Origin of the sequence: Colwellia sp. BRX10-3 (assembly GCF_014077505.1) — a bacterium.
Taxonomy (GTDB): Bacteria; Pseudomonadota; Gammaproteobacteria; order Enterobacterales; family Alteromonadaceae; genus Cognaticolwellia.
On record NZ_JACGWA010000006.1, the window covers coordinates 1 to 57,671 of the forward strand.

Annotated in this window: 51 protein-coding genes and 2 pseudogenes; 8 read left to right on the top strand and 45 right to left on the bottom strand. The window is 39.5% G+C overall.

The window, feature by feature from the left end; all coding sequences use genetic code 11:
• Nucleotides 1–135: 135 nt before the first annotated feature.
• From H4J38_RS10365 to H4J38_RS10375, 3 genes are all read right to left on the bottom strand, one after another.
• Complete coding sequence (locus H4J38_RS10365) at nt 136–510, bottom strand: hypothetical protein (protein ID WP_182131709.1); 375 nt, start codon at nt 508–510, stop codon at nt 136–138.
• Nucleotides 511–629: 119 nt separating this feature from the next.
• Nucleotides 630–1,181, bottom strand: coding sequence for a hypothetical protein (locus H4J38_RS10370; protein ID WP_182131710.1), 552 nt, complete (start codon nt 1,179–1,181; stop codon nt 630–632).
• A gap of 395 nt (nt 1,182–1,576) precedes the next feature.
• Nucleotides 1,577–3,325, bottom strand: coding sequence for a nitrilase-related carbon-nitrogen hydrolase (locus H4J38_RS10375; RefSeq protein WP_182131711.1), 1,749 nt, complete (start codon nt 3,323–3,325; stop codon nt 1,577–1,579).
• A gap of 370 nt (nt 3,326–3,695) precedes the next feature.
• Here H4J38_RS10375 and H4J38_RS10380 point away from each other — a divergent pair, with 370 nt between their 5' ends.
• Both H4J38_RS10380 and H4J38_RS10385 read left to right on the top strand, forming a co-directional pair.
• Nucleotides 3,696–4,067, top strand: coding sequence for a PA2779 family protein (locus H4J38_RS10380; RefSeq protein ID WP_182131712.1), 372 nt, complete (start codon nt 3,696–3,698; stop codon nt 4,065–4,067).
• Nucleotides 4,039–5,010: a PA2778 family cysteine peptidase gene (locus H4J38_RS10385; protein WP_182131713.1), complete on the top strand. Its 972-nt coding sequence runs from the start codon at nt 4,039–4,041 to the stop codon at nt 5,008–5,010. Before H4J38_RS10380 ends, H4J38_RS10385 begins: the two co-directional genes overlap by 29 nt.
• A 117-nt stretch (nt 5,011–5,127) precedes the next feature.
• Here H4J38_RS10385 and H4J38_RS10390 read toward each other — a convergent pair whose 3' ends face one another.
• Nucleotides 5,128–7,536, bottom strand: coding sequence for an RND family transporter (locus tag H4J38_RS10390; protein ID WP_182131714.1), 2,409 nt, complete (start codon nt 7,534–7,536; stop codon nt 5,128–5,130).
• Nucleotides 7,537–7,538: 2 nt separating this feature from the next.
• Nucleotides 7,539–8,438 carry a VacJ family lipoprotein gene (locus H4J38_RS10395; RefSeq protein ID WP_182131715.1) on the bottom strand — a complete coding sequence of 300 codons (900 nt, stop codon included), beginning with the start codon at nt 8,436–8,438 and terminating at the stop codon, nt 7,539–7,541.
• Between the two features lie 490 nt (nt 8,439–8,928).
• On the opposite strand from H4J38_RS10395, the gene H4J38_RS10400 reads away from it, so the two are divergent.
• Nucleotides 8,929–9,678 (top strand): ABC transporter substrate-binding protein, encoded by a 750-nt coding sequence (locus H4J38_RS10400; RefSeq protein WP_182131716.1) that lies wholly within the window; start codon nt 8,929–8,931, stop codon nt 9,676–9,678.
• Nucleotides 9,679–10,111: 433 nt separating this feature from the next.
• Nucleotides 10,112–12,235: a S9 family peptidase gene (locus tag H4J38_RS10405; protein WP_182131717.1), complete on the top strand. Its 2,124-nt coding sequence runs from the start codon at nt 10,112–10,114 to the stop codon at nt 12,233–12,235.
• A 255-nt stretch (nt 12,236–12,490) separates the two neighbouring features.
• On the opposite strand, the gene trxC is transcribed toward H4J38_RS10405, so the two are convergent.
• Nucleotides 12,491–12,937, bottom strand: coding sequence for a thioredoxin TrxC (gene trxC / locus H4J38_RS10410; protein ID WP_182131718.1), 447 nt, complete (start codon nt 12,935–12,937; stop codon nt 12,491–12,493).
• A gap of 312 nt (nt 12,938–13,249) precedes the next feature.
• On the opposite strand from trxC, the gene H4J38_RS10415 reads away from it, so the two are divergent.
• On the top strand, nt 13,250–14,158 hold the full coding sequence (locus tag H4J38_RS10415; RefSeq protein WP_182131719.1) for a homocysteine S-methyltransferase family protein: 909 nt from the start codon (nt 13,250–13,252) through the stop codon (nt 14,156–14,158).
• 167 nt (nt 14,159–14,325) lie between these two features.
• Here the strand turns inward: H4J38_RS10415 and H4J38_RS10420 are convergent, their stop codons facing one another.
• Complete coding sequence (locus tag H4J38_RS10420; RefSeq protein ID WP_182131720.1) at nt 14,326–15,993, bottom strand: B12-binding domain-containing radical SAM protein; 1,668 nt, start codon at nt 15,991–15,993, stop codon at nt 14,326–14,328.
• 212 nt (nt 15,994–16,205) lie between these two features.
• On the opposite strand from H4J38_RS10420, the gene H4J38_RS10425 reads away from it, so the two are divergent.
• A complete protein-coding gene (locus H4J38_RS10425; protein WP_182131721.1) occupies nt 16,206–16,448 on the top strand; it encodes a DUF6868 family protein in 243 nt (80 codons plus the stop codon).
• A gap of 66 nt (nt 16,449–16,514) precedes the next feature.
• On the opposite strand, the gene H4J38_RS10430 is transcribed toward H4J38_RS10425, so the two are convergent.
• From H4J38_RS10430 to H4J38_RS10470, 9 genes are all read right to left on the bottom strand, one after another.
• Nucleotides 16,515–17,030 carry a tRNA-uridine aminocarboxypropyltransferase gene (locus H4J38_RS10430; RefSeq protein ID WP_182131722.1) on the bottom strand — a complete coding sequence of 172 codons (516 nt, stop codon included), beginning with the start codon at nt 17,028–17,030 and terminating at the stop codon, nt 16,515–16,517.
• Between the two features lie 105 nt (nt 17,031–17,135).
• Nucleotides 17,136–18,107 (bottom strand): DUF1186 domain-containing protein, encoded by a 972-nt coding sequence (locus H4J38_RS10435; protein ID WP_182131723.1) that lies wholly within the window; start codon nt 18,105–18,107, stop codon nt 17,136–17,138.
• Between the two features lie 1,332 nt (nt 18,108–19,439).
• On the bottom strand, nt 19,440–19,922 hold the full coding sequence (locus H4J38_RS10440) for a hypothetical protein (RefSeq protein ID WP_259365484.1): 483 nt from the start codon (nt 19,920–19,922) through the stop codon (nt 19,440–19,442).
• A gap of 233 nt (nt 19,923–20,155) precedes the next feature.
• Complete coding sequence (locus H4J38_RS10445; protein ID WP_259365485.1) at nt 20,156–20,524, bottom strand: rhodanese-like domain-containing protein; 369 nt, start codon at nt 20,522–20,524, stop codon at nt 20,156–20,158.
• Nucleotides 20,525–20,573: 49 nt separating this feature from the next.
• The gene (locus H4J38_RS10450; RefSeq protein WP_182131724.1) at nt 20,574–21,275 is read right to left on the bottom strand and encodes an MBL fold metallo-hydrolase; all 702 of its coding nucleotides are present in this window, start codon (nt 21,273–21,275) and stop codon (nt 20,574–20,576) included.
• A 633-nt stretch (nt 21,276–21,908) separates the two neighbouring features.
• On the bottom strand, nt 21,909–24,455 hold the full coding sequence (locus H4J38_RS10455; RefSeq protein WP_220465509.1) for an RND family transporter: 2,547 nt from the start codon (nt 24,453–24,455) through the stop codon (nt 21,909–21,911).
• A complete protein-coding gene (locus tag H4J38_RS10460) occupies nt 24,439–25,047 on the bottom strand; it encodes a phospholipid-binding protein MlaC (protein WP_182131725.1) in 609 nt (202 codons plus the stop codon). Before H4J38_RS10460 ends, H4J38_RS10455 begins: the two co-directional genes overlap by 17 nt.
• Before the next feature lie 60 nt (nt 25,048–25,107).
• The gene (locus tag H4J38_RS10465) at nt 25,108–25,395 is read right to left on the bottom strand and encodes a coiled coil domain-containing protein (RefSeq protein WP_182131726.1); all 288 of its coding nucleotides are present in this window, start codon (nt 25,393–25,395) and stop codon (nt 25,108–25,110) included.
• 58 nt (nt 25,396–25,453) lie between these two features.
• Entirely contained in the window at nt 25,454–27,190 is a 1,737-nt protein-coding gene (locus H4J38_RS10470; protein WP_182131727.1) for a thiamine pyrophosphate-dependent enzyme, read from the bottom strand.
• A 605-nt stretch (nt 27,191–27,795) separates the two neighbouring features.
• On the opposite strand from H4J38_RS10470, the gene H4J38_RS17220 reads away from it, so the two are divergent.
• The gene (locus tag H4J38_RS17220) at nt 27,796–28,107 is read left to right on the top strand and encodes a hypothetical protein (protein ID WP_259365486.1); all 312 of its coding nucleotides are present in this window, start codon (nt 27,796–27,798) and stop codon (nt 28,105–28,107) included.
• Nucleotides 28,108–28,404: 297 nt separating this feature from the next.
• Here H4J38_RS17220 and H4J38_RS10485 read toward each other — a convergent pair whose 3' ends face one another.
• The 25 genes and pseudogenes from H4J38_RS10485 to H4J38_RS17360 form a co-directional block, all read right to left on the bottom strand.
• The gene (locus tag H4J38_RS10485) at nt 28,405–28,812 is read right to left on the bottom strand and encodes a hypothetical protein (protein ID WP_182131728.1); all 408 of its coding nucleotides are present in this window, start codon (nt 28,810–28,812) and stop codon (nt 28,405–28,407) included.
• Between the two features lie 305 nt (nt 28,813–29,117).
• Nucleotides 29,118–29,297 carry a hypothetical protein gene (locus H4J38_RS10490; RefSeq protein ID WP_182131729.1) on the bottom strand — a complete coding sequence of 60 codons (180 nt, stop codon included), beginning with the start codon at nt 29,295–29,297 and terminating at the stop codon, nt 29,118–29,120.
• 9 nt (nt 29,298–29,306) lie between these two features.
• The gene (locus tag H4J38_RS10495; RefSeq protein WP_182131730.1) at nt 29,307–29,600 is read right to left on the bottom strand and encodes a hypothetical protein; all 294 of its coding nucleotides are present in this window, start codon (nt 29,598–29,600) and stop codon (nt 29,307–29,309) included.
• A gap of 52 nt (nt 29,601–29,652) precedes the next feature.
• On the bottom strand, nt 29,653–30,390 hold the full coding sequence (locus H4J38_RS10500) for a MauE/DoxX family redox-associated membrane protein (protein WP_182131731.1): 738 nt from the start codon (nt 30,388–30,390) through the stop codon (nt 29,653–29,655).
• Nucleotides 30,387–30,608, bottom strand: a pseudogene (locus H4J38_RS10505) (DUF305 domain-containing protein); the annotation flags it as partial. The pseudogene H4J38_RS10505 and the gene H4J38_RS10500, both read right to left, overlap by 4 nt.
• Nucleotides 30,609–30,710: 102 nt before the next feature.
• Nucleotides 30,711–31,418, bottom strand: coding sequence for a copper resistance protein B (locus H4J38_RS10510; RefSeq protein WP_259365487.1), 708 nt, complete (start codon nt 31,416–31,418; stop codon nt 30,711–30,713).
• A 48-nt stretch (nt 31,419–31,466) separates the two neighbouring features.
• Nucleotides 31,467–33,299: a copper resistance system multicopper oxidase gene (locus H4J38_RS10515; RefSeq protein ID WP_182131734.1), complete on the bottom strand. Its 1,833-nt coding sequence runs from the start codon at nt 33,297–33,299 to the stop codon at nt 31,467–31,469.
• Nucleotides 33,300–33,411: 112 nt separating this feature from the next.
• A complete protein-coding gene (locus H4J38_RS10520; protein ID WP_182131735.1) occupies nt 33,412–33,618 on the bottom strand; it encodes a hypothetical protein in 207 nt (68 codons plus the stop codon).
• A gap of 125 nt (nt 33,619–33,743) precedes the next feature.
• Nucleotides 33,744–35,231 carry a 2-methylcitrate dehydratase gene (gene prpD / locus H4J38_RS10525; RefSeq protein WP_182131736.1) on the bottom strand — a complete coding sequence of 496 codons (1,488 nt, stop codon included), beginning with the start codon at nt 35,229–35,231 and terminating at the stop codon, nt 33,744–33,746.
• 33 nt (nt 35,232–35,264) lie between these two features.
• Entirely contained in the window at nt 35,265–36,236 is a 972-nt protein-coding gene (gene hflC / locus H4J38_RS10530) for a protease modulator HflC (protein WP_182131737.1), read from the bottom strand.
• Entirely contained in the window at nt 36,233–37,174 is a 942-nt protein-coding gene (hflK, locus tag H4J38_RS10535) for an FtsH protease activity modulator HflK (protein ID WP_404842611.1), read from the bottom strand. Before hflK ends, hflC begins: the two co-directional genes overlap by 4 nt.
• Before the next feature lie 368 nt (nt 37,175–37,542).
• On the bottom strand, nt 37,543–37,719 hold the full coding sequence (locus H4J38_RS10540) for a DUF302 domain-containing protein (RefSeq protein WP_259365488.1): 177 nt from the start codon (nt 37,717–37,719) through the stop codon (nt 37,543–37,545).
• Nucleotides 37,720–38,024: 305 nt separating this feature from the next.
• Entirely contained in the window at nt 38,025–39,359 is a 1,335-nt protein-coding gene (locus H4J38_RS10545; protein ID WP_182131738.1) for an APC family permease, read from the bottom strand.
• A 74-nt stretch (nt 39,360–39,433) separates the two neighbouring features.
• On the bottom strand, nt 39,434–40,651 hold the full coding sequence (locus tag H4J38_RS10550) for an APC family permease (RefSeq protein WP_182131739.1): 1,218 nt from the start codon (nt 40,649–40,651) through the stop codon (nt 39,434–39,436).
• Nucleotides 40,652–41,746, bottom strand: a complete 1,095-nt coding sequence (locus H4J38_RS10555; protein WP_310733467.1) for a hypothetical protein — start codon at nt 41,744–41,746, stop codon at nt 40,652–40,654. It lies immediately after the preceding gene.
• Nucleotides 41,704–41,859: a hypothetical protein gene (locus H4J38_RS10560; protein WP_182131741.1), complete on the bottom strand. Its 156-nt coding sequence runs from the start codon at nt 41,857–41,859 to the stop codon at nt 41,704–41,706. Before H4J38_RS10560 ends, H4J38_RS10555 begins: the two co-directional genes overlap by 43 nt.
• A gap of 34 nt (nt 41,860–41,893) precedes the next feature.
• Nucleotides 41,894–43,585, bottom strand: coding sequence for an FAD-dependent oxidoreductase (locus H4J38_RS10565; RefSeq protein WP_259365489.1), 1,692 nt, complete (start codon nt 43,583–43,585; stop codon nt 41,894–41,896).
• Nucleotides 43,586–43,642: 57 nt separating this feature from the next.
• The gene (locus H4J38_RS17225; protein WP_259365500.1) at nt 43,643–44,104 is read right to left on the bottom strand and encodes a PRC-barrel domain-containing protein; all 462 of its coding nucleotides are present in this window, start codon (nt 44,102–44,104) and stop codon (nt 43,643–43,645) included.
• Between the two features lie 213 nt (nt 44,105–44,317).
• Nucleotides 44,318–44,467: pseudogene (locus tag H4J38_RS17230) on the bottom strand (PRC-barrel domain-containing protein); the annotation flags it as partial.
• A 398-nt stretch (nt 44,468–44,865) separates the two neighbouring features.
• On the bottom strand, nt 44,866–45,834 hold the full coding sequence (locus H4J38_RS10575) for a PstS family phosphate ABC transporter substrate-binding protein (RefSeq protein ID WP_182131744.1): 969 nt from the start codon (nt 45,832–45,834) through the stop codon (nt 44,866–44,868).
• 46 nt (nt 45,835–45,880) lie between these two features.
• Nucleotides 45,881–46,168 (bottom strand): coiled coil domain-containing protein, encoded by a 288-nt coding sequence (locus tag H4J38_RS10580; protein WP_182131745.1) that lies wholly within the window; start codon nt 46,166–46,168, stop codon nt 45,881–45,883.
• A gap of 159 nt (nt 46,169–46,327) precedes the next feature.
• On the bottom strand, nt 46,328–46,456 hold the full coding sequence (locus H4J38_RS17455) for an STAS/SEC14 domain-containing protein (RefSeq protein ID WP_404842612.1): 129 nt from the start codon (nt 46,454–46,456) through the stop codon (nt 46,328–46,330).
• Between the two features lie 193 nt (nt 46,457–46,649).
• Entirely contained in the window at nt 46,650–46,790 is a 141-nt protein-coding gene (locus H4J38_RS10585; RefSeq protein WP_182131746.1) for a hypothetical protein, read from the bottom strand.
• 351 nt (nt 46,791–47,141) lie between these two features.
• Nucleotides 47,142–47,852, bottom strand: a complete 711-nt coding sequence (locus tag H4J38_RS10590) for a Crp/Fnr family transcriptional regulator (RefSeq protein ID WP_182131747.1) — start codon at nt 47,850–47,852, stop codon at nt 47,142–47,144.
• Between the two features lie 826 nt (nt 47,853–48,678).
• A complete protein-coding gene (locus H4J38_RS17360) occupies nt 48,679–49,395 on the bottom strand; it encodes a Crp/Fnr family transcriptional regulator (protein ID WP_310733468.1) in 717 nt (238 codons plus the stop codon).
• A gap of 605 nt (nt 49,396–50,000) precedes the next feature.
• On the opposite strand from H4J38_RS17360, the gene dps reads away from it, so the two are divergent.
• Entirely contained in the window at nt 50,001–50,567 is a 567-nt protein-coding gene (gene dps / locus H4J38_RS10600; protein WP_182131749.1) for a DNA starvation/stationary phase protection protein Dps, read from the top strand.
• Between the two features lie 120 nt (nt 50,568–50,687).
• Here dps and nhaC read toward each other — a convergent pair whose 3' ends face one another.
• The 4 genes from nhaC to putA all read right to left on the bottom strand — a co-directional run bounded on the left by nhaC (nt 50,688) and on the right by putA (nt 57,448).
• Nucleotides 50,688–52,229, bottom strand: coding sequence for a Na+/H+ antiporter NhaC (gene nhaC, locus H4J38_RS10605; protein ID WP_182131750.1), 1,542 nt, complete (start codon nt 52,227–52,229; stop codon nt 50,688–50,690).
• Between the two features lie 138 nt (nt 52,230–52,367).
• Nucleotides 52,368–52,823 carry a hypothetical protein gene (locus H4J38_RS10610; RefSeq protein WP_182131751.1) on the bottom strand — a complete coding sequence of 152 codons (456 nt, stop codon included), beginning with the start codon at nt 52,821–52,823 and terminating at the stop codon, nt 52,368–52,370.
• 127 nt (nt 52,824–52,950) lie between these two features.
• The gene (locus H4J38_RS10615; RefSeq protein ID WP_182131752.1) at nt 52,951–53,463 is read right to left on the bottom strand and encodes a hypothetical protein; all 513 of its coding nucleotides are present in this window, start codon (nt 53,461–53,463) and stop codon (nt 52,951–52,953) included.
• A 154-nt stretch (nt 53,464–53,617) separates the two neighbouring features.
• Nucleotides 53,618–57,448 carry a bifunctional proline dehydrogenase/L-glutamate gamma-semialdehyde dehydrogenase PutA gene (gene putA / locus H4J38_RS10620; RefSeq protein WP_182131753.1) on the bottom strand — a complete coding sequence of 1,277 codons (3,831 nt, stop codon included), beginning with the start codon at nt 57,446–57,448 and terminating at the stop codon, nt 53,618–53,620.
• Nucleotides 57,449–57,671 lie beyond the last annotated feature (223 nt).

Genomic DNA, 57,671 nt, shown 5'->3' on the forward strand with positions numbered 1-57,671 from the left:
TGGTTGTAATGTCGCTTTCTTGTATGTCCCATGATTAACCTCTTTGGTAACAATTAAATAAATAACTGTCTACCAAAGTGGTACAAGATCACAGTGAAAACAGCCAGCTGTAAATTTTCCTGCTTTATTGACTTGTTATGTTTTGGTGTTCACATTGCCTGATATTTCTTCTTGTTCCCAGAATACATCAAGTAAATCGTCACCAAACTCTGTATTTGAATTTTCGTCTATAGAGCTCAATTCAAACTCTTTAAATTCCCCATCAAAATGTCCGCCCGAACTTATAATTGAAATGAGTGATGAAACTCCATTTTGAGCACCTAACCGAATAAAATCAGACAATACCTTTCTAGTAGGATTATCTGCTTGTTTCCAATATTGAATTAAAGGCTTCATTGAACTATCAGAGCACTCTTTAACATCTGTTTTCGAGAAGGTTTCTTCATAGCCAGAAACTAGATCATTAATGCATTCATCTCTAACTGTAGATATAAATTTATTAGGGTTCACCTAAAACTCTCCGAAAAACATAACGCTTCGCATAAACAGCGGAGCAAGTTGGACGCTTTTTTGCGCCGTGTGTTTTGCAAAAAGTCGGCCTACTTGCGGAGTCAGGTTTGATGCGTTTGTTAGGCATTTTCACTCCCAATGTTAAGCGATTGAGGCTCACGATACTTCGCTAGAAGTTCTGGCTGTTTTTGAGCCACGTCAAAGAAGAATTCAGCTAAACTGCCTTTGAGCTTTCTCAGGAAAATCTCCAACTCTAATAGCTCACTTTTTTCGAGGTGGAGCCCTTCATTAAATTGAAAGTGAGGAAAATTAAACTCTCCATCTAAAACGGGAAATGTACTAGAACGAAAATGCATTGCTTCTTCGGCTGAGTGAGCAACTATTGTCCCTCTTAAATCCGTTATTTTTTTTAGTAAGGCTTTTTCATTACTTGTTAGTTTTATATCCAGAGCTCTTAGACCAATTGTTGTGCCACTTCTAGTAGTTTCAAATGGTCGCGCCATAGAAATAATTAAAGTGGACTCATAGCACCTAAAACGACGTAAGCTGACCTTGTCGTATTTTTCATCAAAGTCACAATCTTGTAGGAGGAACGTCAGTGCTGACAAGGCCTGTTGAAAGTCCCAGCTCGAATATATTGCCCTTACTAGTTGCTGTTCTGTAAGTTTCATGATGCCTAACAGTATATTAGACGGATCAAAACCCACCTTCCACAAGCAAGACCGCCCAACTTATGTATATTTATTCCAATAAATATACATAACTAAATATTAATATTCAATAAGTTAATGCTACTTGTTGAATATAACGATGTAGAAAGACGGATTAAATCCCTCTTTCTAAAATAAAGCGGGAAACAAAGGTTGTCTGTATAAAAAAACAGTAGTAATTAAATTAAACTTTCAAATTAGCAAAAGTCCTCTAATACAATAGATTCTGCTACTAAAAGTTGAAAAACTTAGACTTATCGTTACTTATTTAGAAATTAATGCTCAAAAAAGTAACTTTAAGCATAAAGTATATTTTTATTTACATACAAAAATTAAGATATCTTAATTGTTGATGGTTAAGTTACCTTCACAACTGGATGAACAACGGCTTTGGTTATTTTCCCATGCTGTTGCTTAACTTTAATGTCAGCCAAAGGTACGTTGATGTAACCATTTAAATTTGATGAGTTTACTTGGCTAGGCGAGGTTTTTAAAGTGGTTATATCGGCAATTAACCCAGTAGATTTTTGTGGTTTTATTTTATTTTTATTACCGGTTTTTGGGTTGTCGTTATAAGCAGGAATATCATTAGCAAAGCTTTTCTCACGGCTTGCCCCAACAATGCAAATTCCATTTTCAACTGCGCGAGATAATAAACTAAATTCAACCTCAGTAGATTCTTGAATGTCAAAGGGTACCAATAACACGTGAATGTTATTTGAAGCTGCAATTTTCACTATTTCAGGTATGTTAGCGTCGTCAGCAGTTAGCATAGTAATGTTAATATTCCCTTGCTCTAAGGGTAGTTCTATTATGTTTAACTCATTTCCCAAAGCTGTCCACTGGTATCTATTACAAAAATGCAATTGCTGTTGTGTTGCAAATAAGCCGTGTTCACTTATTAATACTGCCTGATGCGCGCCATTAATAACTAAACTTGTGCAGACATATTGAAAAGGCCTTAACTCTGCGCTAATTTGATTAATGAGTTCAGTACTCAGTGTTTCTACTTCAGCACGTTGTTCAGCATTATTGGTGATAGTTTTATCTGCGATAAAAAATAACTCTGGTAATTGAATAATATCACTAAGGTTATTTTCTATATAATGACAAACATCTTCAATGGCTTGCTCGTTAGATTTATATGTCGCAAATATCGCAACGTTCGCCGTTTCAGGCACTTTATTGTTAATGGCTTGTTCAGTATTAGCTGTTTGCTGTTTTAGTGTTACTTGCTTTTGATAGAGTTCAGCTCGTCGCTGAGTTAAAAACTCAGTACCATCAGGTCGACATTTGTTATTTAACCCTGCCCCATCCAAATCAATATCAGCATAGGTAAAGCCTTCTTTATTATCTGCTAGTTTCGCTAATATCTTTCCGTTTACAGATACTATTTGGCTATGACCAGCGCCAACTAAATCATCATTTGAATGCTCTGCTGTTATAAATCCACCAACTTTATTTGCTGTGGCTAAAAACACATTGTTTTCAATGCTACGGGCACAGTCATGCAAAGTACTTTGATCTAATACACATGTATTTTGTGAGTTACATAATAATTTTGCACCATCTAAGGCTAACTCTCTCGCTACCTCAAATGTAATTGCATCGCTACCGGCCAAAAGCCCAAGTTTACCAAAAGGCGTTGTTACTGCTTCAGCGCTTTTATTCGAGCTAACAAAAAATTCATTTTCATGTGCTTGTAACATTTGCTTATCTGTTTGCTGATTAAGCTCACCAGAGGGAGAAAACATACATGAGGTAACACTAATATTTGATTTAATTCTAGGGTGTTGATGATTACGTTCGAGGTCTCTGCGCAACGTGACGTTGATCACGATATAACAGTTATGTTGATTCGCTTGTGCCGCTATTTGTTGTAAAAATGGACCATTAATAACTAAGGCTTGCTGCCATGCTTGATTATGGTCTTCGTAACAAGGTTCATCACTGCGATGTGCAATACCAAACATAGTATTACAATATTCAGGAAGAACGATTATAGAAGGCTCGCATGTGGCTGCCTCGTTTATCATTCGAATACAGATTGCTAGATTTTCTTGAAGATTTAAGGATGTGGCAAACTGAGCAACGGCTACTCGCATGATTTATATTTTCCAGGTAATTAAAACTTATTTGAACTGAGTAATTTAATGGCACTTCGAACTATAGCCGCGATTATACAATTTTTAATTAAGTTTGTGACCTTGTTGTGCTCTGAAAATAAATTTACTCGAATACCCATTTAATATCTTTCATGTGGAATGTCCTGACACTAAGTAAAGTATTGAAAATATTGAAAATGAGTTTTCCAAAATCAAATAATAACTAGACGATAAGCAAGCCGACTGTTAATGTTTAAAATGATAAATAAAATTATCACACCAATTGATTGAAGTAACAGCTCGTATTGTTTGAATTATATACTTTATTTGGTGTTTTGAACTTAACACGCTTAATTCATAAGGAAAACCAATGAAAAACTTGATCATGATATTTGCAGCACTATTTACTAGCACGCTACCAATAACATCAATGGCTGGCAATGTTAGTTCTGCTGTAGTTATAGAACAACAGCGAAGCGCAATCACTAAACAACAAATTTTATCTATGGTTGATAGTGACGAAGTACAACAACAATTAGTTGCGCTTGGTGTATCTTCTGCCGATGCAGTAAATCGCATTAATAACCTTACCAGTGCTGAGCTTTCTCAGTTAAATATGCAAATTAATGATGCTCCTGCAGGCAGCGGTATTGTTGGCACAATAGTTACCGTATTAGTTGTGGTTGCCGTACTTGATTTGTTAGGTATTACCGATGCTTATTCTTTCATCGACCCTATCTAAAATCATTAATAAAGCAATAAAGGTTGGCATAATTGCCAGCCTTTTTTTACTTATTGGCTGTTCAACACCTCCACAAACGTTGAAATTAACCCAGCAACTTCCAACAAATATTCCGTTAACTTCAAATATTGAAGGTGTGCCTTTTTATTCGCAGCAAGCCTATTACTGTGGTCCCACAACACTTGCCGAAATATTTGAATACAATGGTGTAAAAATATCACCTGAAAGTATTGCACCGCAGTTATTTATTCCAAAAAGAAAAGGTAGTTTGCAATTAGAAATGGTCGCGGCCATTAGGCATCAAGACTTTCTTGCTTATGCAAGTAATGGCTCTTTAGAGCAACTATTAAAGCTAGTACACCAAAAAATTCCTGTTATTGTGTTGCAAAATTTAGGGTTGTCTTGGTATCCATTTTGGCATTATGCAGTAGTAAAAGGCTATGACTTAGAAACTCAAGAGTTTATTTTACATTCTGCTGATATTGAAAATCGCCGTGTAGGAATGAAGGTATTTGAACGTACTTGGCAACGCGCTAAGTTTTGGTATGTTGCAGCATTAAAGCCAACGCAAAGCATGAGTGCATTAAACGACTTCACTTATATAAGTGCCAGCCAAGATTTAATTTCGATTGGTAAAGGCCCCGCTGCTATCCCATATTTGCAGCAAGCCATTAAAGCCTGGCCTGAAAATTGGCTAAGTTACTTTTTACTGGCTAATTATTATTTCGAAAAAAATAACATAGTCGCGGCAATCAACTGGTTTGAGCAAGGGCTGACTTACGGCAGTAAACAAAGTGAATATTTAAATAACTACGCCTACGCCCTACTTAAAAATGGTGACAGTGAACACGCTAAAATCATGATAGAGAAAGCTTTAGTGCTCTCACCCAATAACCTTAATATTTTAGCGACACAAGAAGAAGTGTTAGCCTCTCTCCTTTGATTTTTATCTGATTTAAATCGTTAAACATTCCTAATAAAAAAGCTCATTTACATTAAATGAGCTTTTAAATAATGGGCAAAATAAGACTATTCCTTATCAGTAAATAAGCGCTTTGATTTAAGCTTGCTTACCTTTTGTATTTGAGTTGGTATTAGCTAAGTATTTCTTCATCAGCACTGGCAGTGTGGTTATGTCAGTTACTAAAGCCACAATCATCGCAACACTGGTGAGTAATCCAAACAACATACTGGGCACAAAGTTAGAAAACACCAAGGTACCAAAACCGATAACGATCACCGTTGTGGTATATATTAAGGCATAACCAACCGATAAATTAGTACGTTTAACCCACTCATCACTGTTTGCTTCATCCAGTTTAATTTCTTCTAAATAACGATGAATATAGTGAATGGTATCGTCCATTGAAATGCCCATAGCAACAGCTGCAATGGTAATGGTCATTAAATCTAATGGAATAGCAAAAATGCCTAATATGCCCATAATAACCGAGGTGGTAATTAAGTTTGGTATTAAGGCAATCCACGCCACTTTAAACGACGAGAATATTATCATCAGTGTAATCGCCATAGCGCCATAAACAATCAGTATGGTCAATATTTGTGAGTCAACTAAGCGCGATAATACATCTTGATAAAGAATAAATAAGCCCGTAAGCGTGTACTGCTGTTTTTCAATACCCAATAACGATAATTCTTGATGAATCTCTGACAATAAATCAGCTCTGTTTAAGTCTTTAGTGCTGTCTTGTACCCGCATTGAAATACGTATTTGCTTGTCTTTTTCTGAAAAGTAAGCGCCAAATAATTCTTGCTGTAAGTTAGGATCTAAACTTTTGTAAAGCGCGGTAAGTTCGTATTCTGTTAAAGGTTTACCGTTTACCACTTGGGCAATTTTAGTAAAGTCGGCAATTGACGTAATGGCTCCAATGGCTTGTTGCTTTGCCAACATATTTTGAATAGCAGTAATCGTTTGAACCGTAGTTGCCGAAATAACTAAATCTGATTTTATTTGGTCATCAGGAATATCAAATAGCACGTCAAAGGGTGTAGAACCGCCAAACTCTTGGTCAATAAAGGTTAACTCTTTTCGAACATCTGTCGACTCGCTGAAGTAGTTTAAAAAACTATTTTCTGCGGTGAGTTTTAAACAACCCAGTACACCAATAATGGTAATTATTGTTGATATAACCATTATCTTTTTAGGTTGGTTTTTAACAAAACTTGCGGTTGCGTTCATGCCATGTTCAATCTGTTTGTGCTGTTTAACAAAATCTTGTTTATTAAATAGCGCCAATAGTAATGCTGGGAAAAAAGCTAAGCTAACAATAAAGCTTACCAGCATAGCAACTACCATCATCCAACCAAAACTGATAACTGGCTGAACACCACTAAATATGAGAGAACCAAAACCAATAGTAGTAGTTAAACCTGCATAAAAACATGGTTTTATTTTTTGCCTAATGCTTGCTAGCACTAATTGTTTATGTGACCAATCAGTGTGTTTCAGCACCAGTTCTTGATAGTGCACAATTAGATGAATGATCATCGCCAACGACAATATAATTTGCAATGCAAATACGTTAGCTGAGATCACAGTAACTTTAAAATCAAGCGCGGCTAATAAACCTATGGTCATTACAACACTGGTTGCACAACAAACTATGGGTAATATTACCCAACTGAATTGTCGAAACAAAAACCACAGTAAAACAATAACAACTAGAATAATTAACGAACCAAAAAGCACTAAATCACTTTCAATAATTTGAATAAGCTCGTAAGACAGTAAATTATTACCACCTAAATAAAAGTCGCCGTGTTTTTTATAAGGTTTTAAAATTGCGCGAATGCTTTCAATTTCATCAATACGTGTTTGTTCTAAACTTTTATTAAATTTTTGTTGGTCATGCTTCAGTTGTTCAAGGCTGTTAAGCTCTTTTTCGGTTAGTTCTCGGGTTAACAAATGACGTTTTATATCAATAATATCGTGGTTAATTTGCTCTATTTTTGGGTCTGACTTAAACACAACTTGCAACGACATTGCCGTTTGATCTTCGTTGATCAACAAGCCTTCATATAAAGGATGTTGCTTTAAACTTAATGATAATGTTTGTTCGTCAAATTTTTGCTTTTCCCACGTTAGATTTTTTACATCCGCTGAAACTACTTCAGCTGCACTAAAAATAGGCATGTTAACAATACTTTTTACTTGTTTAACACGAGATATTGCTTCTATTTCACGGCCTATGTTAGACATAGCACTAAGATTGTTAGTAGCAAATAACTGACTATTTTGGGGTTTAAAAGCTATTAAGATGAACTCTTCTGAGCCATAACGTTGGTCAGCGAGCTGCGTTAAAATGTAATGTTTATTATTATCAACTAACAAAGTGTCAGCCGACGCGTCTATTTCAAAATGCTGCGCTTGCCAGGCAAATACAGCCGTTAAAACAGAAAATACGAGACAAATAACATAAGCCCAAAAAGTTGAGTTTTTATTTAACATAATTATTCCACTACCGGGTCATTAGCTTTAACTGGCTTAGAGATAGCTTGTTTTTGTTTTTCGGTTTTAAAAATCTCGTTTCTCCGTGCTTGACCATCTCGTAATATGTTTTGCATATATAAATTACGCACAAACTCATAAGAATTTTCAACATCGGCTAATACATCAGGATATTTAACAAGAATAGGTATTTGTGCCTGTATACCGTCAGCTATTAATAACTGCGAAGCAGCGTCTTCGTCGTTAATAAAGTTAAGCGGATGCGCAAAGTAGTTAAAGGTTAATGATGCCGTGTCACGTAAATCAGACGGGCCGAGCAGTGGCAAAACAATATAGGTACCGTATCCAACTCCATAAGTAGCTAGTGTATCGCCAAACGTTGTTTTATTGCGCTCGACATCCATCATACTGTTTGCAGCATCAAACAAGCCAAGAAGTCCAACAGTACTATTAATCAATACACGAACAATACTTTTGCCCGACTCTTTAAGCTCACCTTGAAGTAAGTGATTAACTGCATAAAGTGGTTCACGTAAATTATAAAAAAAGTTACTTATACTATTATCTATAGGCTCAGGTACAACTTTTTGATAGCCAGTAGCTAATGGGCTTAAAACGTAACGATAAACTGTATCGTTAAATTTAAAAATAGGCTCATTAATAAAACGCAATGAATCTTCAGGTTCCTGATAACTAACAACACTTGGCAGGTTTTGTTCAGCTGCTATTTCATAAGGCCCTTTTACTGGTTGTTCATTACTTATGGGGTTATCAGCTAAATTATCATTGGTAGTAGAGCACCCTACTCCTAGTGTGAGCATTACGCTTATCAAGGCATATTGTAGAAAATTTTTATTGGGCAATGAGAAATTAAAACTTACATGGTGATTTGTTTTTATCATTATTAACTCCCTGTAACGACTTAACGAATTACCAACATCGCAAATCAAGCAATATGGTTAGCAGACAAATTTATACGTAGAACATTTAAAACAACACTAAACTTTGTGCCATCTCTTATAACAAAATTCAAATGATTAATGACTCAAATAATAACATCTTTATTATAATCACGTTCAATTACAATTTTTAAAAAATACTATTAAAATTTTATGCTTTGCTAAACTTCAATATAAGTTTATTTCAACGCAAAGTTTCATCGCTTCACACCATCAATGAAGACGTTTACGATTATTTTGAATAATTAATTTATCGCCTAATATTTAATATTTTAGAGATTATATATTTCTTTAATGAGGAAGCTTTAGAGGTAGGGATTACCAACATCTAAGTAAATAAATGGCTATTATTTCAACTAAAACAATAAGGGATACTATATTTTATAATCGTTGTAGGTATACTAATATTATCTATTTTTAAGTAGTTACGTATATGTCAAAAATCATAAATTATTTTATTTTTACATTACTAATTGTCTGCTCTACAAAATCTATAGCTGAGCAAACATTAAAAGTTGGCGTGGGTAACTTTCCTCCTTTCTTTATTGAAAGTGGTAAAAAAGGCATATTCATTGAAATCATCGATGAAATTTTCAAACAATTACCTGAATATAAAGTCGAATACATTTTTATGAGTAATAGCCGGATATTGCATGAAATTAATTATGGCAAGTCCATTGATGTTGCTTGTAATATATTTCCTAGCTCAAAGTTAAATGCCTATTTATCAGTGCCGATATTTCGTTTTAGAGATGTTGCTATTTCAAAAAAATCATCAAAGCTAATAATCAATAATATAAATGATTTACGGGGAAAATCTATTGCCGCTTATCAGGGCGCAACAGAATTGCTTGGTGATGAATTTAAGCAAATTGCTAAAAAAAATCATCAATATTCAGAACACGCACACCCTAAAGACACTACTAATCTTATGATCTCTGGAAAAAAGGACATTAGAGTTGGTGATATCAACATTTTTTGGAACGACTTAAATAATATCCATTACGATAATATAGCCGGTATCACACAAAACGATTTTTCGGTACATTACTTATGGCCTGACGTATATTCCCATATGGCTTTTAAAGAGGTACAGCTAAAAAACCTTGTCGATGAGATAATTAAGGAATTAAAGTCAAATGGCACGATTAAAAAAATATATTCCCGATATGAAATGCAATAATAGTCTGGATTATTTTTACTTGTCATCTGTGTGCCCTATGTAAAAATAGTCGAAAAAAGAATAGCTAAAGTTTCCGTTTTTCGAGTCAATAAAATCATTTTACAAGGGTTGTAATAATATTTTCAATTACCAGTTGTGTTTATATACATTACTGGTCTATCTATACCTGTTACTTTCAAATAACCCATTTCTATACAAAAAATATTAGGTGTAGCTTGTACCAACTACGTGAATTCTTTTATCTCACAAATGAGCAACATCCGGTGTTATGTCACGTTAACTCAACACAAAGTTTGAACGCTTCACCTCTATTTTAAGACGTTTAAGCTTTATTATGAATAATTCACTAACTTAATTGATAAAAGCTCGATAGACTTGTTCATCGGGCTTTTGCTTTATTCTTGCAACCTCATTATTTACTTAGGAGCACTTAGTGCCAACATCTTCAATTATTTCAGCTATACCAAAGCCATCAAACAATAACATTGCCGCACCAATTGCTAAAAAAATTCCTCATAAAATGACAATACATAATCATCAACGTGTTGATAATTACTATTGGATGCGTGATGACCAGCGTAGCGATGAAACAATACTGGCACACCTTAATGCTGAAAATAACTATGCTGATGCTATGTTGGCAGATCAAAAGCCGTTACAAGAAGCTCTTTTTCAAGAGCTAAAAGCACGAATAGTAAAAGATGATAATACCGTGCCAGCCAAAGACGGTAAATATTGGTATCAAAGTGAAATAAATGGTGAACAAGAGTTTTCAAATTTTTACCGCGCAACAAGTTTTACTGGTGAGAACAAAACCCTGTTATTAGATGTTAATGCCCGCGCCAAAGACCATGATTTTTATGACTTAGGTGATGTAGCTATTAGTCCTAATGACCAACTTATGTCCATATCGGAAGATACCGACAGCCGTCGTATATACACTATTTGCTTTAAAGACTTGAATAAAGCACCTGGCTCAACAGATGCTTATTTAACCGATATACTCGTAGAAACCGAAGGGCAGATTGTTTGGGCTAACGACAATCAAACCGTATTCTATGTAAAAAAAGATCTAGACACCTTGTTAGGTACGCAAGTTTATCGACATAAATTAGGAACCGTACAAGCTGATGATGTTTTGGTTTATGAAGAAGACGATCACAGTTTTTACATGAGTTTAGATAAAAGCAGAGATGAGTCACAAATTTATATTAGTTTACACGCCACTGAATCAACCCATTGCTTAGCGCTCAGTGCCGACGAACCTAATGGTGAGTTTAGCGAGTTATTTCCTTATCAAGAACAACACGAATATCACGCGGATAAAATGGGTGAATTCTTTTATATTGTCAGCAATCATCAAGCTAAAAACTTTAAGTTGATGAAAGCGGCTGTCGATCAAGTTCACGATATAAATAACTGGCAAGAAGTTATTCCACACAGAAGCCATGTTTTACTTGAAGGCATTGAATTATTTCATAGCTACATTGTGATCACCGAGCGAGAAAACGGCCAGATTCGTTTTATCGTTCACACCACTAGCGGTGAAAATGCTGGTCAACAATATCCATTATCGTTTGACGACCCTTGCTATTTTGCTTGCCTTGGCGATAACCCAGAACCGGAAAGTACAATCGCACGATTATACTATTCGAGCTTAACAACACCTGGTTCATTATTTGAATTTGACTTAGCTACCGGAGAGCGAAAGCTACTTAAGCAGCAAAAAGTATTAGGTGAGTTTACTAAAGAAAATTATCAATCAGAACGATTGTTCATATCCGCACGTGATGGTGTAGAAGTACCAGTTTCTCTTGTTTATCGTAGCGATAGCTTTAAAAAAGATGGCACTAACCCCCTACTTCAATACGGTTACGGTGCTTATGGCATTACCATCGACCCTAATTTTTCGAGTCAAACGTTAAGCTTACTCGACCGAGGTTTTGTTTACGTTATCGCCCATGTTCGTGGCTCTGAAATGCTAGGTAGAGCATGGTATGACTTTGGCAAAATGGCGCATAAACAAAATAGCTTTAACGACTTTATCGATGTTACCAAGGCATTAGTGTCACAAGGTTATGGTGCGAAAGATAAAATATTCGCTTCAGGTGGCAGCGCTGGGGGTTTATTAATGGGCGCAGTGGTTAATCAGGCTCCTGAGCTATATTTAGGAATTGGCGCCCATGTACCATTTCTAGACGTGTTAACCACTATGCTCGACGAAACCATACCGCTAACCACTAATGAATATGACGAATGGGGTAACCCTAACGAAGCCCAAGCTTATCAAGATATTTTAGCGTATTCGCCAATTGATAATATTAGTGCGCAACACTACCCAAATATATTGGTAACCACCGGATTACACGACTCTCAAGTACAATACTTTGAACCCATGAAATGGGTAGCAAAACTTCGAGAACATAAAACAGACGATAACCTTCTGTTATTTAAAACAGATATGGATGCCGGACATGGCGGCGCATCAGGACGTTTTAAAAGCTTAAGAGAGAAAGCTTTAGAGATGAGCTTTTTTATCTCTCTGCTTAGTAAGTAAAGCTATTGGAGTAGATTGTTGTCGTTGCTATTCACAAGTTTGCTTAACTTAACTTGTAAATAGCAACAGTCCTTACAATAACGGATTACAACTACCGCACAGTAGACGTTTTTATTAAGCCAGTTCGTCCTAGCCAATAGTTAACTTCAATACCCACAATGAATCCGTAAAAGTAATGCCGATATAGCCAATCAAGCTTATAATTAACCTTAAGAGCTTTGTTTAACTGCTTATAAATAATTAATTAACGGCAATTCAAACAGCAGGTAAATTTTCAGCTAGCCATTGTTTAAATTGTACTTTCGGTAAAGCCCCTGACATACGCGCAATTTCTTTACCGTGATGAAATATCATTAAAGTAGGAATTGAACGAATATTATAACCTCCGCCAGTATGTTGATTATGTTCAGTATCTAGCTTCACAAAACAAGCCTGAGTAAACATTTCACCAGCAACCTGTTCAAAGGTGGGTGCAAATTGCTTACATGGCCCACACCATGGCGCCCAAAAATCTACAACCACAGGCAAACCATTGTCTGTAACATAACGGCTGAAATTTTTATCGCTACCGACAATAGGTTTTGTTGAAAGCACAGGTTTTCCACACTTGCCACAAACAGGCTTGTTATTAAGTTTTACTTTGGCTAGACGGTTTTTCGTACAGCAACTTGAACAAACTATTTGAATAGGTAAATCAGACATTGTTAAACCTCGGTAAAAAGTAGCTTTGAATTTGTTTGAAAATAGAAAGTAGAGTATTAATATGGGTTTCTGCTGCTTTAAATTCAAGTGAACCGGTCTTATTAATGGATTTTACAGCCGAGATATCAGTGTATTTTTTAACTATTGTGCTCTGCTGTTAATTATTAAAGGTTATTTAACATTAGATGCCTGAGTTAATTACTATCTCGACTACACTACACAACACACCACAACAGTGCTGACTTACGCTTGCTTTATACAAACCACATGGTTATTCTGATTTTTTTAAGCATCACAAGTTAACATATTAGTATGAAATTACCCTCTATATTGCCAATAATTCTTGATGGAGGCATGGGTCGAGAACTTGAGCGCATTGGCGCGCCTTTTCAGCAACCAGAATGGTCAGCACATGCGTTAATTGCAGCCCCGCATTTTATCTCTCAAGTACATCGCAACTTTATTGATGCCGGTGCAGAAATCATTACCACGAATACCTACGCGTTAGTGCCGTTTCATATTGGTGAAAAACGTCTTAATGAACAAGGGGCTAACCTCATCAAGCTAGCCGCTAAGTTAGCTCGAGATTGCGTTAAGACTAATTCAGGTGTATTGGTTGCGGGCTGTATCCCACCCGTTTTAGGCTCTTACCGACCAGATTTATTTTCAGTTGAACAAGCCAAACCATTACTTGAACCCTTAATAAATAATCAAGAAGCTGATGTAGACTTCTGGTTGGCCGAAACAATATCTTCAATTGCAGAAGCCGCAATGGTTAAGGCCCGCACGGCACTAACTAACAAACCGACCTGGATTTCATTTACTGTGAAAGATGAAATAGCCACCGAATCAAAGCTACGTTCTGGAGAATCTGTTTTTGATGCCGTTAGCCTAATAGCAGGACAAAATGTATCTGCGATATTATTTAATTGCAGTGCTGTTGAAGTGATGGAAACAGCACTAATTAATGCTAAACAAGCGTTATTAGCTCAAGGACTTGAAAACGAAGTTCAGCTAGGTGTGTACGCGAATAATTTCCCGCCCATCGGTGAACTGCGTGAGGCAAATAATGATGAAGGTTTGTCTATTATAAGAAATGATGTTTCACCAAAAAAATACCGTCAATTTGTATCTGCATGGATTAACGCCGGCGCATCGATTGTTGGTGGTTGCTGTGGAGTTTCACCCGAACATATCAAGGAATTAGCCAAGCTTAAATAACTTTGTAATTTTATAAGCTTGGAAAAAAGTATGAAAATAAAAAATAAAAAACTCAGCCATGATAAATACTAACTATAAGCTTTAAAAAAATATTTATGAAACAAGTGCCCTAGCTATTATGGATGAACTGATAAGTTATAGAGCGGTAAATATATTATTCACAGCCATTAACTCATATGTCGTTGTTGTCGCTGTAACGACTTATTTTTAACCGTAGCTGCTACTTGTGGTACCGCATAAAGATTCAAGCTGCTAAACAAGCTTTTCAATTTAGCTGCCTCGTAATCTTGTTCAATCTTTTCGATAACCAATGCATGTTTTTCTGGATACAAAGCTTCAACCGCTTGCGAAATTAACTCAAATAACTTTTTCAGGTTAATTTTATGTATTTGCCCTGTTTTGTTAAATATCCATTCGGTAATCGCCATAAAATCATCAAACGGTTCATCCGACAACATATGAGGTAAAGCGTATTTAAAACGTCCCGAATTACCTATCATGTCCCAATAGCGAGCAAAACGGTTAATACGCTGCATACTGGTGAAACTCACCCTATCGGTACTTAATATATTAAAAGGCGGTAAAGGGTTAAAACGTAAATCGTACGCTTGAGTATGACGAATAATAGGGCTACCTTTTAAACGTTTCAAAATACCCATTTGAATTTCATGCGGCCTGCAATGATATAGCTGGTTGAAGCTATCTTTAAAACTGTCGAAGGTTTCGCCGGGTAAACCAAAAATAAGATCAGCATGAATATGGGCGTGAGTATTATCTTTTAACCAGATTAAATTGTCTTTCGATTTGGCGTTATTTTGCTTACGGCTAATATTCTTTTGAACCTCTGTATTAAAGGTTTGTATGCCAATTTCAAATTGTAAACTGCCTTCAGGAAACTGTGCTAATAGCTCTTTTAACTTTCTAGGTAGATGATCTGGCACTACTTCAAAATGGAGATAAAGATCATCAGTCATTCGATCTAAGAAAAACTGCATAATTTGCATCGTGGTATTAATGTTTAAATTAAAAGTTCTATCGATAAACTTAAAATTTCGTGCGCCACGGTTATACAGAATTTCCATTTGCTCAAGAAATAGCACTATCTCAAATGGCACTGAGGTTTTATCTAAAGACGATAAACAAAATTCACACTTAAACGGACAACCACGCGACGCCTCAACGTACAGCAGGCGATGAGTTAAATCTTCATCGGTATAATACTGATAAGGTGACGCTAATTCTTTTAATTCAACAGGCTTCGAATTGAGAATTTTTTTATCCAGTGGTACATCATTTATAATGTCTTTACACAGTTGATAAAAACTTAAATCTGCCGGCCCTGTTAAAACATAATCGGCACTGGCAACAATCGCTTGCTGCTCAGTTTCATAACTTACTTCTGGCCCACCTAAAACAATTTTAATTTCTGGGGCGATCACTTTTAACAGGCTTACCACATCGGTGGTTTCAACAATGTTCCAAATATAAACCCCAAAACCGACAATGTCGGGTTTACACGCTAATATTTGTTCAACAATATCAATGGCACGCGTTTGAATAATAAACTCTTTTATTACACAAAATTCCTGCAACTCTTGTAAATTAGCGTAAAGATAACGTAGACCAAAACTGGTGTGAAAGTAGCGTGCATTAAGAGTCGCAAGTACGATTTTTGGCGCGTCTTTATCTATTTTGTTACTGGCAAGTGAATTATTTGAAATGGGATTAGGCTTTATTGAAGCAGGTTCAGTTGCATTTAGTGAATGAGGAGTATTATCTTCAGTCAGATGAATTTGTGTAACGGGTAGTTCAGTGTGGTGTTTTTGCGCTGCCATACAGGATCTTAAATACCTTAGATAATATAGCGGCAATTATACGGTGATTGGTAAGATTATTCAGTAATCTTATTTTCCCACAACAAACTATCTGTCTTTCGCATGACAACTTGTTATCTCACTATGGTTCTCAGGGAATATATAGACGTTTCCTTTAGAACAAGTCTATAGTGTTGTTACGCGAAACAATATTTACAGAGAAAGGATCAATAATGGATATTAATGAAATTACTGCTTTTTTTGGTTGGTGTACTGTCATTAATTTTAGTGTTTACATGTTTTCAGCATTGGCTATTATCGTGTTTAAACGCTTTACGACTAACTTACACAGTAAGATAATGGATATCGATGCCAAAACATTACCTTCGCTGTACTATAACTATATGGGTAATTATAAGTTAGCTATTGTTATATTTAATATTGCACCCTATATTGCATTGAAGTTGATGGTATAGAGCCAAATTCAGCATAAACAGGTCGTCATAATCAACACCTTTTACCTAGTGTTACCAATTAAGTTTTTAGCCATTAAATTGGGAAAATTTTAATGACAATACTGTTGCCAATTTAACTTGTCCTTTAAGTTTTAAAACTTCGATTATACATTCGATGGTGCATAAACCACCTTTAGGTTGATTGGCTCTAAGCTTGTATAAAGAATCATTTTCCGTTTTCAATGTGAATTGTGGAGCATTTTTTAAATAAGGGCTCTGGTTAAAGATTTTTTTTGATTCCTGCCACGTAGCATCAATAATAATAATGTTTTCATATTTTTCGATTGTTACTGATGGTAATAGCGATGGTAATAGCGATGTTACTACTGAGGGTGTTACCGGTGATATTGCAGGCGATAATTCTCTCTGCGAATATAATAATACCACCTCTTTATTCTCTATTAGTCGAATAAGGTCTTTATTAGGGTTTATTCTTTCCCAGAGTACACGTTTAACAATGTTATTAGCACTTTCTATCGCAAGAGCACCAGTGTTGGTTGCCCTTTGCAATTCACGTTCATGTGTAAGTAAAAAAATTTTCATTTTATGCTATTTTTTTTCTTTTTATTTACTGTTCCGCTTTAGATTATTGCAGTAAGCCTTGTTCGTCATATTTGACGAACAATAGCTCAAAACATGCATATTGCTCTACTGTAAACAACATTTCTTATATTTTTTTCCACTGCCACATGAGCAAGGATCGTTGCGGCCAACTGTCGGCAATGAACTTACAGGCACACTGTTCTCTAAAATTGTTTTTTCGTCGTATAAAATGTTAGACAATAAACCGCCCTCGCCCATTAACGAGTCAAATATATCATTGTCTTCGTTTGAAATATTATCAAGCATGTTAACGTCTGAGCTATCATCTTCGTCATCATCAATCCAAGATTGTAAGGTTTCAATAAGATTAAACTCTAATTGAATAATGCCAGATTCAATCAAACTTGGTGCTGCAAGCCTATGCCACGCTTTTACTTCGTCTTGTTTAAAACGGTCTTCATCAAATAAATTTTGATCACATAAACCAATAAACTGATTTTTAAAATCATCCAGTTTATATTGAATACAAGAATCGGCTAATGCGCTAATTAAAAAGTTATTAATCGAACTCGGTATAGCTAGAAATGCGGCTAACCAACGAGAGACGTGTTCATTTAATTCGGTTTTATCTATTGTGCCCACTTCATATTGCGCAAATACTGCTTCCATTGCAGAGGCTTTGCAATACATGGCTTGATGACCATCAATAATATAGTCAGATAAGGCTTGCGTATTACCATTGCCGACATTATAAAATAAGGTTGACGTTAATTCAGTGACCGCATCACCGAATACACCTTCTATGGGGGTTAAAAACGAGTCACTGCGCGAAAATAATTGTAAACACTTTGACAACGCAGGAGTATATTTTAATTCTGCTAGTAATAATGTGCCAAAAAATAAAATGGCATTTTGCTCATCGGTCAGCGATGTATCATCTGCGATAAATTGATCTATTAATCGCTCTAAATCAGGATAAAATACTGACCAATTCGTTTTAACTGCTTCGATCGCTGCAACAGGTAGTTCGTTACCATGTGCATTGGCGATTACCAATAAAGCTTGTTCTAAATTCATGTAAATTCCACGTTATATAATCAATGATGCTGGCAAATGCCGATGGTTATATATTAACACTTCCTAATGCTGTTTCCATTTAAACCAGCAAATACGACAGAACTTTAAAATAGATATTCACTATAACTTTCAAAATGGTTTCTTTGATTGAAAATGCAAAAGCCCACTAATAGCTCTATATCTGCAAGTGAGATGGAAACTTTAAAACTACTCTAAGGATTAGCGCTTCAAACCCTATTTCTATAATTAACCACTCAAATAGCAAAAAGGCGCTAACCTTTCGATTAGCGCCTTCTTTTGATGTGGCGGTGAGATAGAGATTTGGACTCCACAAATAGGTACTTTGCTACGAACCCAATTATCAGGTTTGGTAAACACCAGACGAAAAAAAACCGCTAATAAATTAGCGGTTTTTTAGAATGTGGCGGTGAGATAGAGATTTGAACTCTAGAAGGGCTACAAACCCTTGCCGGTTTTCAAGACCTACACTTAGAATAAGTAATTCAACTGCTTAACTTTATTTTTCCGAATAAACAACTCAAATAGAGACCAAGAAAAACAAATTAAGGAACAATAATATTCGGAAAAGTTTTACCTGTAAAATGATTTTTAATAGCATTTAGATTTGCTCTTTGCTTATATTGTAACGCTTACCTTTTAACGTCCATATTGTTTAGTTAATACTCATCAGTAATAAGGACAGATTCAGTACCAAGGATTACCATAGCGGTCTTAACTATTATTACTATGCACGCTAACTATTGCCACAAAAAAGACCTTTCCTAACACCCTAAATCAGCATCAACATGGTCTTCTCTGATACGAATTGACGTATTTAGGCGTCCAATTAAGCGGTGCTATTATTTCATTTTGGTTAGTGGCTATTTGGGACTTGTAAGCTAAAATTATTGACGATTCAGTGTCAAAATGACCTTACGATGTTTAAGTAAATGACTAGCGCCACTTAAATCGAGAATTCGAGGCAGATTGAGAATTTTTATATTAAAAATTGAACTGTAAATTACAGCTAGCATGCTGAAGATACTGCTTCACCTACGTTTAAATATGTTAGCTTAAGGGAATATCTAAGATAGTTTGCTCTTATTACTGCCCTGTATGAGCAATGCACTATATAAAAAATTTTAATTGAGTTCGTTTTTGCAATGTTAAGACTTTTACAAGCTCAATCAGATCTAATCATCTTTGTCGCTTTTTCGCTCATTACGGACGAATTACTGCCGAAACGTATCGTCAACCTAAGGGAAGGTGCGTTTGCTGAATGACGACGAGTTATAGCATGATACTCAACTACATTTAGCGCAACTTCAAAAGTTAACTAGGCAATACCCGTTTCTCCGATCCTCCCACCGTCTGCTGGCGAACAATCCAGAGAATCAGCGGTGGCAGAATCAACCACTGCAAAATCGGCAGCAATCCCGTACCTAGTATAGGCATCTCCGGCATGTTTGGCGCGTACTGCCAGCGGTCCAATACGTCGGTTGCTAGCCACTCCATAAAAATCGTGATGACCAGCCCGGCAGCCAGATAAGTTAGCGCCGGAGTAACGGCCATCGCATGGATCCAATCTCTGGATCGAGCGATCACGACGGCGCTCCAGTAAGCCAACACGCTGATCACACCATCGCCTAGACTCGCCTGAGTACACGTCCGAACGACGCTCATGTAGTCCAGTGTTTTCAGCCCCTCGTAGAACGGCATTTGCCACATCTCCCAGACGAAATTGAAGAGAAAGGAAATGAGCAAAAAATTCGCTTCCGGATTCCGGACCGCGCGACCAATCCAAGGTTGACCCATCACCCTACTTTTCCTTCGAACGCAAGTACTTCCAAAGTACGGCAATCGACAAGACCAAAACTCCAATGATCAATAGCCAAACCAATCCCATACCCAACATCATCCCCATACCCATATCGTTCATCATCTTTCTGTCCTCTCCTGTTGACATTCCGTGAGACCACTCAAGCGGGCCCCGTCTGCGTGCTCCGAGTTGCTATCGCACAGACACATGCCTATGTTTGTGTGGAAATTTAGTCGGGCTTATTACAAGGTAGTCCGGCAGCTTGCAAATCGTCAAAGCCTGCTTTCGATGCAAGAGCTGCAATGTAGCCCATTTTTCGTAACGTTGCTGCGGCTAGCACGGCACGACCACCGCTAGCACAATAGGTGACTATAGGCCGTTGGTGATCACTTTCTTCGTCGGAAATTTTCATTTCCAATACACCACGCGGTATAGCGACGGCACCTTCCAGATGGCCTTCCTGCCACTCATTGGGTTCACGAACATCGAGCACTAGCGCGCCGCTGCCACACAGAGCCTTTACCTTTTCAAAGTCGACGGTGTCAGCCACTTCTTTGGCTTCATCGATCATTTGTTGTGCAGTTAAAAACGTAAGCATAAAATTTCTCCTGATTGTAGTGTGAATGAATGTTCAAACTGTCAGTTCGCTATGCATCTGCAGCTAAACCGCAGCCAAGGTTCGCCGGAACGGCCACATCCATCATTTTCGGATCAGGCAGATCCAGGTTATTCATAATATCGATATATTCCGCACGGGTCTTGCCGGCTAACCGCGGGTTATGAGCCTTTTCCTCAGCAACACTGCTACGGGTCCAGCCCTTATAATCGTGCGCCGGGTATACAAGCGTTGAATCCGGTAGCGTAAATAGCTTTTTAGTAATGGAATCATAGCTTTGACCAGCGTCGCCGCCTTGAAAGTCGGTTCGGCCACTGCCACGAATAAGCAGCACGTCGCCAGTGAATACTGCTGGTCGCTCGCTGTGAAGCAAAAAGCTATAAGACTCATCGGTATGGCCAGGTGTGTACAACGCTTCCAGATCAATACCATCCAACCGGATGTACTCGCCCTCCCGAATGGTTTCAGACACACAGTCGGCTTTTGTCTGTTCGCCCATTACCGTGATGCAACCGGTCTTTTCCCGCAACTTTCCAAGACCGGTGATGTGATCCGCATGGGTATGAGTATCGATGGCTCGCACTAATCGAATATCGAGTTGTTCGACTAGTTTCAGGTACATATCCACCTTGTCTATTACCGGGTCGATTAGTAACCCTTCGTGGCCACTATCGCTAGCCAACAGATAACTATAAGTGCTAGATTCAGAATCAAAAAATTGGCGAAATAACATGTTTATCTCCCATTCGTATTTAGTGTATAAATAACAGTAGTAAGCGCGATATCGAAAGGTATTTGTAATTGCACACTGAATCCATACATGGGTAACTCCTATATATTGGCTGAACCAATATCGATAATAAAAAGCAGCCTTATTAGTAAAGGCAAAGTAATGGTTACTTTATCGTTGTATTTATAATTACTCTGTACGTTAACGTACTTAATAAAAGATTTTTGGCGCCTATGTAGTCGTTAGAATAAAGTAGTAGTAAGACAAAAGAAGCGTCTCTTTACCCAATATCACTCACGGTATCGCCCGATATATTTCATGCCAAAATAACCGGAAGAATGTTCGTCACAAGTCAAGCCAACATTGAGAGTAGAATATATTATTTAAGAGATCTCATCTGTTCGCAGCCGAACATTTATAGAACTTTCTGCCTTTCATGACAAGGGACTTTTTTAGGAGTTGCTTACAGCCGAGAATTTCACAACATAAAGGTACATACCATGTTGTGAATCGACTGTGTCTGGAGCACGACTTAAAGGGAATTGGCCAGATTCGATAAATTATATTTAATTTATTTTTCAATGGCTAAGCACTAAAAAGTAGCATTATACGCAGAAATAATTATCACTATTGAGGTCAAACTTTATCAAAAGGTTTGAACCAAACCAATAACACCGGAAGCAACAGTAAATCGGCAAACAAGGCGATGATCATGGCTAAAACTGTTAGTAGAGAAAAATAGATAGTGGGTACAAAGTTAGAAAACATTAATAACGAAAAACCAATCACTATGGTCATAGAAGTATAGAGAATAGCGTAGCCAATACTGCTATGAGTTAGGTGTATAGCTTTTAAATAATCGCGTTTTAGTTCGAATTCCTTTTTATAGCGGTGAATATAATGAACGGTATCATCAACCGCAATGCCCATGGCGATAGCAGCGATAGTAATCGTCATCATATCAAGCGGGATCCCTACCCAGCCCATTATGCCAAAAACAAACGATACACTTACAATATTTGTCAACATGGCAATCAAAGCGATTTTGATCGATCTAAATAATATCAAAAACATGATACTCAAAACAAACACCACCAAACCTAGTGTTTTTATTTGAGAGTCAAAGAGTGTTTGTAGCATGTTGTTATAAAGCAGCATCATGCCAGAAAGGTGAACGTTATCAGGTTCAATATCAGCTTCACCTGCCAACTCCTGACTAATCTTATTGAGTAATGCGTCTCGTCGTAAGTCTTTATTAGAATCAACAATACGCGTGGTCAACCGAACTTGGTTATGTTCTAAATCGAGATAAGGCGTAATGGTCACATCACGAAATTCCTTTGGCATTTTTTTATAAAGCAGCGCAAGTTCTAGATTATCAAGCGATTCACCATCGTTTATATCTCGGCCAAGCTTTAATATATTGGCAAAAGAAAGCACTTTTCCGGTGTGCTCTAGTGAGTTAAGGTAGTTATGAGCCGCTTCGATTCGCTTCATCTTAAACTCAGTAAACCAATAGGCGTGATCGTTTTCTTCGCTTTTGAATTCAGCTTCGAACTCATCGAAAAATGTAGCTGGTTCAGACTGGGGATCTAATGGTTCGTTCTTACTCTTTTCATACTCAGGAAAATCAATGATAACGTCCAATGGTGTCGTTCCGCCTAACGATGTATCAATCACTTTCATGCCCTGATATATTTCAGAGTCGCTTTTAAAATAATTAATGAAGCTATTCTCTACAATCAACCGATTTGCGCCAGTAGCGTTGAACAGGAGCAATGCAACACTTGAGAGAATAATGCTCACTCGATATTTTTCAGCAATACTGCCAAGTTGACTGATCAAGCTAATGTTTTTTTCAAAACCCAAGAAGACTGTTTTTTTATCTAATAAGCTCATTGCAGCGGGGAAAACTAAAAAAGCAATGATGAAAGAAATAACCATGCCCGCACTGATCATCCAACCAAAATTCATGATGGGTAAAATATTACTAATGGCCAGCGAACTAAATCCGGTAATCGTTGTGCACACGACAAAAAGACAAGGTAAAAACATCGACAAGGTTGCCTCAAGCACTATTTTTTTTTGGCAAGCACTTTCCTTTTTTCTGACTAGTTCACGGTAGCGTACACAAAGGTGGATCGCTAGAGACATGGTCATTATGAGTTGGATTGAGATGAAATTTGAAGAAATAACCGTGACTTCCCAGCCAAAATAACCCAGTAGTCCGGCGGTAACGACGATTGACAGGCTAGAAATTAATATTGGAATAACGACATATCTCATTTGGCGGAAAACAATAAACAACACAAGAATTAATAGTCCGATCAGGGTGCTACCGTATAACTTTAAATCATCTCGAATAAAACTAATCATGTCATCCGCTACCATATTAATTCCGCCAAGAAAAACAACGGCTTTATCCTGATGATTGCTTAGAATTTTTCGTATTTGGCTAATCGTTTGATGGTTCTTTTTACGAAAGTTTTCTCGGTGATTGGCAAGCTCTGACTCTTTACGAACGAGTATTTTTTGACTCACGCCTGTTAACCCATTAGTTAATTTTTGCTCTAACAACTGGTTACGTTGTTTTAGTAGCTCGAAATAGGATTGATCTTGCTTATAAAATATTTGAATGGCTGTCGTCTTGAAATCATCACTGACTAAATTCTGCTGATAGAGTGGGCTTGATAAGAACTCATGCTTAATCTTTTCCTTAATTTTATTCTTAGCCGTATTTTCATCAAAGCTGATTGATTTTAATGTTTGAACATTTTTTAGCAGCTCAGACAATGGTTGGCTGAGTGTCTGAAGTAATGGAACACTGAGTATTGACGTAACGTTTTCAACTAATTCAAGTTTTTTGATATCACTGGCAAGTTGCTCAATATCTTTCAAGACTATTTTATCCAGTAATTGACCTTCTTTGGGAGAATAGGTAACGATTAAAAAGTCAGGATTATAGTAGTTACTATTAACTTTTCGGCTAAAGGCCAAATCTTTATCGTTTTTGAGCAGCAAGGTTTCAGCTGAAGCATCTATCTTAATATTGAATGCCTGACTGCCTATTATTGCCACAATGAGTAAAACAAGAAGTAAGACTCGATAAGGGTATTCTATAACCATACGGCCATAAAATGTCCTAATCATGGAGGCTAAGTTTACACTATTGTTTTGATTCATTATTTTGTCTTAGTTTTTCTATAAATTCATCGATTGAGTAGGTATTTAATAGCTCTTTATATTGAGAACGTTGAATCTGTACAACGCTTACTCCATCCACCCTGATATCATAGGCTAGCCAAACGTTTTCTTTTTTTTGGTAAAATTTATACAACAACTTGACGCTATTGTTCGATTCAAGAATATAAGTGGTAACAGCAATTCGTGTTGGTTTATATTGTTCGGCTTTTTCGACGACAATTTCTTGCTGTTGAAAGGCAAACATTGTTTTAAGGTACGATAACTTAAAGTGCTCAACAAATAGTCCGAGATACTCTTTTTTTTGTTTTGGATTGAATTCTTTCCATACGCTCTTGCCAATACTGAGTTTAGCCATAAGATCAAAGTCAATTAAGCCATTAACAATTGAAAATATTTTGTTTGATTTAACATTTTTAGATTGCATAGGATCAACCAATATAGCTAATATATTGTTGGTTGCGGACTTTACTTGCCCAAGTACTTTTTGCTCATCATGAACGCCAGCGTTGGCTACCGAAATACTAATAAGTATCAAAACGATTCGTGAAAATATTGCCTTTACTAACTTCATTTAAACCTCTGCTATTAATACCCTACTGTTTGTTTCATTATGGCGCGGTGAGCATTCTGTTTATTTGAATCTGGCTGTAGCCGATTTCAGCGCATTGTTGAGCGAGTTCCATGCACTATCCATGCGTACTTTTAAATCCTCCCATGCATCGTCGCTGGCGTATTTAAGTTCAGAAAGTTTACTGTTGGCCGCTTCTTGCATCGATCGCAGTTCCTCGATTTGTTTGTAGTACTCAAGTTGTAAATCGGCTTCAGCTTGATCAGCTTTTGCTTTGAGCTTGTCGATCTCTGCGCCCAACTCGTCCAATTGCGCTTGCAGTTTTTTTTGGTAAGCTTCTTTAATGTTCATTATTATTCTCCTTTTGTGATTTATATTAAAATTGAAAGGCTGTATTCATAATGCATTATCATAATTCCCGTAGGTATTTTAGATCGTTCTTTGTCGTATCGACTATTTCAGCAAATTTTCCATTCACCATTAGTTTTGCCATGGATTGTGCAAAACCTTTCACTTGTTTAAAGTTAAGTGAAGGCGGCATTGCTAAGGCATTGGGATCGGTAAAAATATTGATTATCGCAGGCCCCTTATGTTTGAAGCCGTTTGACAGTGCTAATTCCACCTCTTTAGATTCCTTAGCTTCCCATGCAGCAATGTTCATTGCCTCAGCCAATTTTACAAAATCAGGATTAACCATATCCGTCTGCCAGTCCATATAACCTTCTACGCGCATCTCAAGTTTAACCATCGCTAAAGATCGATTGTTAAAGATGATGATTTTTACGGGGATTTGATATTGGCTAATCGTCATTAAATCGCCCAAAAGCATTGAAATACCGCCATCGCCACAAAAAGCAATCACTTGTCGGTCTGGTTGTGATAAGCCTGCCCCAATAGCCATAGGCATTGCATTCGCCATAGAGCCATGATTAAAGGAACCGGTTAGGTAGCGATTGGCTCCCGCCTTTAAATAACGAGCGGCCCACACGGCACTCATACCAGTATCAACGGTAAATATAGCATCGTCATCGGCTAATTTATCCACCAAGTAGGCAACATATTCCGGGTGAATGTTTTTCTCAGAACCCTTATCTTCCACATAGCTTTCATAGGTGGCTTCAATTTTTTGATGCAGAGCACGGGTTTTATCAAGGAAATCAGTGGACGATTTAACTTCAATTAAAGGCATGAGATCTTCAAGGGTTGATTTAATATCACCACAATAACCAAAGTCCACTTTAGCTCTACGCCCTAACTTTTCGGGTTTAGTATCTATTTGAATAATTTTGCATTTTTCAGGCAGGAACTCACTATACGGAAAGTCAGTGCCCAACATTAAAAGGACATCGGCTTGATGCATTGCTTCAAAACCGGATTTATTGCCTAGCAGCCCATTTAACCCAACGGCATAAGGATTTTCTTTACGTTCAAAAAATATTTTCCCGCGAAAACTATATCCCAAAGGAGCCTTAAGCATTTCTGCCAATTGCATTACTTCTTCAACGGCATAACGACAACCATGACCACAAAACAGCATCACTTTTTCATCCTCGTTAATGACGCTTGCTAGTTCTTTAAGCTGTTCATGGCTTGGGGTTATTCTAGGCTGGGTATAAAAATTTTTATTCGCGGTATGAACAGATTCTATACTTGCTGAAGCTACATCACCGGGAAGACCTAGAACAGCAACCCCTTTCTTGCTGATGGCATGCTGAATAGCCGTTTGCAAACCATTGATAGCTTGTTTAGGCGTATTCGCTAAAAAGACATATTTTGAACAATCTTGAAAAAGTGATTCTGGTCTTGTTTCTTGAAAGTTATCCAATCCCATTTTTTCAGTATGAATGGTTGACGCTATTGCAATGACAGGGTTTTCAGCTCTATTAGCATCATAAAGTCCATTAACTAAATGAACATGTCCAGGGCCACTGCTGCCCATACAACAGCCAATGCCATTTAACTCAGCTTCCATAGAAGCAGCATAGGCTCCAGCTTCCTCGTGTCTGACATGGATCCAATGCAGTCTACCATCCCTTCGCACAGCATCATTAACCGGATTAAGGCTGTCACCAGTCACCGCGTAAATTCTTTTAACACCGGCTTCTACCAGCATTTCTACTAAATGTTCTGATACATTTTTTGACATTAATCACTCCAAGTTTATTAATTTTCGTGACATAACCAATTTTTCTATATCGGCCTATATTAGTCTGTGCGATACCACACAGACCAACACATTCATTGTCGACATTATAATTGTATAAGTGTTAGTTACAGCTTGGACAAATAGTGACAAATTTTTAGCAACGACTTAAAAACTAGGAATAACAACATTATTTGAAGAAATAGTGATGGAGTTTTTTTCGCATAAATATTATGGACTTACCCCTGTTGTTATATTTGTTATCACACTTTTGTCAATTTATGGCTGCGCAGAAGCTTCACTCCGCCACATTCACAACAATTGAGTTGAAAAATACGATGACATCGAGGATAACTATAACAACAGCATTTATAACATCAGTACTTTGGAGCTCGAAATCCCGACGCATTCCAATACTGACTCTACTCGTACTGCTAATACAATGTGGGCCACTAGTTAACGCAGGTGAAGGACCCTGGCCGTCGTTTACGGCGACGACCCTTAGCGGAGAAAAAGTCGACAGCGAAAAACTGATAGGTCAACCGACCCTACTCATACTTACCCCGTCTGGCAATGCCGCAGAATCCACTCGAGAATGGGTTAAGACTTTGCGCTCAAAGATAGATCAAAGTAAATATCGGGTTCGCGACGTACTGGCCGTCGATTTACCGTTCTTTATGTCGGAAGAAGACGCCATTGAGCGAGCCAAGGAGAAAGTCCCGAAGCGCTACCACGATCAAACTTGGATCCTCAACTCTCAGATTATGGAAGGCGCGTTGGGTGTGCCGTCTGATAGCGTAGAAGCAGTGATTGTTGTTCTGGATAAGAACGGTAACTTGATATCACAGGTTCACGGTAGGGTGACGTCGGCGCGGATGAGTGAGATCACCGACGCCTTACAAAGCCTTGCTACCGACTAACTGCTTTCGTCGCTGCTGCTTACGCTGTCATTTGGAAACTCCAGAACTACCCGATACGCATCCATTTCGTGACTGAGAAAAGCCTGCGCCGATCCCCAGAGATACAGCCGTAACCGTCGATAAAGCATTTCGCCCCAACGGGTGACTATTTCATCGCGAGCGCCCTCCAGTTTCTCAACCCAACTCTTGCACGTAAGATAGTTCTTGCCGTCTGACTTGATGCACTGGTTCGGGTATTTTATTTCTTATTAATTTATTGAAATTGAGTCAGACGAGAACTTGACGCCTTTTTTTGTATCAATGCACTATTTTTATATCATGTGTTTTCACACAGGTATTATTGAAGTCGTCAAACTTATCGCATGTGGTTCGCACAAATGTCTTTTGTGCTGGGGAGAAAAAACACTTTGTCTGATAATGGCAGGTGTTATTGAACTTTTCCCAGTACTGACATTCTTCAACGCATTGGAGATTTTTGTAGATATAAGTCTTTTTTTCAAACAAGCATTTTTTATTAAAATCGTCCCAATATTGGCAGTCATTGAGAGCCAGAGGTTCATCCTCAGTTAACTGCTGGCCACAGGTGACGGTGAGGTCTCCCTGGCGGTATGTTTCTCCCGTGTCGAGACTTACCTCTTTTGCTGCGACATTAGCTGCTAAAAACGTCACCCCTCCAATGAAGCCCATCAACAAATATTTGTTCATGATTTGATTCCTTATTAACTTAATTTTTCGATAATCGAATCTTTTCCTGACTAGATTTTCTGAATAAGATCAATCTGTTTTTCATGGTTACTATTCAGTTCGATTTTTCCTTTCATCCCTGCCATGTTATGCGCAGGGTTGTGGTAGACAAAGTCATGGTAGCCTGGAAAAAACATTGCATTATGCTTCTGTGTATTGTCCTGGACATTAATTATTCTCCTACAACAGTCAGTATGGATGGCGAATATTTACCCTTAATAAGAATAGATATATGAATTGCATCAGGCTGCATTTTTTAAACCTGTTTATTTCAATTCTATTTTTTTAAACATGCCAGCATCAAAATGGCCAGGAATATTGAAGGCAAAAACAACCATTTCATCACCTTCAAAGCGCCACGTTATGGTTTCAATGGCACCAGGCTGAATGGTTAATGTATTTCCATCCTCATCGTCATGCACCATTTTAGGCATCTTGCGCATCATTTCGGCATGTTATTCCTGCTCTTCCAGGCTACTGATAGAAAATTCATGAGGGATTCTCCCCTCATTCGAAACTACAAACTGAATAACACTGCCTGACTCAAACTCTGAAAGTTCTTCATTGAACAGTATTTTCATCTGGTCATTCAGCGTTACCTGGATAGTATCAGTATCCTGCATAGCCATTACCCTTTCGCCCACTGTTCCTTGTTCTCCGCCTTCTTCTAAGTGCTCACTTGCAGTAAAGACCAAAGTAGAAAAGAGTAATAACGGTAGTCCTAACAAAAAAATATTAAATGTTTTCATAATTCACTCCGTATTAATAAAATGAGTACAGGGTATAGGTTACATATACTAGTTACATCTGTTTCCATAACATCCAAACACCGGCCCCGACCATAAACAGATTCTCCGTTAAAGATACGAACCCGAGGGGAACATTACTGTCTCCTCCGACGCAAGCACATTTGAGTTCTCGCTTATCTAAATACACTGCTTTGTATACCGAAATGGCGCCTACCGTGCCGATAAATAGTGATACCGGGCCCACGACATAACCTGATAAACCCGCAATCATACCGATACCCGCGAACGCTTCGGCAAAGGGATAAATATAGGCATAACGCAGGTGTTTCATGGCTAATAAATCGTAGGTAATAAACGAGTTAGAAAAGCCATATAGGTCACGTAATTTTTGAATTGCCAAAATAGTCATACTGAAAGCGACAAACAGCTCAATCACTTTGAGTGACATAATAGTACCTGATGAGGCATACACCGCGGCCAATGCCATCGCAAAAGCGGTGGCAAAAATAGCCAAGACAGGGGTATAAGTGGTACCAGTTTTCACTGCTGGCGGCAGGTCAAAATACGCCCTTAGTTCATCGTAACCACCCACACGCTTGCCATCGATGAAAGTCTGAGGCGTAGTTTCAACATTATGTTCTTGCTTAAACGTTTCGGTTTCTTCACGTGAACTTAGCCTGTGATCTTCAATATCAAAGCCTTTTCTCTCAAGTAAGTCTTTCGAGCGCAATCCATAAGGACAGATGTGCTGGTCAGTGAACATGCGATACAGTTTTGCTGTGTTTTTCATATTTTTGCTCCTAAATGTAAATCAGGCATTGGACGCTTCTTCGCTTTTTGCTCTGTATCTGCAAAACCATTTGCTTCGATGTCTTCTAGTAGCCATTTCATTTCCATAACCTCTCTTTCTTGTGCTTTTATGATGGCGTTAGCAAGATCTTTTACCCGCTTGTCTTCGATATTCGCTCTACCACTGGTTAAAATAGCAATAGAATGGTGCGGGATCATATTAACTAACACAAGATAAGGCTGGTAGTCGCAACACCTATTGTTACAAAGCCGACTAATAATTGGCTTATCAATTCCATTTTTTAGTTCTTCATCATCAACCTAAAACCAAAATCGAGCGCCTATTACAAGTCCGGTTTCACTGACTGATTCATCTTCGAGCCGAGCTTTATCCGCACTATTACCTAATTCACGGCTCCAGTAGACGCCAATGTATGGCGCAAACTCTCTAGCAAATTCATATCTGTATCTCAGTCCAAGTCGCAATGAATTAAAGCCAGAAGGTCGTTCAAAACGTTCAGACTCTGTAATTGAACCCGCTAACGAGACTCGAGGTTGCAGAAATGAAGTCTGGGTGACGTTGATTTCGTATTCGGCTTCCACTGCAAAGCGCACATCGCCGTCTTCATTGAGTATTAAGGAGCTATCTATCTCAAATTGATAAGGGGCCATACCGTACAAACTGATAACAGCATAGTTTTCCATATTTGAGTTACTCGACAATGTTCCCGACGTGCCTAGGCCTCCTTGTATCTCCCAATAAGGGGCTATTAGCTTACTAACTAACACTTCTGCTCGTTCAATGTCGGTGGTTTCGCCATCATCTTGTTTGTTCTCCCCCTCACTTTTGACATATATGCGGTAAGTATCCCCGCCATACCAACCCATCATGTCCCACACCCCGATGTTTTCTTCGGAATTAGTTCGGGCGACTTCAAAACGATCAAAGACCACAATGTAGTTAGAGATTTCCTTTACAGGCTCAGGCCAATCTTCAGGAGTTGCTTGTGCATATGCATTTCCGCTCATGACTGTACTTACCAATATTGATAACATTAATTTTTTCATAACATACTCCTAAGCAACCGAAACGACTCTGAACATCCCTGCATCCATGTGATACAAAAGATGGCAGTGGAACGCCCAGTTTCCTGGTGCATCAGCGGTGATCAACATTGAAACCTTTTCACTTGGCTTGAGGCTGACAGTGTGTTTTCGAGGGCGAGGATGATTGCCATTTTCAAGCTCCATCCACATGCCGTGGAGGTGAATGGGATGGTCCATCATCGAATCATTCACTAAAATAAGACGAATTCTTTCGCCATACCTAAAGTTGACAGGGCCGTTAACCTCACTAAATTTTTTGCCATCAAAGGACCACATATAACGCTCCATGTTGCCCGTTAAATGCAGTTCAATAGTTTGCGTGGGTTCGCGATCATCTGGCCATTCTTTGGCGCCGACTAAATCAGCGTAAACAAGTACCTTATGCTCCACATTTTCTAAACCGATCCCTGGTTCATCAAATCGACTTGACGGATTTTTTGCAATCATAGATGCGCCGACACCATGACCATCTGCGCTATGTTTAATCGGTATGTTATCCACTGGCACCACTTTTTTATGCATCGTAGTGTGGTCCTGAGATTGACTGCTCATACCAGGCATCTGGCCGTCCATCGCCATCTTGGATCCCTGTTTCATTCCTTGCATCGGCTTCTCATTTTCCATATCCATCCCTTGCATCGAGGACATGTCACCCATGCCCATCGCAGCCATTCCCCTTTCAGGCATTGACCGCAGCTCAGGTATATTGGCTTGTTTGCCAAGTTCAGTCGCAAGTGTCGCTCTCACGTACCCGCTTCTATCCATACTCTCGGCATACATGGTGTAAGTGTTGGTTGATTTTGGTCTAACGATGACATCGTAGGTTTCAGCCACTGCAATGCGGATTTCTTCAACCGTAACGGGTTTGACAGGTTGACCATCAGCGGCGACCACCGTCATTTCCAATCCAGGTATACGAAAGTCGAAATAAGTCATGGCGGACCCATTGATAAGGCGCAGCCGCACACTTTCATTTGGCTTGTACAATGCAGTCCAATTGTCAGACGCATCTCTTCCGTTGATTAAATAGGTGTAAGTAGAAGCGGTTACATCCAAAATATCTCTTGGATTCATGCGCATTTTTGCCCAAACAGCACGCTCCTTAAACGCATTAATGAAGCCCTGTTTCTTAACGTCAGCAACAGTGTCCTCAATAGTTCTCTGCTGATAGTTGTAATAACCCTCGGCAACCTTTAGGTTTCTGAAAACAGCATGGGGATCCTCAAATGTCCAGTCACTCAATAAGATAACGTGCTCGCGGTCAGCTCCAATATCACCATCGGCAGGATCTATTATCATTGGACCAAGGTGTCCAGATTGCTCTTGCAAGCCTGAATGACTGTGGTACCAGTAAGTACCATTTTGCTCTACTTCAAATTCATATTTGAACGTTGAGTTTGGCGCGATACCAGGAAAAGCAACGCCAGGCACACCATCCATAGTGTATGGCAGAATAATGCCATGCCAGTGAATAGATGTACTAGTTGGCAAGTTATTAGTTACATTAATTCTTGCTTGCTGGCCTTCTTTAAGTCGCACTAAAGGACCAGGTGAGGTCCCATTTAGTGTAATCGGGCGGCCTGTACCACCAGCAATTTGCATGGTTTGTTGATCGATTGATAAATTAATTTCATTACCACTAACCACACCATCCCCGAAGCTCTGCCTCAGTTGATTACCTTTGGTGAGACCTTCCGGTCTCGCCCAAAGCGCAGGAACTTGACCAAGAAGTGCAAGCCCTCCTGTAGTGCTAGCCACTTTTTTAATAAAACGACGTCTATCAATTTGGTTGCTGTTTCGCATAGCAAGCCTCCTTTAAGTTAACATTTAACTTGGCACTGCCGATCGACTTGTAGCCAACAATTTGTGTCAGTTACGTGATCTTAAGTGTGATATTGGGTTGTGATAACAGTATTTACATTTTTTTTATGGGAATATCTTCAAGTAACTTTAAGATGGTGCGGTTGTTGTTAAGTTTCGCTAAGTCAATGAGATAGCTTTTTTCGAGCTCTTGCATTGGTCGGTTTGCCAATAATTCTTTTACCGACTGTTCTTCACCATTTACTATAGAGGTTTTTAAGGCCGCAAAATTCGCGATACTCTGTTCTTTTTGATCTGTCATGTTAGTTCTCATTCGTTGTGTTTCGTTAATCGTTTGTCTTGAAGTCATCGGCCGATGCTAAACTAGCAATATGACCGCAAATGTCGCAATGCAAATGTCTGGGTAAACTAACCACCTGCTCTAATCTAAGCGATCACAAATAAATCCATAAAGCGGTTTACTGGCGTCCTCTCAAGGGCAGCTTGATCTTTACAAAGCGTGGATATCTTTTTGCATTGTTGGTGTGGAAAACGTGATGCTAAATTAGCTTTGAATTTTTGTTGTAACAACGGTATGCCTTCTTCACGGCGGCGGCGATGACCTAGCGGGTATTCCACAAGCACTTCTTCAGTGCTACTGCCATCTTTAAAGAATACCTGAATGGCATTAGCGATAGAGCGTTTATCTGCTTCTAAATATTCTGCCGAGAAACGCTTATCTTCGACAATTTCCATTTTGTCGCGCAGTTCATCAATGATGGGATGAGCAGCGTGAAATTCGTCTTCATAATGTTCGGCCCTCAACCCTCCAAACGCTAATGGAACGGCAACCATGTATTGCAAGCAATGGTCACGGTCTGCAGAGTTGGCAAGCGAACCTGATTTTGAAATTATGCGAATAGCCGATTCATGTGTGCGAACCACAATATGCTGAATATCCGCTAAGCGAGTTTTTACCAGAGGATGTAAAATAACTGCCGCTTCTGCAGCGGTTTGTGCATGGAACTCCGATGGAAAGGAAATCTTAAACAAAATGTTTTCCATCACATACGTTCCATATTTTTGGGAAAACGAAAACTGACGTTCAGCCTCAGGCTTAAGTGCTTGGTTTTGGTTTGTTTTCGAGAAAGAGACATCATAAAATCCCCATTGCACAGCTGTTAATACGCTTGGTATGCCCATTTCACCACGCATTGACATATCAGCCAAACGAACCGCTCTTGAGGTAGCGTCGCCAGCCGCCCAAGATTTACGAGAACCGGTGTTTGGTGCGTGTCGATACGTTCGCAGTGCAGAACCGTCTACCCACGCGTGAGAAATAGCCGCCATAATTTGCTCTCGATTGCCGCCCATCATTTTAGTGACAACCGCAGTTGAGGCAACTCGCACTAATAATACGTGGCATAAGCCAACACGATTAAAAGAGTTTTCTAGCGCAATAACACCTTGAATTTCATGCGCCATGATCATGGCTTCAAGTACTTCTCGCATCATAAGAGGCCGATCACCTTTAGATAACCTAACTTGAGACAAATGATCCGCCACCGCCAATATGCCACCTAAATTATCCGAAGGATGTCCCCATTCAGCGGCTAACCAAGTGTCGTTATAATCAAGCCAGCGAATGATGCAACCAATGTCCCACGCGGCCTTTATCGGATCGAGCTTCAACGATGTTCCAGGCACTCTGGCACCATTTGGCACAAACGTTCCTTGTACCATAGGTCCAAGATGTTTTGTGCATTCAGGGAAGCGCAGAGCTAGCAGTCCACAGCCTAGTGTGTCTAGTAAACAGTTACGCGCGGTGTCGAGTGCCTCCTCGCTAGAGACTTCAAAGTTTAATACATAATCAGCGATATCTTGGATGACATGATCATAGTCGGGCCGATTGTTAATATCTGCATTACTACTCATTTTGTATCCTTCTTCGTTTAATTTATCTTGTGTTTACTTCTTTTCAACTTGCGTTTGCTGCAAGTATTGAAACAATTCACTATCGGTCGATAGCAGCAAAGTAGTATTTTGACTAATGGCTATCTCATAGGTTTGCAATGAGCGTGTAAACGCATAAAACGCTACTGCCTCCTCATTTTGATTATAAGCTGCAGCATAAATGTCTGCTGCTTTGGCATCGGCTAGCCCACGAATTTCTTCTACTTGACGATAAGCTTCCGATTGTATTTTGTTTAAGTCTCGTTCACGGTTACCATGAATTCGAGCAGCTTCACCTTTGCCTTCTGATAAAAAGCGTTCAGCTATTTGTAGGCGTTCGCTGATCATGCGTTCATAAATTTTGGGCCGCACACTTTCATTATAATTAATGCGTTTAAAACGAATATCGAGCAGTTCAATACCAAACACTTTGACCTTTTCTGCCGCCGCATTATAGATATCTTGCTCAACCAACAATCGACCTTTATGTATAGGCACTAAACTGCCAATATCTTGTGCTTTTTCAGCATCGGTCAGTAATGAATCTCTGAGTGGCTGACGGTCTTTAGATGTGCGAATAATCTCAATTAATTCGTGTTTGGCGACGGCATTTCGTGTTTCACTACCAAAAATATCATCTAGCCTTGATTGCGCACTGCGTTCATCGCCCAAACGCAAAAAGTATTGTAAAGGGTCAGTAACCTGCCAACGGGCAAACAAACTTACAGAAATATACAGTTTATCTTTAGTGGGCATATCTGATGGTGTGCCTTCCCATTCCAATACGCGCTTTTCGATAGAGTTGACTTGCTGAATAAAAGGAATTTTTAGTTTAATACCCGCATTAATAACAGGCTCTCCAACGGGTTTACCGAACTGTGTAATGATCACTTGCTCTACTTCATTCACCGTATACAGTGCACTATTTATCGATACAACAATAAACACCAATGCTACGGCACTTACTAACCATAGAAACTGTTTCATTGTGTTGCTTCCTTAATTGTTGTTAAGTTTAAAAGTGGCAGAACGCTTTGCGCCTTGCTGTCAATGATGATTTTATTACTGATCTGTGGCATCACCTTTTGCATGGTTTCTAAATAAAGACGTCTACGCGTTACCTCGGGCGCTTTTATATACTCGGCAAACAATGCATTGAAACGAAGTGCATTTCCTTCGGCTTCGTTTATTCGTTTTAATCGATACCCGTCGGCCTCTCGAATGCGCTGATCGCGTTCTCCTTCAGCTAAAGGAATAACTCTGTTGTATTCGCGGCGCGCTTCGTTTATTAGTTTTTCTTTCTCTTGCTGAGCTTGGTTGACCTTGTTAAAGGAGGCTTGCACTGCTTGTGGTGGGTTTATATTTTTTAGTTGTACTTGATCAATACGGATTCCCATCACATATTTTGTTGATAGTGCCTGCATCTTGCTTAAAGCTTCTACTTCAATCTCTTGCCGACCAATAGTTATCACTTCATCTACAGTGCGATCTCCTACCACTTCCCGCATGACAGATTCTGATACGTAGCGCAGGGTACCAGCAGGATCACGCACCTCAAACAAATAGTATTTGGGGTCGGCAATACGGTATTGAACCACCCATTCGACTAAGGCTGTGTTTAAATCGCCAGTCACCATTTGGGTTTCCCCTATCTGATTACTTAATAAGTCAACTTTAGACTTATCCGACATATAAAAGCGATTCGGAGTAATATTTTGATCGGGATCAGTAGCGCCGGGCGTAGAAAAGCCGAACTCTTGCTTTAGTTGCCGCTTAGTGGGGACTATATTGACTTGGTCGATACCTAAAGGGACTTTGAAGTGTAATCCCGATGGCTTAATCACCTCAAATTTACCAAACCTCAGTACTACCGCTACGGAATCACTAGGCACCGTATATAAGCTGGTGTAACCCGTAAATACGATCAATAGCACAATAAAAACACTTAGTACGGTTTTGATTTTCCCTGTAGGTAACCCTTTTTGAATAGCGCTAAACAAAGTTTTCCCTGCTTTTTCCATAGCCACTTCTCGCTTAGTGTCTTCTTTTTTACTCGCTTCATTTGATGTAGACATTGCTTCTCACTTTGTTGGTGATGTCGAAAATATCTTGTGTCAATAACCAGATAGTTAATAATTCAATGATACAAAATAGATCTTATAGTCTCTGTGCGGTAAGGCACTTACAGCGCTTGTGAGAAATTTTTATAAACCATTGGCGCGCTTTTATTGCTAAGCAGTTTAATCATTGATTAATGATAGATTTAGTAGATATTGTTGTCGTAATTGCTCAGTTAATCGTCACTATTAAGGCTGTTTGACACACGTAGTAATAATCCTTTTACTTCTTTGCCTAATTCTTGAATATCGGGATTATCCACCACTTGCATTACAGCTTCCTGATCCATAAAAGAAACAGTAATTGTGCCGTTGGCTTCTTCGCGCACCACTACATTACAAGGCAGCAGCAACCCGATATCGGTGCGGCATCGCGCATAGTCTCTCCGGCGGTCAACTCGATGGCGAAGACGTTATAGCCGTTTTGGAAAATGAAAATAAACCCGCTGCTGTATTAACCAGATAGTTAGAGATTCAACATAAACAACTTTGCAAATGATATGGAGAGATTTAGTGTCTTAAACACGAACCGGAACACATGACAGAAACTCAATCTACTCTGCAATGCCGCCCTGTATGATCCACTCTCATCTTTGACAAATTCTGGCACGAGTAATATCTCGGCCAGTTTGCGAAGGTGTATAGCGTTTGCTTACCTTCAAGCATGTTTGTGGTCTTTTGGCTCGATAGGGTTATGTCGTAAAAACAGGACCTCGACAAGCAGAATAGCCAGCATTACAACACCAGCGACACCTACCACCAATGGATCGCTGTTTATCTTTATCCAGATGAAGCCAGCCAGAACAATCAGATCAAGGATAATGGCGACGACCAGAATACTAAGTCTTGCATCAATTTCATCGCGCAGATTTCGCAATATTCCCCAATGTACCGCGATATCCATAATCAGATAAAAGATGATGCCCAAAGCTGCAATACGCGTCAGATCAAAAAATATCGTTAACAGCAAACCTAAAACGACTGTGTAGACAAGCGTATGCTTTTGGATACTACCAGGCATGCCAAAATGGCTATGGGGAACGAGTTTCATTTCAGTCAGCATTGCCAACATCCGAGAAACCGCAAATATGCTGGCGATGACCCCGCCTGCTGTTGCTAACATAGCCAGAACAACCGTAAACCAGACAGCATATTCACCCAGTGCAGGTCTTGCGGCGGCGGCCAATGAGTAATTTCTGGTTTCGATGATTTGCTCAAGTGTCAGGTTACTTGAGACAGAAAAGCCCACCAGCGCATAAATCACCACACATAAAGCGATTGAGATCATGATGGCTCTGCCGACATTTCGGTGAGGGTCTTTCAACTCTGAGCCACTATTAGTGATCGTGGTGAAACCCTTAAAGGCCAAAATACCCAGCGCGGTTGCACCAATAAAACCTGTCACTGAAGCGTCAGAACTGACTGTTGAGACATTAACTTCTACTGTATCAGCCACTATTACGCCTACGATACCGAACAAAACGATACCGCCAATCTTGATAAAACCAAGCACTGATGCGACACCTTCGATCATCTTGTTTGCGGACAAGTTGATCACAAATGCGACCAGTAACAATCCTGCACCCAATGTTGGTACCAACAAGCTACTATCGTCGATATCAAAAAGCTGTAATGTATATGTGCCAAAGGTACGCGCCAGAAAACTTTGGGCTATCACCATAGAAAAATACATCAACAGGGAGTGAAAAGCAGTTGTCACTGTGCTGCCATAAGCCTTTTTTAGGTACATGGCAATTCCACCCGCAGAAGGATAGGCATTCGACATTTTTACGTAAGAGTATGCACTAAATATGACAACCACCGCAGCCGAAAGAAAAGCCAGGGGAAAAAGACTCCCTGTCATCTGAGCCATCTGCCCTGTCAAAGCAAATATGCCTGCCCCAATCATAACGCCAGTGCCAAGCGCAACCGCACCAACTAAGGTCAGGCTATCTTTACGATAGTGTTGTTTTCTATCTTCGTCTTTATTCATAATTAATCCTTATTTTTATCCACTAAAAAAGTAAAAAGGACTGTTTCCACCTTTAATACTTAGCAAAGGACGTGTTAAATAAACCTCTGCCACGCCTGAAATAGTATGACTACAATAGAAGTTATAAAACCAAAGAGTGAGACCCAACGAGGAAAGGATATTCTCTGCTTACTATCAAGGTTTTCCCTTCCTTTAATACGCCAAAGAGAGAGATTTACGATGGCAAAAATTATCAAGATAATAAAACTGGTAGACTCTGCTAAGGTTTGTAGCGGGAAAAAGGTGGCTAAAACCAGCACAATGCCGGTTATGAGAGCGGTTGCACGAAGCGGTGTCTGGGTTTTAGCATTGATCTTTCCTAAAAAAGTCGGTGCTTGGTCTTTTTCAGATAAACCATAAATAACACGTGAAGCCATAATAATCTGTGCTAATGCGCCATTAATAATTAAAATGCTGACAATTCCCAATATTTTCATAGAAAAATCGCCGTGCCCGCGCAAAATTTCTGCAACGGGTGTGTTACTAGATGAGAGCACCTGAGTCGATACGGTTAACACAGCGATGGTAGATACCACTATGTATAAAAGAGTCGTTAGGACAATACACACTAAGATGGCGATCGGTAGATTTTTTCTGACATCTTTGACCTCTTCAGCCATATTGACCATATCTTCAAAACCGATAAAAGCATAAAATCCTAAAAATGCGCCTGAAAATACACCCAGCCAAACGGTACTATTTGTCGGGATAAAGAGTTCGGTCCATCTACTTGATAAGGCTTGTAAACTGTCTCCGGCAACAAAGACAATGTAGACTAATGCGCCTATTTGTATGACACTTATAATGGCAACAAAAGCGACGGATTTTCCAATCCCCCACCCTGCAATAATACCCATACCAAGCACTAAAAAAAGTATCGTAAGTGTTTGCGAGACAGATATAAAGTCTTGTATAAAACCAGCCGTAGCAACGGTGATAGTGGCTGCTGAAACAATCCCAGTTACAATAACCAACCAACCAACAAGCGTAGAGAAGTTTTTACTTGAAAATCCTTCCTGAGTGTAGCGCGCTTCACCTGCACTAAAAGGAAACCGCGATGATAACTCAGCAAAAGAGGTGGCACTGATAAATGCCAATCCCCCTGAAAGTAAAAAAGCCAACGGCATAAAAAGTCCGGCCTCTTCGGCAATCTCTCCAAGCAAGGCATAAAACCCTCCGCCGACCATAGTGCCTAGTCCATAAAGGATCAGCATGGGCAGTGATATGGAACGATTGAGTTTTGTTTCTGACATTTATACACCTCTTAATGTGTAGAGTATGTAAAGCGTGGTGATATAAATAATCAAAACGGCTATGGAGTCCATCCCCATTCGGAGAAAGGTTTGAGATTTTCTGACAATAAGTCCAATAACATAAATAGCCGTGACAACGATGCCTGAGACAAGCGCAAATTTTGCAGAGTCGTTCACGCTATTGAGTATGGCGCCATTGAGGTAAAACATATCTGCAGGTAAAAGTAAAAATATCATAATAAGATTACTGCCAAAGATATTGGATATGGCCATACTCTGCGCACCCAAACGTACCGCAGCAATACTCGCACTAAGTTCGGGCAAAGAGGTACTACTTGCTAGTAAGGTTACACCGATAAAGCTTGCTCCTAAGCCTGATTGTGTCGCGATAGATTCCGCTGTTTGCACGAGTAATATACCTGCAATGAGTATCGCTGAACTGGCAAGACCACTGAATAAATAAAGTTGTTTGGTAGTATGTGAGTCTTTAGCTCGTTTATCCTTTGGGTTGGCTTTTTGTTTTATATCTTCAGAAAAATTTACGACACTCCAACCATTGTTTTTCCCATAATCTAAAAACATAAAGATTGCTAGTATGTACAAGATAGCTAATAAAATAGGGCTTGCTCCTATGTGCCAAAACACAACGGTATCACCTAGCATCGTTGCGACTAAAACCAAAGATAGCAGCAAGATCAATACGACGCCCTGAAGCAGGTTGATAGACTTTCGCGCCGCAAAACTCAAAGTCGTCGTGCCAATAATGAATATATCGGCGATGGCAAGAACAGCAGTCTGCATCGTCATACCGCCAAACATAGCATTTAAAACAAGTTCCCCATTACCATGTAAAGCACCTGTAGTGTTAGTGACTATTTCTGGGAGTTGTGTCGCAAGGGCGAGAAATATAAATCCCATACTCGCTTTATCCCAATTTTTACGATCAGAGATGATGTCTGCATAGGCAGTTAAGCGTGTTCCAGAGATCCATACCGTCACGCCGGCTAATATAAATAATATTATGTTTAGCCAGAAGGGAAATGTTTGAAAATTCAGCATCGCACCAATACTGTTACTAGCAAATTGAACATCCATTTTTCAGCACCTGCTTTATGCTTTGTAAAGGCCAAAATACCAAGCGAGGTTGCCCCAACAAATGTCAGACTATCTTTTTGATAATGGAATTTTTTATCTTTATGGTTACTCATACACCCGCCTTTTAGTTTTTTGCAGAAGGAATTTTTATCCGGCAAGCACAAAGGCTATTGTGCTCACCGATAAGATCACAATTAATATTAAACCAACATCCAACACGTTAGGAAGTTTGCAGTAATAAAGAAAGTCATCAATTTTCCCAAGGACTTTCAACACCAGAAGGTTTGACTGTGAAGTAACTTTTACTTGTGGCTCAAAGACCTTTACCGCAAGTTTCCCACTCTCGACCGCAGCCTCGATGCTCCAAACATCCGCCGTTGTTTTGGTGTGAGCACCCGCAAGAACTAGGTTAGATATTGTCGTCTTTTGCTTGGGCATATATTGCTGGGTGTTTGTCGCGTTTACCCATTTGGGTTGCGACGTTTTTATTCCTTTAGGAGAAAATTCCCATTCATGCCACACTTTGATCTTAACAATGGTAAAATCTTGCCAGCTTTTGCCGTCGTTAGCATTTTTCACCAGCTCATCTAAGGCATAACTCTGTTTTAATTGAAATAACACTTCATCAAGGAATTGTTCCTCCGTACATTTTTCCAAACAAAGGCCATGCACTGGCCCCTGAACCTTTGATACACAAGCGGTGACTGTCCACAGTGATTGAATATCTTGTCCCAGAGCACTACGCTTTCCCCATGCTTGTTCCTGAGAAAAAAGTGTCAGGTTAAAGGCGGAATCTGAAAGTACAAGCGCAGACCTTTTTCGCGACCAAAGCATTTTTTCTTTGAAGCCAATTCTAAAGGATACCTGAGTGTGAGGTCCCTGTTGTACAAGGTTTCTAAAAAGATTGAGTTGCGGTTTATTTTCTAAAAGCGGCGTTCGCTTCAAAATATCTGCCGCACAAAATGGGTTCACTGCAAGCACATAGATATCGGCCTGAACGGTTTCTCCATTGGCTAGTTCTGCTGCTGTTATCTTGTTTTCTTCAAAACGTAAACGATGAAGTGGGGCCTGCCAATAAAACTCAACCTGCTGTTGCTTCAGGTAATCGACCCACTTATCAAACCAAACCTCACTGCTGGGGCCGTTCAAAAGCAGCCATCCTGTCCGAGCCTTATGATCCCAAGGTCCACCTTCACTATCGCCATGATGACGATATGAATACTTGGTGACTAATTGCTTCCGGAAAAAATGGGCGACATGATGAAAAGAAACATGACACCAATCAGAGCCCACCCAAGGACCAAAAGTGGAACTCCAAGTACTAAGAGTTGAGGCGGATAAATAAGGTCGCCAAGCTTCTTTAGCCTTAATAGTGCTGTATTTATGGCTACTGCGAGTATTGGAACACCAGGCCTTTAGCATCAGCCAGCTCCAACGCCATTTTTCTTTGCTCGTCATACTAAAGAGGTTTTTCACATCGACATTGCTAGAATTAGAATCACCAAAATTAGCCGTACCTGCATTAGGCGCCAAGCCAAATTCTACGGGCCGTGAAAGAATGTTGTCATAGAGATTGGAGTGCTTATCAAAGGGAATTTCCTTGATGAGTTCAAAAAAATTGTTATACCAAGGGCCCATTCCATGCCAAGAGTATTCAGAAGGCATATCCTGATCTTCTTTCCTTCTGGCACTTCTAAAAAAACCGCCGGCATCAGGATTTGCCTCGTACACTTTGACTTTATAGCCAAGCTTTGAAAATTCATGCGCTACCGTGAGTCCGGAAATACCGCCACCAAAAACAGCGACACTTTTACTTTTCACTTCTGTGGAATTAGACATAGATTCGGCTACCATTTTTTACCTCTAACATTATCGTCAGTCGCTTTTAACGCGCCACTAAGGCTGTGGCTTTGCAGTGTCACTTTTATCATCATCCAGCCAATAACCGGGGCGTTCATAATGATTGTAGATAACCATTTCCGCCTTACGATCCACTTGCATTGAATCGTTATACGGCGGAGCGTCTTTCACTTCATGTCGTGTCAGATTGACAGACGCCTTAGCATCAGCCCAACTTATATCTTGAATCCAATGTGGAGGAATAAGTACTTGATGACCAAGCCACCAGTTACTTGTATTAACTATCATGTATCGAATAGCCCAAGTATCTTCATCGATAAGCAGCCCCTCTATATGGCCGATGTCACCATCGGTAGCATGAATGTGGTAGTCGATTATCGCCTGACAACTACGCAGATGTATGTCGTCATCTTGGTGCTGTTCGGCTTTAGAATCCTTCGTCACTTGTGGATCTTCATCATGGGGTGGCGAAACAAAGCCGTCGTGCCTCGTTAACATCATACTCGGATACATACCTCCGCCCCACATACCATAACCTCCCCAATAATATGGATAGCCGTAGTACTCGAATAACTCGATTTCTTGCTGTCGAGAGACTGGCTTTTGGGTATTGATGTCTGGGCTATTCTCGACTTGGTCTTTTGTGATCGAAACAGGTAACAGCTTATCCGCCCAGTTCGGTATGCCTATAGATATAGGCGATATCAGTACTTTTCTACTCGAAAGCCAAGTACCTGTGTCAACAACGAGATAGCGAGCACACCAAGTTTTGTCATCGAAATAGACATCTGTGACATGACCAATGTTGCCATCTGTCGCTTGGATAATATAGCCTTCTAGATTTTTAATAGTTCGTAACATGAGATCTTTTCTCCTTCAAATATAAAATAGTCAAACAGGGTTAGATATAGAATATTAATACACTGAATTGGTAACTCTGTCGGTGCGCTTGCGAACATTAGAAGCTGTTGTTCTGTCGAAATTACTGTTACAGAAAATTATTGACTATTGATACAAGGCAAAGTCTTTGTTGTGTGGTTGTTTCACATAAAAAGGCTATAAAGCTTTGTGCTCCTGCAATGTCATTACCCCACATCCATGTGGGGTAACGCAGTAAAAATAGCCATCAAGCGTTTCTCGAAGGATTTGACTAAAAGCGTCTTACTCTTTGTTACCTGCATGGATGCAGGTACTTAGCCTGAGCAGGATGCGGAAGCTCTGCTCAGATTTTACATATAATAACTATGTAACAAGCCTAGCTAATGCTCTGGCAGTGGAACATAACCAGCCTTCGTTGTCACCGCTTGACCTGCTGTAGAACGGGCATAATTAAGAAAGGACTGTACGGCTGGATCGGCATCTTGGCCTAGCGGGATATTGATAATCATACTGAGCCTGCGCGCGAGAGGATAACGTCCGCTTTGAATTGATTGAATCGAGGGAGTAACCGCTGTTTCCTCTACCTGTGGGGCGATCGCCAACGCACGGATACCAGCCAAGTCTCGCGCACTACTAGCGAAACCAATAGCAGCTGGGTTGTCGACCAAAGCCCACACCACGGATGCGGGACCAGCAAGCGCTTGGAAATTGGCACTAAAATCGCCATCACACAGGGCAACGTGTTTGAATAACAGGTACGCGCCGTTGGCGACTGTCAACCCCAGAGCTGTAATATGCTTATTGCTCAATCCTCCTTTCACGCCCAATTGGTGCCAGCTGTGCAAGGGCTGCTCGGCACCACAACGCAGAGTGGCAGAGTAGATAGCGTCAAGCTGTGGCAGTGCTATTTGCTTTAGCGGGTTTAGTGAACTGACATATACCGCCACTCCGTCCATAGCCACCGGATAAACAGTGGGAGCATAGCCGAAGTGCTCCATAAATCGCGCATTCTCATGCTGACTCAAAGGCATATCCGTAAGCGCGGAATTAGCGCTACCGTTGAGTAACGCTTCAACACCCACTGCACCGCCTGCATCCGCGATAGTGATCGAAATACGGGGGTTGCGAAGAGTAAAATCGTCGGCCCACAGACTAATTAGATTCGCTAGAGAAACAGAACCAGTGACCACGATATGTCCGCTTGGCGGTGGTTTTGATTCAGAAGCTGCATAACTCGGTGCTAGGAAAATGCAGAGCAGCGCTGGAAGTAGCACCAAAATCTGTGACCGTAACATACGCGCCGTCGAACGGCAGTAAGAATTAAATAACACAACAATGCTGTTGAACATAGTATTTTTCCTGCTAGGCTCTGGAGATTACCCGATGGGCATAGCTTTATTTTCTTCTGGAGGTGACCGACTTAATACTATTGCCGATCGTGTCCCACGCATTATCAATACCTGCAGTGAGTTCTTCCCATGCGTCATCACTGGCGTCTTTAAGTTTGACAAGTTTACTGTTAGCACTTTCTTGCATGGTACGTAGTTCTTCGATTTGTTTGTAGTACTCAAGTTGTGCTCCGGCTTGAGCTTTTTCTGCTTTTGCCTTGAGCTTAACGATCTCTGCACTCAACTCATCCAATTGCACTTGCAGTTTTTTTTGGTAAGCTTCTTTCATGTTCATTATTATTTTCCTTTCTTGGTTTATATTTAGATTGAATGGCTAGTTTAAAACTTTAAAGGCATTTTCTGGCTCCTCACAAACTCAAGCTCTACTGCCTATTTACCGCCTAACTAACCGGTTACTGCCTTTGAAAATAAGGTTTGTTAACGTTGAGAAATCTTAGTTGGTTATCCAAATTTCGGCTTTAGCATATTGCTTGTTACTAAACACCTTTAGTTGGCATGGAATAGCAAATTTAAAAACATCACTTGCTGATTTAATCCACGTTTTATCAGTAACAATCGCTATCTAATTCCAAGACTTATAGTGATCTATAGCCAACTTTGCGTCGTCCCATGATATTTCCTCATTAAAGGATTAAGAAGTTCTGTTCAATAGCAAACATTAGGTAATGGGATCGATTGATAATTCCTGATAAAATAATAGGAGTAAATATGGATAGGTACCGGATAAGATGCATAAACCTATATTTTATAAATTGCTACTTTTGGGCATTAATATCAGATTGCTGATCTTGATATTTCTGACCTAAGTAAATGATATCAGGATGAGCTTTTTTAGCGGCTTTAGCTTTAACTGATTTTTTGTCACTAGGCTTTTGATCTTGCGTTAATTTTTTCATTAGTTACTCCCAAAGTTCTGTATGTTTAGGTGTTTTAATAATGTCTTTTTAGGTTTATTAACCGATTATTGAAATTGTGGTTTTGCCCTATAGAAATAGTTTCTACTTCAACAGACTTTTGTTCACTGGGATTCTGTATAACAGATTTTTTATCAATATTTGACGTTTTCATAGTTACCTCTACATTCTCGCCAATTACGCCACTGTAAAAGGCTAAGAAGTAAAGTGTAAGTCAAACTAGCTTAGGTATCTGTGCGATAGTGCACTTTATATGATGAAAATTTAGAATAAGGGTTGGCGAAGTTTACATAAAAGATTGTAAATAGGCTCCGCACGTTGCAGCAGGCTAACTTATTCTATGGCAGAAATTTCTTCTAACCTATCTGTTTCTTGTTTAACCACTTCATAGCACTCACAACACAGGGTTTCAAGTTTACTTCTGTCTGTCACGGTTATATGGCCGCGCTTGTAGGTAATAACCCCTTCCTTTTGTAATTTTCCCGCAGCTTCGGTAACGCCTTCTCTTCTAACGCCTAGCATATTTGCGATCAACTCTTGGGTCATCGTTAGGTTATTGGTTCTTAGGCGATCTAGGGAGAGTAGTAACCAGCGACAAAGTTGTTGGTCAATGGAGTGATGGCGATTACATACAGCAGTTTGTGCCATTTGCGCAATTAATGTTTGAGTGTAACGTAACAGCAACATACGAATTGTAACGTCATTATGAAATTCTTTACGCATTAGTGAAGCTGGCATGTGATACGCGTAGCCTGCACTTTGCACAACTGCCCTGTTAGGCGTACTTTCCCCGCCCATAAAAACAGCAATACCAACAACGCCTTCATTACCAACAACCGATATCTCAGCTGATGAACCATTTTCGGTAACATAAAGGAGAGAAACAATGCTATCTATAGGGAAATATACACAAGTAAGATTTTCCCCAGATTCATATATCACTTTCCCTAGAGGCAACTTAACAAGTTTGAGCTGAGGGAATATTGTATTTTTATTTGCTTCAGGCAACAATTTTAATAATTTGTTATCGGCGGGACTATTCATTTTTCTCCTTAAAATCATTTTTCCTTAAACTAAAAATTCTGCTTTACTCTTATTTTTTAGCTCAAATGTAGCGAACACGAGATAAATCTCGCAACTTCATAATATATCCTTCCTCCATTAATATTTTTGCTTTACGTTAAATGTGAACAGATGAGAATAGTTTTCTCTTACTTGGATCAATGCTTGTGACTTTATTTCTATTCATCATAAACGTTGTTACTACGCTTTCGGCCAGTAAGGATTGTTCGTGTTGTTATCAGCTTCACCCTTAAGTGGGTAATTTGGTAGCCGATTATCGTTACCTACACGATTTATATGAGAAGTTGTTTGGATTAGTACCTATGGACAAAAGACTAGCATAACAAAATAGCAAATATCATTATGTCGGCTAGCTAACATAGGTGAAAGAATATCCATCATGCGCGCAATTCAGTGGTTTGCCAAGAGATATAACTAACTTTTCATTATAACGAACCGATATTGTTACTTTCGCAACTTACCGGCTTGTGATACACGTTTTATATAGTTATCTCACTCAAATTTTTCCCTCACGTTAGCACTTCAATATAAGAGCTGTTCTAATCACTCAATATTAAATAATCCTTCTCGAACAGACTAAATACCACTCGTAAGTGGATCTGATAGTGGAAAGCAAAATCGTGAATGAATGATAGTTGACATAGTTGTCCCTAATGATTTAGTGATTGTTAATTGAGAACGATATTTTGGATGAGATAAAATTTAGAGAAGTTACTATTCCTAGATAGTACTTGCTAAATTATTCATTTGAGGTGGTATGGCAATATATTTTTGTCAACATTCATATCTATTTAGAAATTACTAATGTCTTTTGATAAGCATTAACAGACGAAAAATAGCATTGACAGGATGAATTTTCGAGGCCATATCTAGACAAGATATTAATTTGTCCGCGGTTATAGCTTATAATGCCTTGACGTTGTAAACAACCTGCCGCAATAGTGACAGCGCTACGGCGTACACCCAATATTTTCGCTAAAAACTGATGTGTTAGCTGAAGATGTTCAGAATTAGTACGATCCTGTGTCATTAATAACCATCGAGCAAGCCGTTGTTTGACTTCATGAAAATTATTGCATGCGCCAGTTTGAGCAAGTTGTTGTATCAAGACATAGAGATAATTGTGTATCAATTTACTTATCACTAGATTATTTTTTACTTGGTGGTGGAACATTGTTGCATCCATTCGCAACGCACTCCCTGAGCCTTGGACTATCGACTTCATTGGTGCCTTTGGATTTCCAAGAGCAAGCGTGGCACCTAGCATGCCCTCATTCCCAATTAACCCCATCTCTAAGGACTGTTTCTCACCAACTTCTACAAATGATGAGATAAAGCTAGTTAGTGGAAAATAAACATATTTTATGACTTCATCAGCAATATTAAGTGTTTCGCCAAACACTAGCTCTACAGGCGTGCAAACGTCAAGAAATAACTGGCGCTCTTGTATAGGTAAATAGTTTAATAAATGATTATTTACCGGTGAGGTGCAAGTTGCAGTCACTAGAATCTCCAATGAATAAGTCCATAAATCAAGGAACGTAATCGTTATTGATAACATGGGCTAATATTGGTTTTTCGTCTGTGCGTTATACCACTAAGTATGTAAATCGTTAATATTGAAATGTATTTCATTTAAGGTTATCAAGAAGTCTTTAACAAAACATCAGCTTCATTTTAAATTCACGAATTTTTTAAAGTGAGACGTTATGGGCAGAAAGTGCCACAAAGAAGACCTAATTTAGTCGTGAATTTACCACAACAAATAGTCAGCGCTGCCACTTGAGTCCAAATAGTGAATGCAACGCTATCCTTATTACAAAGGAGTGTAGCTATGAAAAAAGATCTCGTAATACTTATACTGTCCATCAAAAATCAGTAACGTGGGAACGATACAAGCAAGGTTGCACGCCAACTGATATCGCTAGAATGTTAAAATGGCACACTCTGAACTTAGATCAGTCTATACATTGGTTTTCTAGTTAATAGTAAACATGACATTCAAGAGTAATTCCCTTATTTGACACAACGTTTGTAAGTTTGATAGCGTGGACGAGTCAAGGAGAGGCTTATACCTCTCCTGTTATTTTGAACCGTAAAGGAGAAATCATGACTAAAAGTAATCAGCACAAAGCAGCTAAATTCACGGTACCTGGCATGGACGAAACGACGGCAAACCGTGTTATATCTACTTTAGACAATCGTATGGTAGCACTGCTCGATTTGGCCCTCACACTCAAGCACGTTCACTGGAACGTTGTTGGCCCCAATTTTATCAGTGTTCACGAAATGCTAGATCCTCAGGTAGACGCTGTACGAGACATGACTGACACTATTGCAGAGCGAATAGCTACTTTGGGTGGAACCCCATTAGGCACACCGCAATCTATTACTGATCGTCGCACCTGGGATGATTATTCGTTAGGTAAAGCATTGGTTATGGAGCATCTGGGTGCCCTTGATTTAGTCTACAACGGGGTGAATAGCGATCATCGCAAAGCAGTGATTGAAATGGGAGAGCTAGATCCTGTATCGGAAGACATGCTCATTGGTCAGTTAATTGATATGGAGCAGTTCCAATGGTTTATTCGTGCGCATCTTGAATCTTCTGACGGTGATTTAGTCACAGCCAACAACCACACCGAGTCGGGTGCAGCGAAATCTGCACGTTCTTAAACCGATCTGATTATATTTATTTTCGATGGCGCCTTTGGCGTCGTCAAATTCCTCGACATATATTTCAATACGGTATCAAATTCCACGAATTCATCCGAAGCTTAAATAATTTAGCTATAGCTAAGATTTGCTATTTTCTGACTCGTCATCGGCGTTCTTTGCCTCAGTGTCTTCAACTTCGACTTTTGGTGTACCATCAGAATTAAATTCGGCTATCGCTTCACCAGAGGATTTCCAGCCTTCTCTTTCTTCATCAGTTGCTTTGGGCGAGAATAACCCGGTAAAAGCATAGAAAATTCCAATTAGGGGAGCAGTCCAGCAGGCAAAAGCAAGTGGTATGTACAAAAGGTTTTCTACATTACCATCGGCAATACCAAGTCCGAGAGCTGCAATTACAAATGCGCCACCCGCATTCCATGGAATTAGCGGAGACATTAATGTTCCGCCTTCTTCAATTCCGCGTGATAAATTCAAAGTTGAATAACCCATACCACGATAAACCGGTGAGTACATTCTTCCCGGTAAAGCAATAGATAAGTAGGGATCACCGGCGACTAGGTTAGTTGCAAACGCGGTTCCAATAGCGGCGGTTTGAATGCCAGCAAAACTAGTGACTTTACTCTTAATCGCATTAATAATCGATTTCAAACAACCTGTTTTCTCTAGCGCTCCGCCAAAGCCCAACGCAATCAATATTAAGGAAATTGTCCACATCATGGATTGAATGCCACCTCGATTTAACAGGCTGTCAATCTCTCCAATACCGGTGTTTATTGAATAGCCATTGTTCGCAAAATCAAAAATTGATTGTAAACTCTGTCCCTGAGCAATCATTGCTGTTGCCCCACCCGCTACAACGCCGGCGAATAGTGATGGCATGGGAGGATATTTCTTTATAGCTAAGCCCATCACAATCAAAGCTGGCAATAATACCCATCCTGAAATATAAAAGTTTTCATCTAAGGCACTAGTGATACCGCTAATTTTTTCAAATGAAATGCTTTGGGTGTCGATGACGAAAAATCCAACTAGCAAATATATAATAAGTGCGATCAGCATAGCTGGGATGGTAGTTGCCATCATATTCTTTATATGAGAAAAAACGTCGGTGCCGGTAACCGCAGGGGCTAAATTAGTGGTGTCGGAAAGTGGTGAAATTTTATCACCAAAAAATGCTCCTGAAACTACAGCGCCAGCAGTCCAATATGCAGGGATATCGAAGCCTTCTCCAATTCCCATTAAGGCCAAACCAACAGTACCTACACTCGCCCAGCTAGTGCCAAGAGCAAGGGAAACTATGGCGCAAATTACCATACCAGCAGCTAGGAATAGTTCAGGCGAAAGTACTTTTAAGCCGAAATAGATAATACTTGGTACCGTACCGCTGGCAATCCAAACTCCAATGATCATCCCAACCGTTATTAAAACCGATACCGAAGGTAAAGCGACGTGAATAACGTGAAAAATGCCTTTCTCTATACCCTTCCATTTCAGTCCTAGCTTAATTCCAACAATACTCGTAATGGCTAAGCCAATGGCAAGGGGAATGTGAGGCTCGAAAATGCCAAAGTAAAATATTTGTGTCCCAAGAATAAGTAGAGTTAACACGACGGGCGTCAAGGCAAGTAATAAACCCGGATTTGCACTTTCTGTCCGTTTCATTTAAATACCTCATGTTTTTTATTCATAAATTAGGTGACGAATAGTCATCGTGATTGGTAAAACAATAGGCCAACTTAACTTGTTACGGCTTTGAGAAAATCACTACATCGTCGACCATTAAGGATGACAAAGGTAGTGTCACACATCATTCATCCTTTGGAGGCCATGCATTATTTGCCGATTTTTTTGATGTAAATTATTGATCAAATCCTGAATATACTCTTTACTATAATTGTTGATTATCAATGGTAAAATGGATCTTAGCCACATTTCTATTTTCTCATTTATCTCTAACATTACAGCGATTATTTTTTCACTGTTTGCATTAGGAGCTAATGCTAGTTTTTCTATATAAACTAATAACTGCTCGTCAATATCATCATCAAACCACATTTCAAATATTTTAATAGGCGCCTCTATCAATGAGGTCATTAAATATTGGTTTCTGACTTTTTGCTTGTCTGTTAAATAATGTAAAAACATCCTAGCGCGTTCTTGCTCTGTCACTTTAAGACTTCTCTCATAAAACGCTAGCGTTGCGGTATTCAATGTTATTAGGTGTTCAAATACTTCACTTAATTGGTGATAACGCATAACTTTCCTTTCTATTCTGAATTGTCTGAGCCTAGAGCATGTCGCCAACTTTGGTAACTGCATAGGGAGTATTGAAGGGGCGGTCGAGAGTGAAAGCCAAAATTGTCACTTCCTGTTCTGACACCAATTAAGCCATATCTACATCTTTGTAATCACCAATGGAACCTTTAATAATTTTTTGTGCTATATCGGTTTCGTCTTGCGTAAGCGTTTTTGCGACAATCACAACTTGCCCACTGGTAATGGCATCTTCAATTAAAGCAGATAGTGACTTTGCATTTTCCGCCGCACCTATCGTCGCCCCCACCAAACCGCCAATACTTGCACCCCAGCCGAGTAATACGAGTGGTGCAATCAAAGGGCTTGCTACAAATAAAGTGACATTCGCGGCAATAAGACCGACTTGAGCCAATGCACCTATTCCTGTTCCTGCCACTGTACCAATGGTGCCATCTACCAAGATTTCTTTTAAAACTTGATTGCTACTTTCTACCGGTTCATGCACCGGTGCTGTTGTGAGTTCACTGTAAGTTTGCACGCGTTCGCGCGGCAGACCTTGAGCAGCAAGTTTTTCCAACACATCATTGGTCTCTTTGCTGTGCTCAAAAAAACCTGTTACATAATGCACGTAATCATTCATGATTTTTCTCCTATAGTTAGACCAACAGCCCCTAATGTATTAATCACTATTATTGATTACTAAGTTAGTATTAGCATAGCTAGTTTTAATACTGTCATCTGTGCGCTATCGAACTGATAATGAGCCGATAATAACGATCACCCTAATGAGATGGCTAATCTTCTTCATCTAAAGTCATAAGTGACGTATTACCACCAGTAGCGGTGGTATTAATACTGATAGCTTTTTCTGTTAATAATCGTTGAATTAAATTATCAAAATATTTTGAACTGATCACCGGTAAAATTGCACCTTGACGTTCTGCTAATTTCTCACTGATATAATGTTTACGGTCGCAATGACTATCAACAACAACACCTGATAATCCAGGCTGTGCCAGCAACGTTGTTAAATGGCATAACCGGGCAATTTGAAAAACATTCTCATCTTCCCCTGTTGCAATAAATTCATCTCTAAAAGCTATTGCTTCATCATAAAACAAGTCAGAAACAACCGAGATCACGGTATTACCGGTTGCCAAAGCCGTTACGACAGAAAGCAACCAAAAGTGAAAAGTAACATTTTCGTCAGCAAAACAGATTATGTTGCCACGATTTTCTAAATATAGAATATTAGACTCACCTGTTGGACCCGGTAAAACTGTTGGTTCCTTCAAGTGTTTTTCAATATCAATTAATTGTGAGCGCGCCGCTTTTAAAGTATGCGTTAAATCGTCTGCTAAATTATCAATGATATCGATATGAGCTATTTTTGCTAACACTTCGCTAAGACAAGATATACGGGTATTTAACTCGGTCAAGCGCCAGATTTTTTCTGCTGTACTAGCTCTGTCCATAAATAATACTGCTTCCGCATCCGTATCGCTGTTTGAGGCTTCTGCTTGCTGTGGTAATAAATTAAGTTTCTTGGCACCGGGCGGTGTTATTTCTTTAACTAAACGCGTTAAATAATATGGGCCACCTGCTTTTGGCCCTGTACCTGAAAGACCACGACCACCAAAAGGTTGCACACCCACAATAGCGCCAATTATATTGCGATTTATATACACGTTACCTGCTCGTGATAGCTTCGCCAAATTTATGGCTCGCTGTTCAATGCGGGTATGTATACCCATAGTTAAGCCAAAACCTGTGCCGTTAATATCATCAATGACTTTTTCTGTTTCATCGCCTTTAAAGCGTACAATATGAACACAAGGGCCAAATACTTCCTGCTTCAGCACGCTAATATTTTCTATTTCATAAAGTCGTGGCGCAAAAAAGAAATGTTCGTTATCTGCTATTTCATTTGTTATCTCATCAGCAATATCGCATTGGTATAATAGTTGACCATGGGTTTTCATATAGTCACTGTGGGCATTGAGTGAATCTAGCGCTTTTTGATCAATGACAGGTCCTACGTCAGTACTCAGTTTTTCGGGGTTACCCACATGTAATTCTGCTAATGCGCCTTTAAGCATTGTAATAACATTATCAGCAATATCTTCTTGTAAAAATAACACTCGAAGTGCAGAACAACGTTGACCAGCAGATTGAAAACCTGAAGAAATAACATCATCAACGACTTGTTCAGGTAGGGCCGTAGAGTCTACTAACATACAGTTTTGACCACCCGTTTCAGCAATAAAGGGCACTTGATCAACGCCTCTATCAGCCAATGTTTGCGAAATTATAGTCGCTGTTTTAATAGAACCAGTAAAAATAACCGCTTGAATAAGTGCATTAGGAATAATAACACTACCGACATCACTACCCTTTGCAATAACCGCTTGTACAACGCCATGTGGTAATCCAACAGATGTCATTAGTTCAATAGCGCGCAATGCAATTAAGCTTGTTTGCTCGGCTGGTTTAGCTAACACCGTATTACCCGTAGCAATTGCAGCAGTCACTTGTCCTATAAATATAGCTAACGGGAAGTTCCAAGGGCTGATACATAACACCACACCACGGGCTGCTAAACGATCATCTTCTGCAAGTTCAATCGCTTGTTGTGCATAATAGCGACAAAAATCAACCGCCTCTTTGACTTCATCAACACCATCTTGTGTCGTTTTCCCTGCTTCCTTGATGCATAAGGCAATTAACTCGTCGATATGATGTTCAAAAACATCGGCAACACGGCATAATAAGGCCGCACGTACAGATACAGGCGTTTGTGACCAAGAAGCAAATGCGTTTTGCGCTGTTTCGATCATCGCGAGCATTTCATCCTTGCTGTGATGTCGTTGAAAACCAATAATTTCACTACGCTTTGCTGGGTTTCTAATAGCGATAGACCCTTCTGGTACATCATTTTCACAGAACAAGTTATTCACAAGCCAGTTATCCAGTGATGTTTTTAAAGGGGTTACTGTATTGATATCTGTTAAATCTAGGCCCTTGGAATTATCTCGACCGACACCTTTTTCATCATGGTATAACGCGATGGGTTTGATTATCTGGCCGTTATATTTGTTTTTTAAGCGATGCATTTTTTCAACGGGATCGCGAAGTAAAGATTCGACCGGTTGTGACTCATCAATAATGGCATTAACAAAAGAAGAGTTAGCGCCATTTTCTAACAAACGACGCACTAAATAGGCGAGTAACTCTTTATGAGGACCAACCGGCGCGTAGACGCGACATTGAACATTTTCATTGGTAACAACTTGATCATATAACGAGCCACCCATGCCATATAGACATTGAAATTCAAAACTTGTTTTGTCATCGCCCGCCAGTTCAAGAATAGTAGCGACAGTATAGGCATTATGCGTAGCAAACTGTGGAAAAATGGTATCTCTATATTCTAATAATTTTTTCGCACAGGCTAGGTAAGATACATCAGTAGAGGCCTTGCGAGTGAATACCGGAAAATGCTGATAACCACCTTTTTGGCTATTTTTAATCTGAGTATCCCAATAAGCACCTTTTACTAAGCGCACCATCATTTTTCGGTCAACACGCATGGTTAGTTCACGTATCCAGTCAACTATAAAAATGGCGCGTTTTTGATAAGCTTGCAGGGCCATCGAAAAGCCATTCCAACCTGCTAACTCATCATCACTAAATACCGCTTCAATTACATCAAGGGATAGTTCTAATCGCTCAGATTCTTCCGCATCAACAGTTAAACCAATATTGTAGCTTTTGGCTTGCAAACAAAGTGCTTTAAGTTTGGCAGCAGCTTCAGCCATTACCCGTTCTTTTTGTGCAAATTCGTAACGAGGATGGATAGCAGAAAGCTTAACTGAAATGCCAGGCACTTTGCGAGGGTCGTTCTTACCCGACGCACGAGCAACTGCGCCAATGGCATCTATAGCAACTTGATAAGCTTTAAAATACTTTTCAGCGTCGACCATGGTGCGCGCACCTTCACCAAGCATGTCGTAAGAATATACGAAGCCTTGCCGCTCATCCTTGGCAGCATGATCAGTGGCTTCTTGAATCGTTTCGCCCATAACAAACTGCTCACCCATAATTTGCATGGCGTAGTTCATTGCCTTACGAATGACGGGCTCACCTAATCGACCAATAACCTTCTTCAATAAACCAAAGCTATCTTTTTCGCGTTCATCAGCATAGTCAACCATCGTTCCGGTAACGAATAACCCCCAAGATGAGGCATTAACGAACAGTGAATCACTGCTGCCTATATGACTGTCCCACTGCCCTTTAGATATTTTGTCACTAATTAGGGCATCTTGAGTAAGCTTATCTGGTACACGTAATAAGGCTTCGGCTAAACACATCAACACCACACCTTCTTCACTTGATAATGTGTATTCTGCCAGTAAGGCATCTACCGCACCGTTTCCCGATTCGTCTCTACGTATTTTTAGAGACATTTTACGGGCTTTTTCCCACGCCCTGCTTGCAGCATTATCGTTAACTTCTGCCAACGGTAAAATATGCTCTACCGCAACACTTTCATCAATACGATAGAACTCGCGAATTTTTTGACGAATAGGGGACTCCGTGATGTTTGAATTATTAAAAAGCATATGCTTCACCTCAATATTTTTTTAAATAATGTTTTGCAATTACATAAGTAAATTACAATTTAATTTACTGCTTCGATTGAATGTAAAATTCAGCTGGTGTGAATCCACAGAAGCTCATATTATAATTAGAGTACTCCTCATCATTTTTATGCAGATTAAGTTAATATTTTTCGCTAATGAAAATAGCGGTAAGACTGACCAATTAAGCCCCGATCACTAAAAT

Excerpts from the sequence above, each read along its gene's own strand:
- H4J38_RS10370 (WP_182131710.1), bottom strand. The coding sequence starts at position 1,181 with ATGAAACTTACAGAACAGCAACTAGTAAGGGCAATATATTCGAGCTGG.
- H4J38_RS10375 (WP_182131711.1), bottom strand. The coding sequence starts at position 3,325 with ATGCGAGTAGCCGTTGCTCAGTTTGCCACATCCTTAAATCTTCAAGAA.
- H4J38_RS10380 (WP_182131712.1), top strand. The coding sequence starts at position 3,696 with ATGAAAAACTTGATCATGATATTTGCAGCACTATTTACTAGCACGCTA.
- H4J38_RS10385 (WP_182131713.1), top strand. The coding sequence starts at position 4,039 with ATGCTTATTCTTTCATCGACCCTATCTAAAATCATTAATAAAGCAATA.
- H4J38_RS10390 (WP_182131714.1), bottom strand. The coding sequence starts at position 7,536 with ATGTTAAATAAAAACTCAACTTTTTGGGCTTATGTTATTTGTCTCGTA.
- H4J38_RS10395 (WP_182131715.1), bottom strand. The coding sequence starts at position 8,438 with ATGATAAAAACAAATCACCATGTAAGTTTTAATTTCTCATTGCCCAAT.
- H4J38_RS10400 (WP_182131716.1), top strand. The coding sequence starts at position 8,929 with ATGTCAAAAATCATAAATTATTTTATTTTTACATTACTAATTGTCTGC.
- trxC (WP_182131718.1), bottom strand. The coding sequence starts at position 12,937 with ATGTCTGATTTACCTATTCAAATAGTTTGTTCAAGTTGCTGTACGAAA.
- H4J38_RS10415 (WP_182131719.1), top strand. The coding sequence starts at position 13,250 with ATGAAATTACCCTCTATATTGCCAATAATTCTTGATGGAGGCATGGGT.
- H4J38_RS10420 (WP_182131720.1), bottom strand. The coding sequence starts at position 15,993 with ATGGCAGCGCAAAAACACCACACTGAACTACCCGTTACACAAATTCAT.
- H4J38_RS10425 (WP_182131721.1), top strand. The coding sequence starts at position 16,206 with ATGGATATTAATGAAATTACTGCTTTTTTTGGTTGGTGTACTGTCATT.
- H4J38_RS10430 (WP_182131722.1), bottom strand. The coding sequence starts at position 17,030 with ATGAAAATTTTTTTACTTACACATGAACGTGAATTGCAAAGGGCAACC.
- H4J38_RS10435 (WP_182131723.1), bottom strand. The coding sequence starts at position 18,107 with ATGAATTTAGAACAAGCTTTATTGGTAATCGCCAATGCACATGGTAAC.
- H4J38_RS10440 (WP_259365484.1), bottom strand. The coding sequence starts at position 19,922 with ATGGGTCAACCTTGGATTGGTCGCGCGGTCCGGAATCCGGAAGCGAAT.
- H4J38_RS10445 (WP_259365485.1), bottom strand. The coding sequence starts at position 20,524 with ATGCTTACGTTTTTAACTGCACAACAAATGATCGATGAAGCCAAAGAA.
- H4J38_RS10450 (WP_182131724.1), bottom strand. The coding sequence starts at position 21,275 with ATGTTATTTCGCCAATTTTTTGATTCTGAATCTAGCACTTATAGTTAT.
- H4J38_RS10455 (WP_220465509.1), bottom strand. The coding sequence starts at position 24,455 with ATGAATCAAAACAATAGTGTAAACTTAGCCTCCATGATTAGGACATTT.
- H4J38_RS10460 (WP_182131725.1), bottom strand. The coding sequence starts at position 25,047 with ATGAAGTTAGTAAAGGCAATATTTTCACGAATCGTTTTGATACTTATT.
- H4J38_RS10465 (WP_182131726.1), bottom strand. The coding sequence starts at position 25,395 with ATGAACATTAAAGAAGCTTACCAAAAAAAACTGCAAGCGCAATTGGAC.
- H4J38_RS10470 (WP_182131727.1), bottom strand. The coding sequence starts at position 27,190 with ATGTCAAAAAATGTATCAGAACATTTAGTAGAAATGCTGGTAGAAGCC.
- H4J38_RS10485 (WP_182131728.1), bottom strand. The coding sequence starts at position 28,812 with ATGAACAAATATTTGTTGATGGGCTTCATTGGAGGGGTGACGTTTTTA.
- H4J38_RS10490 (WP_182131729.1), bottom strand. The coding sequence starts at position 29,297 with ATGATGCGCAAGATGCCTAAAATGGTGCATGACGATGAGGATGGAAAT.
- H4J38_RS10495 (WP_182131730.1), bottom strand. The coding sequence starts at position 29,600 with ATGAAAACATTTAATATTTTTTTGTTAGGACTACCGTTATTACTCTTT.
- H4J38_RS10500 (WP_182131731.1), bottom strand. The coding sequence starts at position 30,390 with ATGAAAAACACAGCAAAACTGTATCGCATGTTCACTGACCAGCACATC.
- H4J38_RS10510 (WP_259365487.1), bottom strand. The coding sequence starts at position 31,418 with ATGAGCGGAAATGCATATGCACAAGCAACTCCTGAAGATTGGCCTGAG.
- H4J38_RS10515 (WP_182131734.1), bottom strand. The coding sequence starts at position 33,299 with ATGCGAAACAGCAACCAAATTGATAGACGTCGTTTTATTAAAAAAGTG.
- H4J38_RS10520 (WP_182131735.1), bottom strand. The coding sequence starts at position 33,618 with ATGACAGATCAAAAAGAACAGAGTATCGCGAATTTTGCGGCCTTAAAA.
- prpD (WP_182131736.1), bottom strand. The coding sequence starts at position 35,231 with ATGAGTAGTAATGCAGATATTAACAATCGGCCCGACTATGATCATGTC.
- hflC (WP_182131737.1), bottom strand. The coding sequence starts at position 36,236 with ATGAAACAGTTTCTATGGTTAGTAAGTGCCGTAGCATTGGTGTTTATT.
- H4J38_RS10545 (WP_182131738.1), bottom strand. The coding sequence starts at position 39,359 with ATGAATAAAGACGAAGATAGAAAACAACACTATCGTAAAGATAGCCTG.
- H4J38_RS10550 (WP_182131739.1), bottom strand. The coding sequence starts at position 40,651 with ATGTCAGAAACAAAACTCAATCGTTCCATATCACTGCCCATGCTGATC.
- H4J38_RS10555 (WP_310733467.1), bottom strand. The coding sequence starts at position 41,746 with ATGGATGTTCAATTTGCTAGTAACAGTATTGGTGCGATGCTGAATTTT.
- H4J38_RS10560 (WP_182131741.1), bottom strand. The coding sequence starts at position 41,859 with ATGAGTAACCATAAAGATAAAAAATTCCATTATCAAAAAGATAGTCTG.
- H4J38_RS10565 (WP_259365489.1), bottom strand. The coding sequence starts at position 43,585 with ATGTCTAATTCCACAGAAGTGAAAAGTAAAAGTGTCGCTGTTTTTGGT.
- H4J38_RS17225 (WP_259365500.1), bottom strand. The coding sequence starts at position 44,104 with ATGTTAACGAGGCACGACGGCTTTGTTTCGCCACCCCATGATGAAGAT.
- H4J38_RS10575 (WP_182131744.1), bottom strand. The coding sequence starts at position 45,834 with ATGTTCAACAGCATTGTTGTGTTATTTAATTCTTACTGCCGTTCGACG.
- H4J38_RS10580 (WP_182131745.1), bottom strand. The coding sequence starts at position 46,168 with ATGAACATGAAAGAAGCTTACCAAAAAAAACTGCAAGTGCAATTGGAT.
- H4J38_RS10585 (WP_182131746.1), bottom strand. The coding sequence starts at position 46,790 with ATGAAAAAATTAACGCAAGATCAAAAGCCTAGTGACAAAAAATCAGTT.
- H4J38_RS10590 (WP_182131747.1), bottom strand. The coding sequence starts at position 47,852 with ATGAATAGTCCCGCCGATAACAAATTATTAAAATTGTTGCCTGAAGCA.
- dps (WP_182131749.1), top strand. The coding sequence starts at position 50,001 with ATGACTAAAAGTAATCAGCACAAAGCAGCTAAATTCACGGTACCTGGC.
- nhaC (WP_182131750.1), bottom strand. The coding sequence starts at position 52,229 with ATGAAACGGACAGAAAGTGCAAATCCGGGTTTATTACTTGCCTTGACG.
- H4J38_RS10610 (WP_182131751.1), bottom strand. The coding sequence starts at position 52,823 with ATGCGTTATCACCAATTAAGTGAAGTATTTGAACACCTAATAACATTG.
- H4J38_RS10615 (WP_182131752.1), bottom strand. The coding sequence starts at position 53,463 with ATGAATGATTACGTGCATTATGTAACAGGTTTTTTTGAGCACAGCAAA.
- putA (WP_182131753.1), bottom strand. The coding sequence starts at position 57,448 with ATGCTTTTTAATAATTCAAACATCACGGAGTCCCCTATTCGTCAAAAA.